39 protein-coding genes and 1 tRNA gene are annotated in these 49,463 nt (G+C 50.4%); 23 read left to right on the top strand and 17 right to left on the bottom strand.

The window, feature by feature from the left end; genetic code table 11:
* Together LX69_RS17830 and LX69_RS17825 are read left to right on the top strand one after the other, a co-directional pair.
* The coding region (locus tag LX69_RS17830) for a hypothetical protein (RefSeq protein WP_221621364.1) at positions 1-317 on the top strand (317 nt) is incomplete at its 5' end.
* 253 nt (positions 318-570) lie between these two features.
* Positions 571-831 (top strand): hypothetical protein, encoded by a 261-nt coding sequence (locus LX69_RS17825; RefSeq protein ID WP_170124398.1) that lies wholly within the window; start codon positions 571-573, stop codon positions 829-831.
* Between the two features lie 447 nt (positions 832-1,278).
* Here the strand turns inward: LX69_RS17825 and LX69_RS13845 are convergent.
* A tRNA-Met gene (locus LX69_RS13845) sits at positions 1,279-1,352 on the bottom strand.
* A gap of 340 nt (positions 1,353-1,692) precedes the next feature.
* On the opposite strand from LX69_RS13845, the gene LX69_RS13840 reads away from it, so the two are divergent.
* From LX69_RS13840 to fmt, 5 genes are all read left to right on the top strand, one after another.
* Entirely contained in the window at positions 1,693-2,091 is a 399-nt protein-coding gene (locus tag LX69_RS13840) for an START-like domain-containing protein (protein WP_185741718.1), read from the top strand.
* Positions 2,092-2,175: 84 nt separating this feature from the next.
* Positions 2,176-3,654 carry an LptF/LptG family permease gene (locus tag LX69_RS13835; RefSeq protein WP_111446646.1) on the top strand — a complete coding sequence of 493 codons (1,479 nt, stop codon included), beginning with the start codon at positions 2,176-2,178 and terminating at the stop codon, positions 3,652-3,654.
* Positions 3,655-3,708: 54 nt separating this feature from the next.
* Positions 3,709-4,950 carry a bifunctional 3,4-dihydroxy-2-butanone-4-phosphate synthase/GTP cyclohydrolase II gene (locus LX69_RS13830; RefSeq protein WP_111446645.1) on the top strand — a complete coding sequence of 414 codons (1,242 nt, stop codon included), beginning with the start codon at positions 3,709-3,711 and terminating at the stop codon, positions 4,948-4,950.
* Positions 4,951-5,183: 233 nt separating this feature from the next.
* Positions 5,184-5,375 (top strand): DUF5522 domain-containing protein, encoded by a 192-nt coding sequence (locus LX69_RS13825; RefSeq protein WP_111446644.1) that lies wholly within the window; start codon positions 5,184-5,186, stop codon positions 5,373-5,375.
* A 266-nt stretch (positions 5,376-5,641) separates the two neighbouring features.
* Positions 5,642-6,604: a methionyl-tRNA formyltransferase gene (gene fmt / locus LX69_RS13820; protein ID WP_111446643.1), complete on the top strand. Its 963-nt coding sequence runs from the start codon at positions 5,642-5,644 to the stop codon at positions 6,602-6,604.
* 840 nt (positions 6,605-7,444) lie between these two features.
* Here the strand turns inward: fmt and menB are convergent.
* From menB to LX69_RS13795, 5 genes are all read right to left on the bottom strand, one after another.
* Complete coding sequence (gene menB / locus LX69_RS13815) at positions 7,445-8,266, bottom strand: 1,4-dihydroxy-2-naphthoyl-CoA synthase (RefSeq protein WP_111446642.1); 822 nt, start codon at positions 8,264-8,266, stop codon at positions 7,445-7,447.
* A 220-nt stretch (positions 8,267-8,486) separates the two neighbouring features.
* Complete coding sequence (menD, locus tag LX69_RS13810) at positions 8,487-10,178, bottom strand: 2-succinyl-5-enolpyruvyl-6-hydroxy-3-cyclohexene-1-carboxylic-acid synthase (RefSeq protein ID WP_111446641.1); 1,692 nt, start codon at positions 10,176-10,178, stop codon at positions 8,487-8,489.
* A 13-nt stretch (positions 10,179-10,191) separates the two neighbouring features.
* Entirely contained in the window at positions 10,192-11,277 is a 1,086-nt protein-coding gene (locus LX69_RS13805) for a chorismate-binding protein (RefSeq protein WP_170124403.1), read from the bottom strand.
* A 26-nt stretch (positions 11,278-11,303) separates the two neighbouring features.
* On the bottom strand, positions 11,304-12,692 hold the full coding sequence (locus tag LX69_RS13800) for a voltage-gated chloride channel family protein (RefSeq protein WP_111446639.1): 1,389 nt from the start codon (positions 12,690-12,692) through the stop codon (positions 11,304-11,306).
* A gap of 235 nt (positions 12,693-12,927) precedes the next feature.
* Positions 12,928-13,890, bottom strand: a complete 963-nt coding sequence (locus LX69_RS13795) for an NAD(P)-dependent oxidoreductase (RefSeq protein ID WP_170124402.1) — start codon at positions 13,888-13,890, stop codon at positions 12,928-12,930.
* A 139-nt stretch (positions 13,891-14,029) separates the two neighbouring features.
* Between LX69_RS13795 and LX69_RS13790 the strand changes: the two genes are divergently transcribed.
* From LX69_RS13790 to LX69_RS13775, 4 genes are all read left to right on the top strand, one after another.
* Positions 14,030-16,471 (top strand): TonB-dependent receptor, encoded by a 2,442-nt coding sequence (locus tag LX69_RS13790; protein WP_111446637.1) that lies wholly within the window; start codon positions 14,030-14,032, stop codon positions 16,469-16,471.
* A 287-nt stretch (positions 16,472-16,758) separates the two neighbouring features.
* The gene (locus LX69_RS13785; RefSeq protein ID WP_170124401.1) at positions 16,759-17,244 is read left to right on the top strand and encodes a chemotaxis protein CheW; all 486 of its coding nucleotides are present in this window, start codon (positions 16,759-16,761) and stop codon (positions 17,242-17,244) included.
* A 518-nt stretch (positions 17,245-17,762) separates the two neighbouring features.
* Positions 17,763-19,460 carry a carboxylase gene (locus LX69_RS13780; RefSeq protein WP_111446635.1) on the top strand — a complete coding sequence of 566 codons (1,698 nt, stop codon included), beginning with the start codon at positions 17,763-17,765 and terminating at the stop codon, positions 19,458-19,460.
* Between the two features lie 228 nt (positions 19,461-19,688).
* Positions 19,689-20,132, top strand: a complete 444-nt coding sequence (locus tag LX69_RS13775; protein ID WP_111446634.1) for a DUF4395 domain-containing protein — start codon at positions 19,689-19,691, stop codon at positions 20,130-20,132.
* Between the two features lie 98 nt (positions 20,133-20,230).
* On the opposite strand, the gene LX69_RS13770 is transcribed toward LX69_RS13775, so the two are convergent.
* Positions 20,231-21,247, bottom strand: coding sequence for a sugar ABC transporter substrate-binding protein (locus LX69_RS13770; RefSeq protein ID WP_170124400.1), 1,017 nt, complete (start codon positions 21,245-21,247; stop codon positions 20,231-20,233).
* A gap of 202 nt (positions 21,248-21,449) precedes the next feature.
* On the opposite strand from LX69_RS13770, the gene LX69_RS17820 reads away from it, so the two are divergent.
* Complete coding sequence (locus LX69_RS17820) at positions 21,450-23,336, top strand: methyl-accepting chemotaxis protein (protein WP_111446632.1); 1,887 nt, start codon at positions 21,450-21,452, stop codon at positions 23,334-23,336.
* 281 nt (positions 23,337-23,617) lie between these two features.
* On the opposite strand, the gene LX69_RS13760 is transcribed toward LX69_RS17820, so the two are convergent.
* Positions 23,618-24,577, bottom strand: coding sequence for a glucosaminidase domain-containing protein (locus tag LX69_RS13760; protein WP_111446651.1), 960 nt, complete (start codon positions 24,575-24,577; stop codon positions 23,618-23,620).
* 159 nt (positions 24,578-24,736) lie between these two features.
* On the opposite strand from LX69_RS13760, the gene LX69_RS13755 reads away from it, so the two are divergent.
* Complete coding sequence (locus LX69_RS13755; protein ID WP_111446631.1) at positions 24,737-25,225, top strand: cytidine deaminase; 489 nt, start codon at positions 24,737-24,739, stop codon at positions 25,223-25,225.
* A 6-nt stretch (positions 25,226-25,231) separates the two neighbouring features.
* Here the strand turns inward: LX69_RS13755 and LX69_RS13750 are convergent, their stop codons facing one another.
* Positions 25,232-25,918, bottom strand: coding sequence for an RluA family pseudouridine synthase (locus LX69_RS13750; protein ID WP_111446630.1), 687 nt, complete (start codon positions 25,916-25,918; stop codon positions 25,232-25,234).
* Positions 25,919-26,184: 266 nt separating this feature from the next.
* Here LX69_RS13750 and hemN point away from each other — a divergent pair, with 266 nt between their 5' ends.
* Together hemN and hemG are read left to right on the top strand one after the other, a co-directional pair.
* The gene (hemN, locus tag LX69_RS13745; RefSeq protein ID WP_111446650.1) at positions 26,185-27,606 is read left to right on the top strand and encodes an oxygen-independent coproporphyrinogen III oxidase; all 1,422 of its coding nucleotides are present in this window, start codon (positions 26,185-26,187) and stop codon (positions 27,604-27,606) included.
* A 21-nt stretch (positions 27,607-27,627) separates the two neighbouring features.
* Positions 27,628-29,004, top strand: a complete 1,377-nt coding sequence (hemG, locus tag LX69_RS13740; protein ID WP_111446629.1) for a protoporphyrinogen oxidase — start codon at positions 27,628-27,630, stop codon at positions 29,002-29,004.
* Positions 29,005-29,007: 3 nt separating this feature from the next.
* On the opposite strand, the gene hemH is transcribed toward hemG, so the two are convergent.
* Positions 29,008-30,018 (bottom strand): ferrochelatase, encoded by a 1,011-nt coding sequence (gene hemH, locus LX69_RS13735; protein WP_111446628.1) that lies wholly within the window; start codon positions 30,016-30,018, stop codon positions 29,008-29,010.
* A gap of 298 nt (positions 30,019-30,316) precedes the next feature.
* Between hemH and dnaK the strand changes: the two genes are divergently transcribed.
* From dnaK to xseB, 5 genes are all read left to right on the top strand, one after another.
* Complete coding sequence (dnaK, locus tag LX69_RS13730) at positions 30,317-32,218, top strand: molecular chaperone DnaK (protein ID WP_111446627.1); 1,902 nt, start codon at positions 30,317-30,319, stop codon at positions 32,216-32,218.
* Positions 32,219-32,386: 168 nt separating this feature from the next.
* Positions 32,387-33,253 (top strand): toxin-antitoxin system YwqK family antitoxin, encoded by an 867-nt coding sequence (locus LX69_RS13725; RefSeq protein ID WP_111446626.1) that lies wholly within the window; start codon positions 32,387-32,389, stop codon positions 33,251-33,253.
* Positions 33,250-34,917 carry a S8 family peptidase gene (locus LX69_RS13720; RefSeq protein ID WP_111446625.1) on the top strand — a complete coding sequence of 556 codons (1,668 nt, stop codon included), beginning with the start codon at positions 33,250-33,252 and terminating at the stop codon, positions 34,915-34,917. The genes LX69_RS13725 and LX69_RS13720 overlap by 4 nt, the downstream gene beginning before the upstream one ends.
* A gap of 1 nt (position 34,918) precedes the next feature.
* Positions 34,919-36,286, top strand: coding sequence for an exodeoxyribonuclease VII large subunit (gene xseA / locus LX69_RS13715; RefSeq protein WP_111446624.1), 1,368 nt, complete (start codon positions 34,919-34,921; stop codon positions 36,284-36,286).
* 51 nt (positions 36,287-36,337) lie between these two features.
* Complete coding sequence (xseB, locus tag LX69_RS13710; protein WP_111446623.1) at positions 36,338-36,535, top strand: exodeoxyribonuclease VII small subunit; 198 nt, start codon at positions 36,338-36,340, stop codon at positions 36,533-36,535.
* A 169-nt stretch (positions 36,536-36,704) separates the two neighbouring features.
* Here xseB and LX69_RS13705 read toward each other — a convergent pair whose 3' ends face one another.
* The 4 genes from LX69_RS13705 to trxA (LX69_RS13685) all read right to left on the bottom strand — a co-directional run bounded on the left by LX69_RS13705 (position 36,705) and on the right by trxA (LX69_RS13685) (position 41,294).
* Positions 36,705-37,178 (bottom strand): hypothetical protein, encoded by a 474-nt coding sequence (locus LX69_RS13705; RefSeq protein WP_111446622.1) that lies wholly within the window; start codon positions 37,176-37,178, stop codon positions 36,705-36,707.
* A gap of 435 nt (positions 37,179-37,613) precedes the next feature.
* Positions 37,614-40,079: a TonB-dependent receptor gene (locus tag LX69_RS13695; RefSeq protein ID WP_111446620.1), complete on the bottom strand. Its 2,466-nt coding sequence runs from the start codon at positions 40,077-40,079 to the stop codon at positions 37,614-37,616.
* A gap of 264 nt (positions 40,080-40,343) precedes the next feature.
* Positions 40,344-40,820: a thioredoxin gene (gene trxA / locus LX69_RS13690; protein ID WP_245935022.1), complete on the bottom strand. Its 477-nt coding sequence runs from the start codon at positions 40,818-40,820 to the stop codon at positions 40,344-40,346.
* A 114-nt stretch (positions 40,821-40,934) separates the two neighbouring features.
* Entirely contained in the window at positions 40,935-41,294 is a 360-nt protein-coding gene (gene trxA / locus LX69_RS13685) for a thioredoxin (RefSeq protein WP_111446619.1), read from the bottom strand.
* 311 nt (positions 41,295-41,605) lie between these two features.
* Here trxA (LX69_RS13685) and LX69_RS13680 point away from each other — a divergent pair, with 311 nt between their 5' ends.
* Both LX69_RS13680 and LX69_RS13675 read left to right on the top strand, forming a co-directional pair.
* A complete protein-coding gene (locus tag LX69_RS13680; protein ID WP_221621363.1) occupies positions 41,606-43,009 on the top strand; it encodes a CCA tRNA nucleotidyltransferase in 1,404 nt (467 codons plus the stop codon).
* An 18-nt stretch (positions 43,010-43,027) separates the two neighbouring features.
* Positions 43,028-43,552: a TrmH family RNA methyltransferase gene (locus LX69_RS13675; protein WP_111446617.1), complete on the top strand. Its 525-nt coding sequence runs from the start codon at positions 43,028-43,030 to the stop codon at positions 43,550-43,552.
* Here LX69_RS13675 and LX69_RS13670 read toward each other — a convergent pair.
* Positions 43,532-44,536 (bottom strand): endonuclease/exonuclease/phosphatase family protein, encoded by a 1,005-nt coding sequence (locus LX69_RS13670; protein WP_111446616.1) that lies wholly within the window; start codon positions 44,534-44,536, stop codon positions 43,532-43,534. The two genes, LX69_RS13675 and LX69_RS13670, sit on opposite strands and share 21 nt — an antisense overlap.
* Before the next feature lie 447 nt (positions 44,537-44,983).
* Entirely contained in the window at positions 44,984-46,453 is a 1,470-nt protein-coding gene (locus tag LX69_RS13665) for a hypothetical protein (protein WP_111446615.1), read from the bottom strand.
* A 378-nt stretch (positions 46,454-46,831) separates the two neighbouring features.
* On the opposite strand from LX69_RS13665, the gene LX69_RS13660 reads away from it, so the two are divergent.
* Positions 46,832-47,983, top strand: coding sequence for an AI-2E family transporter (locus tag LX69_RS13660; protein ID WP_111446614.1), 1,152 nt, complete (start codon positions 46,832-46,834; stop codon positions 47,981-47,983).
* Positions 47,984-48,223: 240 nt separating this feature from the next.
* Here LX69_RS13660 and mdh read toward each other — a convergent pair whose 3' ends face one another.
* On the bottom strand, positions 48,224-49,150 hold the full coding sequence (gene mdh / locus LX69_RS13655; protein ID WP_111446613.1) for a malate dehydrogenase: 927 nt from the start codon (positions 49,148-49,150) through the stop codon (positions 48,224-48,226).
* Positions 49,151-49,463: the final 313 nt, after the last annotated feature.

The raw sequence follows: 49,463 nt of genomic DNA, 5'->3' as shown, positions 1-49,463 counted from the left end.
GGAGTGCTGAAATACTTTACGATTCGCAAAATGTTATCACCTGCGAAGTCGTCAAGAAAGGCTATTTCCTGACATTCGACTTCATCGACTTTCACGAGGAGAGTTATCACCTGCGACGCAACGAAAGCAATGAGGGTGATCGGGAAAGCCTGATTCAGAGAGCGGTTGAACTGAAACAAAAAGGGTGGGCGTATCGTGCCATTGCTAAAGAGGTGTTGGGAGATGAAAATAAACAAGGCACCATTAGTAAATGGCTCAAAAAACGAAGTGTTTCCATCCCAAACGGAAACAGTGGAAACAGTGGAAACGCTTTGTGATGTGCTTGAAGTCTGCTCACACCGGCAAACGTTATTGGGTCTTATGATCTGAATAACTACACATTAGAATTGTCTTAACCAAGTTTTACGACAGGTTACCAACCTTTCGTACAGCTATTGCCATGCCCGTTTCCATCGTTTCCACCGTTTCCATCGCTGGAAATGGAAACGGTGGAAACAGTGGAAACGGCATCAATGATTGAATTATGTGAAAATCACATATGTTTTTTATTAATCTTTAATTTTTTACATCATGAAAAGTAAAATTTTCGAAGTGCCAACCGAGTTGTTGGCTGAATTTTCTGAACTGTTGTCCGAGAATGAATTGGTCAACGAGATCCAAGGCAGCACCGAGGATGATGAAATCATCATCGAAGTGAGCTATTCGGCTAAGCAGAAAGCTGCCATCCATGAATTAGAGGATTGGTTGGAAGATGCGCTTGACGAATTGGATGAAGAAGATGAGGATGAAGACGAAGATTCGGACGATGATGACGAGTCAGAAGACGAATAAGTGACTTTGACTTCAAGAAAGCAACCCCTTTTGCGTGATGCGGAAGGGGTTTTGCATTTTATCAAGCAAAAAAGTTGACAAATATTGCGTTCTCGATATGTATTTTGGTCAATGAGTTTGCAAAAAACAGAGAAATGATGCAATTCTTCTGGAAAATTGGAAGAAAAGGATTGAGCAACCATGCATTGGGTTCATTTTGGGAAGGAAAAACAAAAAGTCAGCAAAAGAAAGCTTGAGATATGAAACAATCTCAAGAGTATTCAATGGAAGTACAAAAGAGATTAGAAAAATCAAAAACACTTGACAGAAAAGTGGCAACTATACTCTTCCAACGGCACGTGTTGCCACTATTGTGACTATGTTTTCGACTTGATTTATGTATGTTAAAATGTATGTCCCAAACAAAAAATGGTTACAACTTTTAGTTGTAACCATTTGATTTTTAAGTACCGAGAGGCGGGCTTGAACCGCCGACCTCATGATTATGAATCATGCGCTCTAACCAGCTGAGCTACCTCGGCATTTATATTCAGAGACCTTCATCGTCAGGTTTTATGTCAGAAAGGCAAATCATCCGGGGCGTATGCCTTAATATTTCTAACACCTTTTTTGATGAGGATTTATCCTCTGAAAGGCAAACCATCATTGGGTTTTGCGGTTGCAAATGTAGGAGAATATTTTGAATGGAAAAATGGCAGATGCGTTTTTTTTGATTCTTTTTGCTATTTTTGTTGTAACATCGTGATTGTCAGAAAGGAATTTTTATCGTTTTTCTCAGCATTCATGAGTGTTTCGGCCGTTTTGTACTGCTCAATTCGATACTAAAGGGCCGATGACTGACCCCAATACTGATAAAGAGAAATGAAGATGACCATTGAGAAAGTTCAAATCGACCTGGAGTTTATCATCAACTCAACTCCCGGCGTCCTGTTTAACAGGTTGAGTACCCCCAGCGGGTTGTCGGAATGGTTTGCCGACGATGTGGATCTGCACGACGAAAGTGTGTACACCTTTAAGTGGAAAGGGGAACAACAAGAGGCCATCGTTTTGGAGCGGAAGGAGAATAAGCTCATTCGGTTTCGTTGGCTCGACGACGATGATGAAGAGGCGTATTTCGGGTTTCGCATTGTCACCGATGAGCTGACTGGTTCGACCGCCTTGGTGGTGACCGATTTTTGCGACGCCGACGAACGCCGCTATGCCATCGAGTTATGGAACAAACAAATTGAATTGCTCAAACATGGTTTAGGCACCCTTTGACCTTGAAACAAGTAAACTTTCACTACTTTTGCATCCGGTTGGTTTTTTTGACTAACCGGATTTTTTCTTTCTATCGGAAGCCTTATGAAGCGACTGCATCTTTTTATCCTAAAAAGTTTTTTGGGCCCTTTGGCCATGACTTTCTTTATCTCTCTGTTTATCCTGGTGATGCAGTTTTTATGGAAATATGTGGATGAACTCGTGGGCAAGGGGCTTGAGTGGTACGTGATGGCCGAGTTGCTGTTTTACGCCTCGTTGCAGGTGGTGCCCATGGCCTTGCCACTGGCCATTTTGTTGGCTTCGCTGATGACATTCGGGAATATGGGCGAGCATTACGAGCTCACAGCTTTAAAAGCAGCCGGCATTTCCCTGCCACGCATCATGAAACCCTTGATGGTGTTTATTTTGATGGTGGCCGGCGCGGCATTTTGGTTCTCGAACAATTTGTTACCGGTAGCCAACCTCAAACTTTATTCGCTGTTATACGATGTGCGGCAAACGCGGCCTGAACTGGATATTAAGGAAAAGGTGTTTTACGATGGCATTGAGGATTTCAGCATCAAGATTGAAGACAAAGATCGAGAGACGAACATGATGCACGATATCATGATATACGACCATCGCGATAAACTTTCGCGCAACAGCAACGTGACCATTGCCGATTCAGGCAAATTGCAGGTGTCGGAGGACAAGAAGTTTATGATTCTCACCCTTTATAATGGTGTGCGCTTTGATGAGAAGGTGGCTCAGGAAAAACGCCGATTGCGCGACCGCGAATTACAGTCGTTTAGGACTGACATCTTTGAGTCGCAAACAGCATTGATTGAGTTGCAAGGGTTCGATTTTACCCGTTCCGATGAGGGCTTTTTCAAGTCGAGTGACCGCATGAAAAACCTGGTGCAGCTGCGCGTGGATGAAGATTCCATTCAGAAAATTAAAACCATGCAAGTGACCGACCTGTCGGAGCGCATGAAGCGGACCCACTTTAAGCGGGTGCGGTATGCCTTTAGTCCCGGTCAAAAAAATGCCATCGACAGTGCCATGGCTGAGGTGACTGTGGTGCCCCTCGATAGTGCCATGAGCGCCCTGACGGCCGAAAAACAGCGCAACGCGTACGAAGGTGCCTTGCGTGCCGCCCGCGAGAACCGACAGATGATTGAGGATCAAAACCGTTTTATCGAAAAGGAAGAGACCAAGATTGTTCGACACCAGATGGAGCGACACCGCAAGTTTACGTTGCCTTTTGCGTGCATCATCTTCTTTTTTATCGGGGCGCCGCTGGGGGCCATCATCCGCAAGGGCGGGTTGGGGATGCCGGTGGTTATTTCGGTGTTGTTTTTCATTCTTTATTATGTGATCAACACCACGGGCGAAAAGATGGCTCGCGAAAGCATTTGGGAGACCTGGCAGGGCATGTGGCTCTCGTCGGGCATACTGTTGGTGGTGGGCGCTTTCATCACCTATAAGTCGTCCACCGACTCGGCGCTGCTCAACTCTGACGCTTATACCATCTTTTTCCAAAAGCTGTTTCGTAAGCGTCGCAAGCTTGTTAAAGCTGAGTGACCGCATTCTTTTTGCAAACAAACACAAACCATATTATCAAAAAAACATTCATAGATGTCCGAAGAGCAATTCCAATTAGACTCCATTGAATCGGCCATTGAGGCCATTGGCAAGGGAGAACTGATAATCGTAGTGGATGACGAAGACCGTGAGAACGAAGGCGATTTTATTTGCGCGGCTCAACTGATAACCCCCGAGAAGGTGAACTTTATGGCCACGCATGGTCGTGGACTCATTTGTGCGCCGCTCACCGAAGAGCGATGCGACGAGCTGGAGCTACCGCTCATGGTGGGCAATAACACCTCGTTGCATGCCACGCCTTTCACCGTATCGGTCGATCTGCTGGGGCAGGGGTGTACCACCGGCATCTCGGCATCCGATCGTGCCAAAACCATCTTCGCATTAAGCAATCCCGATACCAAGCCCGAAGACCTGGGGCGTCCCGGCCACATCTTCCCGCTGAGGGCGCGCAACAAAGGGGTGCTGCGCCGAAGTGGGCACACCGAGGCTGCCGTCGATTTGGCACGCCTGGCCGGGCTTAATCCTGCTGCCGTACTGGTCGAAATCATGAACGAAGACGGCACCATGGCCCGCCTGCCTCAGTTGGTCGATATTGCCCGTCGCTTCAACCTGAAGCTGATTTCGATTAAAGATCTGATTGCTTACCGTCTCAAGGATGAATCGCTCATCATCAAAGGCGTGGAAGTGAGCCTGCCTACCCAATACGGTCATTTCCGACTCATCCCCTTCAAGCAAAAGAGCAACGGGCTCGACCACATGGCGCTGATCAAAGGCACCTGGGAACCCAATGAGCCCATTCTGGTGCGGGTGCATTCGTCGTGCGCCACGGGCGACATTTTCGGGTCGTTGCGGTGCGAGTGTGGCGAACAGCTGCACAAGGCCATGGATACCATCGAAAAAGAAGGTAAAGGCGTGGTGGTGTACATGAATCAGGAGGGCCGCGGCATTGGTCTGATGAGCAAAATCATGGCCTACAAACTGCAGGAAGAAGGCCGCGACACCGTGGATGCCAACCTTGAGCTGGGCTTCGAGGCCGATGAGCGCGACTATGGCGTGGGAGCGCAAATCCTGCGCGAGCTGGGCGTGCACAACATGCGCCTGATGACCAACAACCCCATCAAACGCATCGGACTGGAGGGCTACGGCCTCAAGATTGTGGAAAACATTCCCATCGAAATTCAGCCAAACCCCTACAACGAGGTGTACATGAAAACCAAAAAGGAGCGCATGGGGCACAACCTCCAAGTGTTTAAGTATACCGATAAGAAAGAGTAGTTCTTTTGATACTTCATCATCAAACGCGTCGAAGCCTCTGGGTTGCGGCGCGTTTCTTTTTGTTGATGGATGAACTTTTGGGCGGATGTGGGTGTTTGGGAAAGGGGCAAAGTAGGAGAGTGCGAGAGTGCTTAAGCAGGAAAGTGCACGAGTACATCAAACAAAGTAATTGACGACACAACGCTCTGTAAGTCCCCCTTTGGGGGATTTAGGGGGCTTAATTTTTTTAACACATGAATAACCATGACGAGGAGACGCCCTCCTATCAATCGGCAGCGGCCGAAGGCGATTTTTATATGGATGAACGCGGTTGGCGCGTGATGACGGCCACTTTTCATCGCAAACGCGGCTATTGCTGCGGAAGTGGTTGCCGGCATTGTCCCTATTTCCCACGGCATGCCAAGGGAAGTACCAGTTTGGAATAGATGAGGAGTGAAGATGCTCGATGGCACTCACACCTTTCATCAGAGAGATAAAAAGAACGGTAGATGTCAGACAGACAGATGAGACTTAAGAGATGGGGTAATGCGTCTCTTAAGTCTCATCTGTCTGTCTAAATGTCTAATGTCTTCTTCTCTAAAAATGATGATAGGGGGGCTCGTATTCTGTTCAGTGGGGTGTTTCCCCTCAATTCCCTTGCATTTTTATGAGAATGATGATAGGTTTACATCCTCAAACATCATTGTAAGGCATGACACAGCAACGTTTACGCATTGTTTTTATGGGCACCCCCGAGTTTGCGGTGGAGAGCCTCAAAGTATTGGTCGAAAACAATTACGATATCGCGGGGGTGATTACCGCCCCCGACAAACCGGCGGGTCGGGGCCAAAAGCTCCGCCAGACGCCTGTGAAGGAGTACGCCCTGAGCCGTGGCCTGACGGTGTTGCAGCCCACCAACCTCAAGGATCCTGCTTTTGTTGAGGAGCTGCGCGCCCTGGGTGCCAACCTGCAGGTGATTGTGGCCTTTCGCATGTTGCCCGAGGTGGTGTGGGCCATGCCGCAACTGGGGTCGTTTAACCTGCACGCATCGCTGTTGCCCCAATATCGGGGCGCTGCGCCCATCAACTGGGCGGTGATCAATGGCGATGCCCAAACGGGAGCCACCACCTTTTTTCTGCGTCACGAAATCGACACCGGCAACGTCATCCTGCAAGAGAAAATCGACATCCTGCCCTCCGATAACGCCGGCAGTGTGCACGACAAGCTCATGGTGATGGGGGCACAATTGGTGCTCAATACCGTGCAGGCCATCGAGGCCGGGCAGGTGACCACCCATCCGCAGGAGCATCTGGCACAGGGCGAAGTGTTGCGTCCGGCGCCGAAAATCTTTAAGGAGACATGCAAAATCGACTGGCATCAACCAGCCGTGGCGGTACACAACCTCATTCGCGGCCTCAGTCCATATCCCGCCGCGTGGTGCGACTGGGCGATGCCCGACGGAACCCTCACTCAGGCCAAAATTTTTGAGTCGGCACTCGTATATGGCAGCCCGCTGATGCCCGGCCACGTCGAGAGCGACGGCAAAGAGCGTCTGGTGGTGGGATGTGCCGATGGCGCCATCGAGATTCGTTCCATCCAGCTCGCCGGCAAAAAACAGGTCACGGTACAGGAGTTTCTTCGCGGTCACAAAATTGCTCCGGGAACGAAGATTTGACATTGAGAGTGCCTAAGCAGGAGAGAGGCAAAGTGCCTAAGTGGTGAAGTGGCAAAGTAGCAAAGTGCCTAAGCAGGAAAGTGCAGGAATCCCACAAACAAAGTAATTCATGACACCATGCGCTGCAAGTCCCCCTTTGGGGGATGAGGGGGGCTTTTGAGGTTGAGTCGCCACTCCGGTGCGTAGCCCATTTCCGTTGGGAAATAGCTCACGCACTCAAAGCGCGGTTCATTTCCATCTGGAAATAGCTCACGCACTCAAAGCGCGGCCCATTTCCATCTGGAAATAGCTCACGCACTGAAAGCGCGGCCCATTTCCATCTGGAAATAGCTCACGCACTGAAAGCGCAGCCCATTTCCATCGGGAAATAGCTCACGCACTCAAAGCGCAGCCCATTTCCGTTGGGAAATGGCTCACGCACTCAAAGCGCAGCCCATTTCCATCGGGAAATGGCTCACGCACCCGGTGCGCGGCTCAATCGCAGTGACACATCGGGTGAACCCATTCCGTTTTACCCCAAAAGAGAGGCACCAAACCCCGACAACGCATGTGTGATGCGCTTTTGCCGTGGCTTGGTGCCTCTTTATTAGGAATAAACCGTTGCCTGCTCTGTCACGCTTTTGCTTGGTGGCACTGAGGTTTCCTCTCCTCAGCGGTTCTCATCTTCTCTCACTGCAACTCAGCGTCAGTTCTTATTGTGTTATGCTGAGGAAGACGAGATTTATTCAAGCACACGATACAGACTTCATCAAACACACATCAATGTTTAGCTCCGATCTCTTCGTCTCTTCAGTCTCATCTGTCTAAACATCTTCTTGTCTCTTCTGTCGCCTCCTCCCGTTACGGAAACTTGGGGAACTGCTTGAAGTCGGGATCGCGTTTCTCTAAAAATGCCTTGCGACCCTCCTGGGCTTCCTCCATGAGGTAAAACATCAGCGTGGCATCGCCGGCCAGCTCCATGATGCCGGTTTGGCCATCGAGCTCGGCGTTGAGGCCCCGCTTGATCATGCGCAGTGCCATGGGGCTGCGTTGCAGCATTATTTTGCACCATTCCACCGTTTCGTCCTCCAGTTGTGCCAGAGGCACCACCTTGTTCACCAGTCCCATGTCCTCGGCCTCTTGTGCCGAATATTGCTTGCAGAGGAACCAAATCTCGCGCGCCTTTTTCTGACCCACGTGACGCGCCAGATACGACGATCCAAAACCCGCGTCGAAGCTTCCCACCTTGGGGCCGCTCTGACCAAAGATGGCGTTGTCGCTGGCCACCGTCAGGTCGCACACCACGTGCAGCACGTGACCCCCGCCAATGGCGTAGCCGTTCACCATGGCCACCACCGGTTTGGGCATGGTGCGGATGCGTTTGTGCAAGTCCAGCACGTTCAGGCGGGGCACGCCACTCTCGTCGATGTAGCCGCCGTGACCCTTCACGTTTTGGTCGCCCCCCGAACAAAACGCCTTATCGCCCTCGCCCGTGAGGATGATCACCCCCACATCGGCCCGCTCGCGGCAAATGTCGAAGGCATCAATCATCTCGGTCACCGTTTTGGGGCGAAACGCGTTGTACACCCGTGGCCGGTTGATGGTCACCTTAGCGATGTTTTCAAAAAATTCCAGTTTAATGTCCTCGTACTCCTTCATGGAGACCCATGCTCGTGTAGCCATATTGTTGTTGTTTAAAGCCCACTCATCCCCCAAAGGGGGACTTGTAGAGCGTTGTGTTAAGCCCCCTAATCCCCCAAAGGGGGACTTGTAGAGCATTGTGTCGTCAATTACTTTGGTTGATGTACTCGTGCACTTTCCTGCTTAGGCACTTTTGTACTTTGCCACTCTCTTACTCTCCTGCTTTTGTACTTTGCCACTTTCCTCCTTTGCCACTTTCCTCTTACCCCCTCATCGCCGCAAAATAGCCCTTCAGCACCCGGGCACTCTCCTTGGCGGGTGTCATCACCTCCACGATGGCCGTATGAGGGTGCTGCATGAGGGTGGCCAATTGCTCGCGCAAATCGGTTTCGTTCTCGCATCGCCAATAGGCCACGCCAAACTGACGGGCAATCATCTCGGCATGCATGTGGTGCGAGGTGGCGAAGAATTGCTCCAGCTCGTCGGTGTCCGACGGTCCGGGGATGTATCGAAAGATGCCGCCCCCGCCGTTGTTCACGATCACGATTTTCAGGTTCGAGGGCAGATGTTGGTTCCATAGCGCGTTGGAGTCGTAAAAAAACGACACGTCGCCCACCACCAGCAGGTGCGTCACCTCGCGACGTGCCAGGGCAGCGCCCACAGCCGTGCTCACGCATCCATCAATGCCGCTGGTGCCCCGGTTGGCGTAGCAGTCAATGCCGTTCCACACGTCAAACAGCTGGCCGTAGCGCACCGGCGTGCTGTTGCCCAGTTGCACCGACATGCCGGTGGGCAGGGCGTTGAGCACCATGTCGAACACCTTCAGGTCGCTCCAGGGCAATGCCTGCATGGCCTGTTGATGCTGTTGATTGGTTTGTTCCACCCGTTTGTGCCACAGGTCGCGGTAACGGCTCTTGGTCGGTTCCACCAATGGCATCAGTTGGGTGAAAAATGTGGCCGGGTCGGCTTCCACCACGCGGGTGAGGCAGCGATAGGTGTCGGTGGCGTGCCCGTGCGGGCTGATGTGCCAATGTTCACGCGGCGGATATTTGCGCAACAGGGTCTTGACCATTTTCGAGAGCACCTGACCGTCGAAGGTGATGAGCAAATCGGGACGAAACAGGGGCGCCTCGTCATCGCCGATGGAGGCCACCACCCGGTCGATGCACCGCACAAATCCTTCGCCATACAGGTTTGTGAGCGATTCGGTGAGCACGGCCACGCGTTCGCGTTCGCTCATCTGTTGCAGAACTTGTTGCAGAGCCACATCGGGGCGATGCATGCCTGCGAGCACCATCACCCGTTCGGTGCCCGACCACAGCTGTGCCAGTTCGGCCAGCGTGTCGGCATCGGGCATGGACGTGCCTTGGGAATAGGCCACGTGGTGCGTTTTTTTGTGTTGATGCACGGTGCGCCCGTAAAGGGGTTCGCGCAGTGGGATGTTGATGTGCACAGGACCCGAAGTTCCCTGGTCAAAGGCCAGCAGGGCATCGGCAATGAGGCGTCGGCACAGCCACTCGTCGTCGGGCGTGTGCAGGTCGGGGGGCAGCGTGCAATGGTGGCGTACAAAGTTGGTAAAGATGCCGTCCTGACGGATGGTTTGCCCGTCGGCCTGATCGATCCACTCGGTGGGACGGTCGGCCGTGAGCACCAGCAGGGGCACTTGTTGGTAATAGGCTTCGGCCAGCGCCGGGGCATAATTGAGCACGGCCGTGCCGCTGGTGCACACCAAGGCCACGGGGTCGCCCGTTTGTTGTGCCATGCCCAGTGCCACAAAGGCGGCGCTGCGCTCGTCCACCACCACGTGGCAGGTAAACGATTCAATGGCGGCAAAGGTGAGGATGAGCGGGGCGTTGCGCGATCCCGGTGAGATGATGATGTGGCGGATGCCTTGTGCCAGGCACATATCGGCCAATAGGTTGACCGTTTTTTTATCGGAGGTCATTTTTGTCATAACCCTGCAAATGTCACATATTTTTCAGAACTGCCAAAAGGGTTCGGGCTTTGAGTTCGGTCTCGGTCCATTCGTCTTCGGCCACCGAATCGCGGGTGATGCCGCCTCCCACGTAAATGAGGGCCTGATCCGAAAAGTGTTGCATGCAGCGAATGGTGACGTAAAATTCCCGGCGGTCGTGTCCCGTCTCGCCCTGAAATCCCCCGTAAAAATGGCGTTGGTGAGGTTCGATGGCGTGTATGGCGGCCAGCGCCTCGTGCTTGGGCAATCCGCACACGGCTGGCGTGGGGTGAAGGTCGGCCAGCAGGCGCGCCAATCCTTGTGCCGATGGGCGGTGGGTGAAGGTGAATTCGGTTTTCAGATGCGAGATGCTGCCCGCACCGGCCGTAAAGGGCCCTTTGACTTGCAGGTCATCTACTGCATGATGCCCCAAAATCCCGTGAATGAAGCGGCTCACCAGTGCCTGTTCCTCCAATTCCTTGGCATTCCAGGGATGCGAGGGGGGCACGTCGCTGCTGCGAGTGCCGGCCAGTGCCACCGTTTGGTAGTCGTGCCGATGGCCGCGCAGCAGCAGTTCGGGCGTGGCTCCCATCCACATGCCCGACCGGGGCGTGTAAAACCAATAAACGCAGGCCTGGGGGTAGGCGGCACACAGGCGGTGGTAGATGTCTGCTGCCTGGTCAATGGTGGCCGGGTGTGGCAGAATGCGCGACAAGATCACCTTCGTGAGGTGGTTCTTGTCGATTTGTGCCATCATTTGTTCCAAACAGTGACGATGTGTCGATGCATCCATGATGGCGTTGCCCGAAAACGAGGGCAGGGGAGGGGGCATGATGCCCGTTTGGATGAGTTCGTCCACCGTGCATTCAAAACATTGGTCGGCAGGGATCCACACCGAGGCTTCCTGTTGGGCATCGAAGGGTACGGTGAGGTAACCCGCCCGGTCGAGCACCGTGTGCCACTCTGGCGGAGTCAGTGCCTGTGCCGCGGGCGATGCCACCACGCGAACCCGTTCTGCGCCCGGACGGCGCTGACAGGCAAACGACCATCCTGAGGGGATGGCCGTGGGTTGAGACTTATTTTCGTTATTGTGCGACACGAACGTCATGTTTGATGCAAAAATAATCACACCCGAGTGCCCGGATGCCCCTTTTGTGATTTTTTAAACCACCGCAACTGTTTTTTTTGTGTCCGAAGGGTGTCAATGGTCGATGTGGTGTCACTCACAGGCTCTCCCTGTTTGCTGAGGCTGATGCGTTGTGATGCGTAGATGCCCGAGTGCCCGCTAAAGAGGTAGGCCACAAAACAGGCCAGGGCAAAGTACAGGATGTGCTCGCCTCCAAACAGCTCCACGCCCATGATGGTGCAGGCCAGTGGCGTGTTGGTGGCCGCGGCAAACACGGCAATGAAGCCCAGGGCGGCAAACAAATCGACCGGTGCTCCGGTGACCATGGCAATAGCATTGCCCAGTGTGGCGCCAATGAAAAACAGGGGCGTTACTTCGCCTCCTTTGAAGCCCATGCCCAGGGTGATGGCCGTGAACAGCAGTTTCCAAAACCAACTCATGGGTTGCGCCCCGCCCTCGCGAAAAGCGTTGACAATGCTCACCCCGTCGGGATGTTGCGAGGTGACGCCCAGCCCCAGGTAGTCGTTGGTGCCCAGTGCCCAGGTGAGCGCAATGATGAGGCATCCGCCAACGGCCGGAATCAGCAGCTTGTGTCGGATGAGTTTCCCCGACAGGGTTTTGATGCCGGCCGTGAGTTCGGCAAACAGGGTGCCGGCCAGGCCAAACAGCAGGGCGGCCATCAACACCTTGCCCAGGAGCATGGGATCGAGTTTGAAATGCATCCATCCTCCCGTGGGAAGGGTGTGAAAGTCGATGTGGTAATGGGTGTGCCCGATGCCGTAAAGACTGCACACCACGTCGGCCATGATAGCGGCCATCAGACAGGGAATGAGGGCGTCGTATTTGATGCGACCGATGGTGAGCACCTCCAGGGCAAACACGGTGCCGGCCACGGGGGTGCCAAACACGGCTCCAAAGCCGGCGGCCACCCCGGTCATGAGCAGGATGCGCACGTCGTCGCGCTTCAGTCGAAGCCATTTGCCCACTTGCTGGGCAACGCTGCCGCCTATCTGCACCGCCGTGCCTTCGCGCCCGGCCGATCCTCCAAACAGGTGCGTGACCACGGTGGTGATCAGCACAAACGGGGCCATGCGTGCCGGAATGCCACCGCCCTGTTGGTGTATTTCGTCCATCACCAGGTTGTTACCCGCCTCGGCATTCTTGCCCCTGAAGCGGTAAAGCGCCACGATGGCCACCCCCGCTACCGGCAACAGGTACAGCAGCCACGGATGTTCCCACCTCAGCCGCGTGGCCTCGTCGAGCAGCCACAGGAACAGCGCCACCATCGACCCCGCCACGATGGCCAGTGGCAGCGTCAGCAGAATCCATTTTCCCAGGTATTTAAAAAAAGCAAGTTGTTCGATGGCGGGTTTTGATATGGGGGTCATTATAATACTGGATTATGAATCAATATCGTTTAGTTAGTGCTGCTCGAACAAAAGACAAGAAGATTTTTAGACGGCAGACAGATAGATTAGACCGGGGAGACGAAGGAGATGGATTTAAATATTTGTTCTCATCTTATCATCTGTCTCATTGTCTCACATCTTCTTCTCATAAACAAACGACATTGTATGATGAAAAAACGAATGCGATTAAACTCCAAGTTATTGTGCTTTGGATTCACGATACCATGTTGGGCGGCGTCATCCCGTCGATGAATGCCCGGATGTTTTGCGCCACCACTTGCGACATCTCGATGCGGGTTTCGATGGTGGCCGAGCCGGTGTGGGGGGTGAGTACCACGTTATCGAGTTTCAGCATTGCGGGGGGGATTTGGGGCTCGTCCTCGTACACATCCAATCCTGCTCCGGCGATGGTGCCGTTGCTGAGGGCTTCGATGAGAGCTGTTTCGTCCACCACGGCGCCCCGGGCGGTATTGATAAGGATGGCCGTGGGGTTCATCTGTTCGAAGGTGATGCGGTTCATCAGGTGACGGGTGTCTGACGTCAGTGGCACGTGCAACGACACGATGTCGGCGCTGCTCAGCAGTTCGTGCAACGGCAGCCACGTGGCATGGTATTGTTTTTCGTCGGCCGGCGACATGGGCTTTCGGTTGTGGTAGACCACCGTCATGCCAAAGGCCAAGGCTCTTCGTGCCACGGCTTTGCCAATAGCGCCCATGCCCACAATTCCCAATCGTTTGCCCCATAGGGTGTTCGAGAGATTTTGCATGGTTCCCCACCGCAGGGGTTTACCATGTTTGAGGGCGGCATCGAGGTGGCTTACCCGTCGAGCCACGTTGAGCATCAGTGCCAGTGCCAGTTCGGCTGTGGGTTCGGTCACCGGGTGGGGGCAGTTGGTAACAATGATGCCTTTGTCGCGGGCATGTTGCACGTCCACGTTGTCGTAACCTGCGCCATAGTTGGCGATGATTTTCAGTTGTGGCGCGGCATCTATCATCCCGGCTGTTATCTTTCGTCCGAATATCGACACCATGGCGGTACATTGCGGCAGGTGCTGCAGCACTTCCTGGTCGGTAAAGGCCTCGTTGGTCGGGTATATCAATTGGCAGTCGGGCAGAATCTCCCGAAACGGTTCGACGGGGATGGCCGTGGGGATGAGTATGTAGGGGGGAGTGTGCATGGTCATCGGTTTTTTGAGGTTCAAAGGTAAGTCTTCTTGTGTGAAATTGTTCTTCTGTGATGGCATTGTCCGAGGGGCTTCGGTCTGCGATGCAATTAAATGTTATTTTTAGCGTTCCATTTTTGCAATCTAATTTGATATGTATTTCAATCGACTCCTATATATAATGTTGTTGATGCTGTCGTGGTCGAGCGTTCAGGCACAGGTGCGGCATCAGGTTCACGGTGTGGTGAAGAACCGCCTGGGGGAACCACTCGAATATGTCACGGTGATGGTGAAAGAAAGCCAGCAAGGGAGTACCACTACCGGCACGGGGGCGTTCTCGTTTTATACCACCCGGTCGTTTCCATTGGTCATTGTGGTGTCGGCCATCGGGTACGAAGGAAAGGAGGTGCTCATTCAAAGTGCCGACGGGCTGGCGTTGCTGCTTGACATTCGTTTGGATGAAAAGACCGAGCAGATTGGCGATGTGAATGTCACCGCCACGCAGCGCGGCAACGGCACTTTTACCCGCATCGATCCCAACTTAACCACTTTGTTGCCCGATGCGGCCGGTAAGTCGGTCGAGGGATTGGTGAAGAGCCAGATTGGTGTGGCCAGCAACAACGAGTTGAGTTCCCAGTATCGGGTGAGAGGGGGCAACTACGACGAGAACCTGGTGTACGTGAATGGCATTGAGGTGTATCGGCCGTTTTTGGTGCGCTCGGGACAGCAGGAGGGATTGAGTTTTGCCAATCCCGACATGGTGTCGTCCATTCAGTTCTCGCCCGGGGGGTTTGATGTGTCGTATGGCGACAAGCTCTCCTCGGCTCTCGATATTCGCTACAAGCAGCCCACGTCGTTTGCTGCCGGAGCCCAGGCCAGTCTTTTGGGGGCATCGGCGTATTTGGAGGGGATGTCGAAAAACGGACGTTGGAGTCATCTCTCGGGCGTGCGTTACAAAACCAACCGTTATCTGTTGGGTAGTCTTGATACCAAGGGCGATTATTCTCCCACCTTTGTCGATGTGCAGTCGTTGTTGCATTTTAAAATCAGTGACCAATGGTCGGTCGATGGGTTGGTGAATTATTCGCAAAACAGCTATGAATTCATTCCCACCGATCGGGAAACCTCTTTTGGCACCATGAGCGAGGTGAAACGGTTGACCATCTATTTTGAAGGTCAGGAGAAAGATCTCTTTCAGACGGGGTTTGGTGCCCTGGCTGTAAACCATCATCGCGACAACAGTCAATATAAATTGACCCTTTCGGCCTTTCGTACCTTCGAGGAGGAGGCATTTGACATATTGGGGCAATACCGGTTGCACGATCTCGATCCGGTGAACGGCGAAGCATCGTCTGATGAGCCCATGACCGGAATCGGAATTGGAAGTTATCTGCTGCATGCCCGAAACGATTTATCCGGACAAGTGGCCAATGCTGCTTTGCGAGGCACCCATCAATATGGACGTCACGTGCTGAGCTGGGAAGCGAAGGTGCAATCTGAGCGTTTTCGCGATAACGTGAACGAGTGGGAATTGCGCGATTCTGCCGGTTACTCGTTGCCTTACTCTGGCAAGGTGGTATCGGTGTTTGATGGCACGCACGGCCAATATCAAACCCAATCGGCACGCATGACCGCCTTTGCGATGGACAATTGGTCGTTCCCCTTGGGACGTGGGCAAATGTCGGTCAAATATGGCGTGCGCGGACAGTACTGGGATTTGAACAGGGAGTGGTTGTGCAGTCCCCGGTTCAATGTTCAGTATGTGCCGGGGGGAGCAACCCGGATGCTGTTTCGGCTGGCCACCGGCATTTATTATCAGCCTCCTTTTTATAAGGAGATGCGGAATAGCGACGGAAAATTTAATGACGAGTTAAGAGCACAGAAATCTGTTCATTATGTGGCCGGGGGCGATTGGTTTTTTAATGCTTGGGGGCGCCCGTTCAAATTGACCACCGAGTTGTATTATAAGCATCTCAGTAATTTAGTGTCCTATCAGGTCGATAATGTTCGCATTCGCTACTCAGCCCAAAACGATGCTGATGGTTATGCCACCGGCATTGACTTTAAGCTCAATGGCGAGTTTGTGAAGGGCATCGAATCATGGGCTTCGTTAAGCATCATGCAGACTGAGGAGAATATTCGTGACGATGTTCGTCTTGTTCGTCAGGACGATGGGGCGCAAACAGCAGTATATCCGGGGTATATCCCGCGCCCATCGGATCAACGGGTGAACTTTGCGTTGTTCTTTCAGGATTATCTGCCCAATAATCCTTCATTCAAAGTGCATCTCAATTTGCTGTTCGGCACGGGGTTGCCTTTTGGACCACCTCGTTCCCAACGTTATTTGGCCACCTTCCGCACCCCCCCCTATCGTCGTGCTGACATCGGTTTTTCAAAGGAGTTGATCCGTCAACGGGAAGGGGTTAATGCTCATTGGTTAAAAAAGATGTGGATTGGTGTGGAGGTATTCAATCTGTTTGATATCAATAACACCATTTCCTATTATTGGGTCACTGATGTTAGTAATCGTCAGTATGCAGTGCCTAATTATTTGACATCGCGTCGGTTAAATGTTCAGTTGACGGTTGCTTTTTGATGTTGAAGCCATCTTAAACATCTGCATTGTGATGGCTTCATTTTTTTGAAACGTCAACAGCTTTTGTGTTTTTTTTAAGTTGTGTCGTTTTTTTTCTATGGTTTTGAAGGTCAGTTCTCTTGTGAAATAGCACGCCTAATTTGTTGGTCTCCTCCCCCCCGAAAGGGTTAATAAAACCCCCTGTTGGTGCGGGGTAGAATCAAACAATATGGCTAACGTCATCCCGTAGGCATACCCTATCTTAGCAATGTAGAAAACAAGATGATTAACCTTAAAAAATGAAACCCATGGAAAAAATCTCATGCCTTACCTTCTCCGTTGGAAAAGAGTATTTCGCCATCAACATTAAAAATGTTCGGGAAGTGTTGTTTCATCAATACTACAGCAGTAATTGCGACCCTTCACAGCCCTATGCCGGAAATATTAGTCTTCGTGGCAAAGTGGTGCCATTGATTGATGCGCATTGTAAGCTCTTTCTCAACAAGAGTGGCAAGAGACACAACCATACGGTTATTGTTTTTGAAACACCGGGTAAATCAGGACACAATATGTTAGCAGCAAGTGTGTTCTCTGTTGATGAAGTTCTTGAGTTGGATACCAAGGATATCATGCCTATCCCATTTAGTTACGATACGCATATCAATCCCATGTGTGTAGATGGGGTCGTTAAATATCACAATTCTCATCTGTTTGTGGTGAACCCCGAAAAATTTTTGGCCATGCCCAATGTGCTCAAGCAAGTTTCGCAACCTACTAAATCTTACATAGCTTAACCAAGCCCTGTTTTTTATCTCCCTTTCCTAACTTACTTTGACCTTTTTTTGATTACATCAACCCTTTCTGATCCTAATCTAATTTGGCCTTTGTTTTTTTTACCCTAACCAAACAACTAAGCCTCTGTGAATGATTTTCGTTCACGTAAAAAACCTGCAGAGTAGGAGACGTTGGTCTCTGAAATGCAGGTTTTTTTATGTGTGTAGGCCTTTGATTTTTTTCTTTAAAGAGAACTATTCTTAATTGTTTGTTGTTCTATTTTTTGAATGGATTTTATATTGGTTAGTTTTAACACTAAATGGCCAGCCTGTCGGCATGGTGATTTTTGTATTTAATGTCAATCATCAATCATAGAATATTGAAAAATAGGGGTGATTGATGTTTTTGAATGTATAAGAGTGTAAATTGATATTAATTTTGAAGAAAAGTATTTTATAACATATCGGGTTTTTTCCAAAACGGGAATAAATAACCCATTTTTGCAGAAATTTTCATGAAAACACAAAACACAGTAGAAATGAGCCGAAAACTATTAATCCGCGATGTCACCCTACGGGACGGTCAGCAATCATTGTTTGCCACCCGCATGAAGCAAGTCCAAATTGATCGGGTATTGCCTTTGTATAAGGAGGCCGGTTTTTATGCGCTTGAGGTGTGGGGAGGTGCTGTGCCCGATTCCATCATGCGTTATTTGAATGAAGATCCTTGGCTTCGCCTGGAAAAAATCAAGAAGGAAATTGGCAATGTGTCGCACTTAACGGCCTTGTCGCGCGGACGTAACCTTTTTGGCTATAACCCTTATCCCGAGGAGGTAATCGAGGGGTTTAACCGCAATGCGGTGCAAACCGGGATTTCGATCATGCGTATTTTTGATGCGCTCAATGATACCAGCAATATCAAGTCGACCATCAAGTATGTGAAAGAGAACGGCGGTTTGGCTGATTGTGTGGTGTGTTATACCGTGGATCCCAAGTTTACTAAAAAAGAAAGGATTCTCGCCTTTTTGAAAGGTAAGCCTCTGCCCAAGGCTATTTTTACCATTGATTATTTCGTGAAGATGGCCAAGGAATTGGAAGCCTTGGGTGCTGATATGATCACGCTAAAAGATATGGCCGGTTTGGTGCCTCCTCGTAAGGCTGGGCAAATCATAAAGGCATTTAAGCAACATGTGAAAATTCCCATTGATTTCCACACTCACTGTACCCCCGGTTACGGCTTGGGAGCTGCTTTGATGGCCATCATTAACGGAGTAGATATTGTAGATACGGCGTTGTTGAATTTCGCGGGTGGTCCCGCAGCTCCTGCATTTGAATTGATACAGATTTTTTGTAATAAGTTAGGCATCGAAACCAATGTGAATCTCGATGTGACGGTACGTATCAATAAGCTGTTGAAAGAAATCCGTCAGGAGATGGCTGATATTGATAGTTATAAAGTTTTCCCCATCGAGTTTGATATCACCAAGGACAAGTTGCCTGCTCATATCGACAAGTTGTTTGATGATGCCATTGAATATGCCAAAGCCGACAACGAGGCCGCTTTATTGGAGGTGTGCGGTAAGATTGATAAGTATTTCAACTTCCCCGATCCTGATGAAATGGTGAAGTTTGCAGAGGTTCCCGGGGGGATGTACACCAATATGTTGGCTCAGCTTAAGCAGTTGAAGCAGGAACATTTGTTGCCCCGCGTGTTGCAGGTGATTCCTACCGTTCGTTTGGCAGCCGGTTGTCCTCCGTTGGTGACACCTACCAGCCAGATTGTTGGGGCTCAGGCTGTAAACTGTGTGATTGACGAAAAAAATGGAAAACCATTTTATACCAATAATTCCATTCAGTTTGTCAACCTGGTGAAAGGGTCTTATGGAAAAACACCTATCCCGGTTGATCCCGAGTTTCGTTTGAAAATTGCCGGTACGCGTGAGGAAATCCCTTATAACACTGCGAATTATCAAAAACAGGCCAACCCTTCGTTTCCTGAGTATGGTGACGATGTGAAATTGGCTAATAATGAGAAAGAGGAGTTGTTGTTGGAATTGTTTCCCACAGTGGCCAATAAGTTCCTGCTCGATAAAGTGCACGCCGACCATGGACGTCGGATTGCTGAAGAAGAAGAGGAGCGTCAGCGAGCTTTTGAGGCTGAACGCAACAAATATTTGGCATTGTCACCCGAAGAGAAAGAGGCTCGTTTGATCGAGGGACTGTATCAATGGTGGTAATTTGTATTAAAGGTTTTTACACAAGGGTGTCCGTTTGGATGCCCTTTTTTTATTATTTTTCCCGTCTTTTAGTGTGTTTTGTATTTATTTGAATTTTAAGTTTTTGTTGTGTTTATTTGTTTTTCTCATTTCCTTTTAGTGTGAATAAAATGATTGATTTGTGAGGAGGGAATGGTGTTTGTTGTATATCTTTGGATAAAGAGATGAATAAATCTTAAAACTGATATTATGAAACGCATTATTTGTCCTGTATCGTTTGATAGAGTGCCATCACATTTGCCTCGAGTGAATGCGGTTTTTGTGGTGCTGCTGTTGTTGGGTTGGGCTTGGTTGCAGTGGCATTGGATCTTGATGTTGCTGTTGGCCGATTTCTTTTTGCGGGGCTTTGATTTTGGTCGATGGAGTCCATTGATGGGCTTGTCTGGTTGGTTGTCTCAACGGGTGGGTTTGATATCGACAATGACTGATAAAGCCCCCAAAATGTTTGCAGCGCGATTGGGATTGGCTTTTGTGATGCTCATTTTGGTGTTATCGTTCGTTGGTGAGTTCTATTTGAGTATGACTGCAGTGTTTGCGATGGTTGTTCTGGCATTGTTGGAAGCCATTGTAAATTTTTGTGTGGGATGTTATCTTTACCATTGGATGGTGCACCCCTTTAAAAAACTGGCATGATTTGCTTAAAAAATAAAAAGGAACCCAGCAGGGGTTCCTTTTATTTTTAGCTATAGTATGAAACTCGTGTTTGAGTCGAATAATGTTGTTGAGAAATGTCAATCATTGAGTTGATCCCATGAGTATTCACCCACTTCAATGAGTTCTTTTTCGACGTTTTCTTTGGTAATGACAACTGATTTGACCTGTACGGTTGGTATGTCAACCAGCCCGTTAAATGTCGTGGCGTTGATTTGCGACTTGATATTCTTTTTGTTGACAATGTCCACAGCTAATTCAGCCGCTTTGTAACCCAGTGTTTTATACGGGTGGTAAACCGTGGCGGTTTGCTTATCGTTAAGGATGTGTTTAACGGCGTATATATCGGCATCTTGACCCAGAAGAACCACCTTGCCTGTCATGCCATATTTATCGAGGGTTTCGATGACCCCATCGGCCATTGGGTCGCTTCCTGCAAGGATCACGTCGATGTCAGTGCCGAACGATGAGATGACCTGATCTATTTCTTTAGCTGCAATTTCCCGGTTCCAGTTTTCGATGTAAGATTCGTAAATAATGTTGATGTCCCCTTTGGCAACGTGTGGTGCCAAAATGGTGTCGATGGCGGCTTTAAGTTCAACGCCATTACGGTCAAAACGGTCGCCGGCTAAGATGACATAGTTACCGGTTGGTTTTCGGGTCAGTGCGATGTCGCAAAAAATTCGTCCAATCTCTTCATTGTTACCTGTGAAAAAAACGTCGTACTCAACGTTGCTTATCAGACGGTTGTAAGCCATTACCGGCACTCCGCGGCTGTGTGCTTCGCGTACCAATGGTGCGATGGTGGCACCGTTGAGTGCGGCAATGATGAGCATGTCAACCCCTTTGTCGAGCATTTTGATGCCGTTTTGTATTTGAATGGCATCGTTGTCTTCGCCACTCATTACGATAGGTTCAACACCCAGTTGCCTGAGTCGTTCGGTAATGAAATTCCCTTCTTTGATGAATCGGGGGAATTGTTCGGATGGATAGAGGTAGCCGATTTTTATTTTTTCTTTCTTGCCGCAGCCGGCCAAAACCAGGATTGTGATGACAAGAAGCAGTATTTTCTGAGAAAAAGCCAAAAATCTTTTCATAAGTTGTTGATTATGTGTGTATAAATTTTGGTTGAGCGAAGTGTATGGATGATGTGTTAAATTTAAGAAAAAGAGTTCAGATGGTGCTATATTTATTGTGTTCGATTGCACAATTATTAAACTTTTTTGATGGTTTATAACCATAATGTGTTAATTTCGTATGAGTGGATATCATTAACAAATCTTCAAATTCATAAACCTCATGACACGTTGGAAAGACCTGAAAATCAGGAAAAAAATAGGGAGCGGTTTTTTACTAACCATTGGGATATCTGTCATTACCGGGGCTGTGTTGTTGTTTAATTTATATCGTATTACGCAAAGTACTAAGGAGATGTCCGATATACATATCCCTTCGGTTAACGAAGCCAGTAAGGTGATGCGTTTTTGGCAAGAATCAAGCGAATACGCCAGGTCGTTTGATTTCACATCCAATAATTTTTATGCAACGCGTCAACATATCTCATTTGATAAGATGAATGAGGCATTGTTGAAGCTGAGTATTTATATGAAAGGGCGTGAAGCAGAGTTGGCCACCAAAGGGGTCAATCTTGAATTGTTGCGTAATTACGCTTTAGCTTACAAGAACAGCCGCGAGGCTTATGAGGCTACGGCAAAGGATTATGTCAGAATAAAGGGTGATTTTACCAAATCGATGATGGCTATCAACGCTTCATCGCAAGTAGGGAGTGCCGCAAAGCTTAATGCTGTGGCATTTGCTATTAAAACTTATGAAGAGCAGCGTGATGGCGTTTCAATGAGAAATCAAATTCCATTGTTGCAGGCCATCGCTCAGGGGGGGACCTCTGATATCAGCGAAGCGGCTGAATATGGCGTTAATATGTTGAATCAGTATCAATCGATGCGATTGGCAGAGTTGAAAAATTTTGAAGATGCTAAAAACGTGCTGTGGGAGGTGCGTGCGTCATCGGATATCGGGCTTGATCAAATTATGGTTTTGGGGGATCATATCACCGGGATTATGCGTTTTCAGCGCGATTTACAATTGATTGTTATAGTGGTTATTATCGCCTTGGGTTTGTTCTTGATCTATTTTCTGGCCAATGCCATCAGTAAACCGATAAATACCAGCATCGAACTGGCAGAGATGGTTGCAGCAGGTGACTTGTCGGTGACCATGAATATTGACCGAAAGGATGAAATAGGTCGTTTGGGTGCCGCTCTGAATAAAATGACTGAGAACTTGAGAACCATGGTGAGCGACATCACTCAGAGTGCTGCGCTAATTGTGAATGCCAGTGATAAGTTGAATCGCGAGGCCACTGAATTGGCCGAAGGAGCCACGGAACAGGCTGCATCGGCAGAGGAGGTTTCTTCATCAATGCAGGAGATGCATGCCAACATTCAGCAAAACAACGAGAATGCCAAGGAAACCCAGTCCATTGCAGCTAAAACGGCCGAGGGGATGAAAATCAGTAACGAGAGTTCAAAAATTGCCGCTCAGCATCTGAAAGAGATTACCGATAAGATTTTGGTAATTAAGGATATTGCCTTTCAGACCAATATACTGGCGTTGAATGCGGCAGTTGAGGCGGCTCGCGCCGGGCAAGAAGGACGTGGTTTTGCAGTCGTTGCCAGTGAGGTTCGGAATTTAGCTGAGCGTAGCCAGGAGGCAGCGCAGGAAATTACCAAAGTATCTGCTGTGGCCATCGATTCGAGCGATGTTGCGACCAATTTGATTGATACCATCACTCCTGAAATTGAAAAAACGGCCAGTTTGGTGCAGGAGATTACGGTGGCATCGATGGAGCAGGTTACAGGGGTAGAACAAATTAATAGCGCACTGCAACAATTGAATAACGTGACGCAACGCAATGCGACTAATGCAGAAGAAATTAGTACTGCAGCCAAGGATTTGGATCAATTATCGCGCAAATTGTTCTCTGCTATTTCGGCATTTAGTGCTTCAGAAGCTGATTATGCCGGTCGAAATATGGTTAGTAACCATCACGACGAGGAGGGCGATGAGGACGAGTCGTGTGAGTTAAGTCGTCCGCACGTTCAGAGGGAGAACAAGATGATTATCGATTTGGGGTTGGATGACCGGGAGTCATACGAAACCTATTGATCGATTTAAATTGAATTTGATGAAGGCTGCCATTTGTTGGTGGCCTTTTTTGTGAATGGGTGGGGTTGATATCTGGTAAACGGATTCACTGGTTGTGATAGTTATCCGATAATTCAAGTCTATTCGTATGAGTAATTGGGATGGAATGTTTGTTGTGTTTTAGCATTTTTTGTAATGCGTTGTAACTTCTCTGTTTGCTTGTTGTGCATCCGAAGTTGATGATAAATAAAAACGCCTGCTGCATAGAGCAACAGGCGTTTTGTATGGGAGGAGGATTTTGATTAATCCTGCATTTTTCTTAGTTGCAAAATGTCACCGGCTTTGGGTTCTGTTCCAATGGTAAGATGATTGTATTTAAACAGTCGTTTGAGTTTGATGCCATATTTTTGCGAAATGTAATGCATGGTTTCCCCTTGCTTGACAGAGTGCGTGTCGTGGTTGGGATGGGCTTTGTTGTGTTTTGGTTTGATGTAAAGAATTCGGTATTTCTTAATGTTGTCGCTCGAGGCGATATCGTTGTAGTGATAGATTTCCCAAGCGCGCATGGCGAATTCCTTACTAATGGACTCGAAGGTGTCGTTTTCACCAACTTCGATATAAGCAACACCATTGTTGTATTTGATGGGATGCGATTGCCCCATGTTAATCACAAAGTCATCGGTTTTTCGTTTCGATGAGGTGGAAACGTTTTGTTCAAAATCGTCGTTGGCTGCCACAGCGTCATTGTCAATGTGGAAATCATATCGATAGAGTTGATAATCTTCGATGTATTTGATGAGTTTAGCCGGGTAGTTGGGATCGGTCGCATATCCGGCCTTGCGAAGTCCATGCGCCCACCCTTTATAGTCGGTGGTTTCGAGCTCAAACAGGGCAGCATATCTTTGTCGACCGCGCAAAAAATTAGAGTGGTCGACGTATGAATCGTAGGCTGAGTCGTAGTGGCGGAAGCATTCATTTTTTGTGTCATCGTCTTTGTAGACTTTTTTTCCGGTCCAGTCGTGACATTTAATTCCAAAGTGGTTATTGGCATCCACTGCCAGGGAGCTGTTGCCGCTGCTCGATTCTAAGATGCCCTGAGCCAAGGTGATGCTGGCCGGTACACCGGTGCGTTTCATTTCGACAACAGCCCATTTGCTGTATTGCTCCACGTAATTTTGCGTCGACATTCGCTGGGCGACGAGCTTATGTGAGCCCAACGACAGGCAACAAGCCAAGGCGATGGTCAAGTATTTGCTGTTCATTTTATTGTTTTGCATTTCTGATTCGTTGCAAAGATAAAAAAAACGGAAATGATGCCACCCGGCGTTTCTTTTATTCGGATGCATTATCTTTGGTTGAGCCGGCAGTTAGGGATGGAACCTACTGGCGCGAATAATGTTTTCATATAAAAATAGAGAGCCATGCCGCAGATGCAATTGACCATTTCTTATTGGGAGTATGATTTGAATGACGGAGCAATTCCGCAAGATATTCAGCGATTGATTGATAAATCAATCGCAGTGCGTGAAGGTGCTTATGCTCCTTATTCTCGTTTTCAGGTGGGGGCGGCTTTGTTGCTCTCCGATGGCAGTGTTGTTACCGGCAATAATCAGGAGAATGGGGCTTATCCTTCGGGATTGTGTGCCGAACGGGTGGCCATGTTTTATGCCAACGCGCAGTATCCTCATTTGTCAATCCGAGCCATTGCTCTTGCTGCGGGCGAAGGTGCCGATCTGACCCAGTCGCCCATCACCCCATGTGGTGCCTGTCGTCAGGTAATGCTCGAAAGCCAAGGGCGTCAAAATCATCCCATTGAGGTGTGGATGGTAGGAAAAAATAAAGTCATCAAACTATCGTCGGTGGACAGCTTGATGACTTTTGCTTTTGATGGCAGTTCGTTGAAAAAATGAGTGTTTTTATCCCATCATGTTTCTAAATTCGCGCCACAGTGGTTCGTCTTTAGGTGGTTGTGCCTCAATGATGATGGGCTCGTTTTTTACAGGGTGAATGAATTCAATGCGTCGCGCATGTAGCGAGATGCCACCGTTGGGGTTCGACCTGGCAAAACCATATTTGAGGTCACCGCGAATGGGGCAGCCGATTTTGGCGAGCTGGGCGCGGATTTGGTGGTGGCGACCGGTTTTCAAATCGACCTCCAACAAATGGTAATTTGACGAACTGGATATTAACTTGTAGTGAAGAATGGCTTCTTTTGAGCCTTTGCGGTGTTTGTTGAACACGTGCGATTTGTTCTTCTCTTCGTCTTTTAAAATGAAATGTACCAAGTCGGCTTCAAACTCTTCGGGTAATTGTTTTACAACGGCCCAATAGGTTTTTTTGACTTCTTTTTCGAGGAACATTTTGTTGAGGCGTACCAATGCTTTGGTGGTGCGTGCAAAAACCACAATACCGCTTACGGGTCGATCCAGTCGATGGGCAATGCCAAGGTACACGTCGCCCGGTTTGTTGTATTTTTCTTTGATGTATGCTTTTACCGCATCGGCCAGTGTGCTATCGCCGGTTTCATCGCCCTGCACCAGGTCGGAGTTGGTTTTGTTGACGGCAATGATGTGGTTGTCTTCGTATAAAATATCTAACTTCATTACTTGTGCTTACATGATGTGTTTTGTCGCAAACTCAACGGAGAAGGTGTGGATGGTTTTGCGATGATGATTGATGAAAGGCATTATCCCTTCATTTTGTTTGTGTGCAAATGTACAATAAATAACCTTGCAATTGAAGCGTGAATCTGCGTACGAGACGGTCGTTTTTTGTCCCGGGGATGTGTTGTGCTCAACTTTTTGGTCGTTTCATTGGTTATTCAGATATCTTTGCATTTCGTTCGAATGACTACCGAATATTGAATTTCATGACTCATCAAGCCAACTTTCCTCAGGTCAACGGGCATGTTCCGTTTGAAGTATCCCGCACTCTGCTCGAAAAATACAATCAGGCTGTTCCGCGCTACACCAGTTACCCGCCTGCCAATCTGTTTGGGCCGTTTCATAGTTCCAGCTACCGGCAAGCTTTGGAGGCATCGAATGGGCAAAAGCCTGATAATATTTCCATCTACATTCACATTCCATTTTGTCATAAAATCTGTTTCTATTGCGGATGCAACTCCACCCGCATGGGGCAAACCGAGCAGGTAAATGCTTATGTAGATGCCATTTGTCGTGAGTTGGAGATGGTGAGGCAGCATTTGGCACCGCATCGCAAGGTGTCGCAAATTCATTATGGTGGAGGAACGCCCAATGCCATTGCTCATACGCATTTGAATCGCATCAATCGGTTGATTTTTGATTTGTTTCCCATGGCTGAGCAGCCCGAAATTGCCATTGAGTGCCATCCCGGCTATCTCAATGAGGAGTATATTAAAGCTTTGGTTGATGCCAGGTTCAATCGGGTGAGCTTGGGGATTCAGGATTTTAACCTCCAGGTGCTCAAGACGGTCAACCGCGATCCGTCTCGTTTACCCGTCGACGAAGTGATGCGTCTGTTTAGGAAATACAATGCTGATGTAAAAATTAATCTCGATTTTATTTACGGTTTGCCCGGTCAATCACCCGAGAGTTTTGCGCAAACCGTTAGCCAGGCCATTGCTCATGCCCCCGATCGCATTGTGACTTTTTCGTATGCGCATGTTCCCTGGATTAAGAAGTATCAGGAGGCCTTGGATCGAGCCGGGTTGCCGGCTCCCGATATCAAGCTGAAGATGTTTGAAACCGGATTCCGATTAATGGCAGAAGGGGGATATCGCGAGGTGGGGATGGATCATTTTGCCCGTCCCGATGATGAAATGGTCAAGGCTTTGGATTCCGGGACTTTGCATCGTAACTTTCAGGGGTACTGTACCCGTCAAACGACCGGACAGGTTTACGCCTTTGGTGTGTCGGGCATTAGTCAGTTGCATCGGCATTATGTGCAAAATACCAAAGATATTACTTTATACATCGACACAATTAGCCGTGGCGAGTTTGCCGTAGAAAAGGGGGTTGCGTTGAGTGACTCTGAGGTTGTGGTGAGAGAAGTGATTAATTCATTGATGTGTAATCGCTTCGTGTTGTGGGACGAGTTGGAGACCGTGTTGGGTGTAGATGCGGCAGAGATTCGCCGCATTGTCCATTTCAGAGACGAAGATTTCGTTGGCTTGGTCGATGATGGCTTGGTGGAAGTAAGTGACCAAGGGGTGCGGGTCACTTCAGTGGGACGTTTCTTTATTCGTAACGTGGCCGTGATGTTCGATCCTGCCTTTAAGGGTGGCAATTTGACCTATTCTAAATCGGTTTAATCACATAATTATATTAACGAGATGGCATCAGTGGTGGTGATTGGAGCCGGATTGACCGGCTTAACGACGGCATATTATTTAAAGAAACAAGGGCATCAGGTAACCGTGATTGAGAAATCGCATCGAGCGGGAGGAGTGATTGAAACTCATCACGAACAGGGATTTACCTTTGAGTCGGGGCCAACCACGGGGGTGCTGAGTCACCCGGAAGCAGGCGAGTTGTTTGCTGAGTTGTCGGGGCTTTGTCGGGTTGACATTGCCAACCCCGATGCCAAGGTCCGTTGGATTTGGAAGGACAATGGCTGGCAGGCATTACCATCAGGGCTGTTGAGTGCCATTAAAACACCACTCTTTACCTGGGGCGATAAGTTTCGCATCTTGGGCGAGCCTTGGCGTAAGCCCGGAACCAATCCCGACGAATCGTTGGCCGACCTGGTGCGCCGCCGTATGGGGCGGAGTTTTCTCGATTATGCCGTAAATCCGTTTGTGGCTGGTGTGTATGCCGGTGATCCCGAACGGTTGGTAACCCGTTTTGCTCTCCCCAAACTTTATCAGTTGGAGCAGACTTATGGCAGTTTTGTGAAGGGAACGATAAAAAAACGGAAGGAACCCAAAGCACCCAATGCGCATTTGGCCACGCGCGAAGTGTTCTCATTTGAGGGTGGACTCGATCGATTGGTGACGGCTTTGATCGAAGCCATTGGACGTGAGCGCGTGCTAACTCATTGTGGTGAGGTGGCAGTGAGTGCTGTGAATGAAGGCTCCTGTCGATTTCGGGTGACGGGAGTTCGGCATCAGCAACCGTTGGAATTATCGGCCTCACACGTGGTGACCACTTGTGGCGCCGGAGCGTTACCCGATTTGTTGCCGTTTGTTGATGGCTCTCGCTTGCAGTCCTTTGTCGATTTGCATTATGTACCCATGGTGCAGGTGGTGTTGGGCTTTCGGCAGTGGCGGGGCATATCACTCAAAGCTTTTGGAGGTCTGGTTCCCGAGCGTGAGGGGCGCGATGTGTTGGGGGTTTTGCTCCCGTCGTCATTTTTAAAACAACGTGCACCCCAGGGTGGGGCTTTGATGATGGTGTTCATGGGGGGCAGGCGTCACCCCGTAGTGCTTTCGCTGACTGATGAGCAGGTGATGGAGCGTACTGCGCGTGAGGTGTGTGCCATGATGGGGTTGAAGGCGTTTGACCCCGATTTGGTGCGGATATTCCGTTATCAGCATGCCATTCCGCAATACGAGGCTGATACCGGGCGTCGGCTCGCGGCTGTTGAAAGCATTCAATCGCAATATCCTGGTCTGGTGATTGGGGGCAATCTCCGTGGGGGTATTGGAATGGCCGACCGCATTCGGCAGGGGCGCCAGATGGCCGACGCCATTACCGCGATGGGTGAGTGATGATTATCCGGCTTCAATGATGTTTTTTAGGCCTTTTACCCATTGCGGGGTTGCATTGAGACTCTCGACCAGAGTGAGGTTTTCGCCCCCATGTTCGCGAAATAGTTCCCTGTATTCAAGACCAATTTCGATGGTTGTCTCAAGGCAGTCGGCCACAAATGCGGGGCTTACAACCAAAAGTTTTTTAACGCCTTTTTTAGCGAGCGACTGAATGGTCTCGTCGGCAAATGGTTGTAGCCATCCTTTGCCCAGGCGGGACTGGAATGCTGTGGTGTAATGTTCTGGGTGTAAGTTTAGTTTGTTTGCCAGCAGGCGGGTGGTGGCGTGGCAGGCCGCGTGGTAACAGTAGGCGTTGTCTGTCGTGTAGGTTTGATGACAGTTGAGCTCTTGGCAGGTTTTTCCGGGATGTGTTCGTAGCACATGGCGGATGGGCAACCCATGGTACGAAAAGAGGATGTGGTCGTAGTCGTGCAGGGTGTGTTGGCTGATTTGATGTGCGAATGCCTCGATATACGCGGGGTGTTGGAAGAACTGTCCTATGATATTTACCCGGGGGATTACATTTTGGTTTTTTAAATGGAGCAGTACTGCTTCAATGGCAGTGCCGGTTGTGGATGATGCATAATGTGGAAACAGAGGTACGATGGTCAGACGGTTGTAGCATTTTTTATTAATCTGATTAAGGATGCTCGGAATGGACGGATTGCCATACCGCATGGCCAGGTAAACGTCTGCTTTGTCTTGCATCTCATGTTGCAGGGCATCGCGTAGCAGTATGCCGTTGTGAAGGAGGGGCGACCCGTTGGGAGTCCACAATTGTTGGTACAGTTTGGCCGATTTGGGGGCTCTGAATGGCACGATGATGCCGTTTACCAATAGCTTTCGCCCCAGCCAGGGCAGGTCAATGACGCGTCCGTCGCCCAAAAACTGGCTCAGGTATCGTCGCACGTCACCTGTGCGAGGAGTGTCGGGCGTGCCGACATTTATCAGGAGAATGGCCTGGGGCGGTGTCATATCTTTAACGATTGTGTTTTGAACATTAACAATTGAGGCGCCGGGTTGTTTGGCGTTGGCTCGGGTAAAGATAGCTGTTTTGTGGTGTTGATTTTATTGTCCTTGTGACTGTCGTGTTGCAGTAACAGGGAAGGGAAATCTGACAAAACGACACAGAAAGGTGACAGATGTGTCGCTTGTGTGGTTCTTTTTGCCAAAAAACCTGTCAGAATCACCTTTTTTGATTGTGGCACACCCTTTGATTAATGGAGGCTGTGACTGAGAATTAACATTTACAATACAATAAATTTCAATTAAAATGGGAAAGATAATTGGTATCGACTTAGGGACCACCAACTCATGTGTTTCGGTTATGGAAGGCAACGAGCCGGTGGTTATCCCCAACAGCGAAGGGAAACGCACCACGCCTTCAATCGTGGCTTTTATTGAAAACGGGGAGCGTAAAGTGGGCGATCCTGCCAAGCGTCAGGCTATCACCAATCCACATAAAACAATCTATTCAATTAAACGTTTAATGGGAACTTCTTATGGCGAAGTGCCTCATGAAATTTCTCGTGTGTCGTACGAAGTGGTGCGTGGTGACAATAACACCCCCCGCGTGAAAATTGATGACCGCATGTTCTCTCCTCAGGAAATCTCGGCCATGGTGCTTCAAAAAATGAAGAAAACTGCCGAAGACTATTTGGGGCAAGAAGTGACAGAAGCAGTGATTACCGTGCCTGCTTATTTTAACGATGCACAGCGTCAGGCCACCAAAGAGGCCGGCGAAATAGCCGGATTGAAAGTACGTCGTATCATCAACGAGCCCACAGCTGCTGCCTTGGCCTATGGTTTGGATAAGATGCACAAGGATATGAAAATCGCAGTGTTTGACTTGGGTGGCGGTACTTTCGATATCTCTATCCTCGAATTGGGGGATGGCGTTTTTGAAGTCAAATCGACCAATGGTGATACTCACCTGGGGGGTGATGATTTTGATGATTCCATTATCAATTGGTTGGCCGAAGAGTTCAAGAAAGACGAAGGCATTGACCTGCGTCAGGATCCCATGGCTTTGCAGCGCTTAAAAGATGCCGCCGAGAAAGCTAAAATTGAACTTTCCAGCACCACGTCAACCGAAATCAACTTGCCCTACATCATGCCCGTAAACGGTATTCCCAAACACTTGGTGCGCACCCTTACTCGTGCCCAGTTTGAGCAGTTGGCCGACCGTTTGATTCAGCGTTCGCTCGAGCCTTGTAAAATCGCTTTGAAAGATGCCGGCATGACGCCTTCGGACATCGATGAAGTGATTTTGGTGGGTGGTTCAACCCGTATCCCCGCCATTCAGAAAATTGTGGAAGATTTCTTCGGTAAAAAACCTTCGAAAGGAGTGAACCCCGATGAGGTGGTGGCCGTTGGTGCTGCCATTCAGGGGGGCGTGTTGACCGGTGAAGTGAAGGATGTATTGCTGCTCGACGTGACTCCGCTTTCGTTGGGTATTGAAACCATGGGCGGTGTGATGACTCGTTTGATTGAGTCCAACACGACTATCCCCACCAAAAAATCAGAAACATTTACCACGGCGGCCGATAACCAGCCTTCGGTTGAAATTCATGTTCTGCAGGGTGAGCGTCCCATGGCTCGTGATAACAAAACCATTGGTCGTTTCCACCTCGACAGCATTCCGCCTGCCCCCCGTGGCGTTCCTCAAATTGAAGTGACTTTCGATATCGATGCCAACGGTATTTTGCACGTAACGGCCAAAGATAAAGGCACCGGTAAAGAGCAAAGCATTCGTATTGAGGCTTCATCGGGCTTGACCGACGACGAAATTAAGCGCATGCGTAACGAGGCTGCTGCCAATGCCGACGCCGACAAAAAAGCCAAGGAAGAAATTGACAAGCTCAACCACGCTGACAGTTTGATTTTCCAAACTGAAAAGCAGTTGAAAGAGTTTGGCGATAAGTTACCTGCCGATAAAAAAGCGCCCATTGAAGCTGCTTTGGAAAAACTTAAATCAGCACATGCCGCCAAGGATTTTGCCGGCATCGAAGCAGCTACTAATGAACTCAACAGCGTGTTCCAGGCTGCTTCTCAAGAGATGTACAACGCAAGTCAGGCTCAAGGAGGCAGCGCACAGCAGCCTCAGGGCGATGCAGCGGGCAGCCAAAAGAAAGACGACGAAGTCACCGATGTGGACTTTGAAGAGGTGAAATAACAATCCTGAATCAAGGATGATTGATAAATGGCCGGAAGATGATTCTTCCGGCCATTCATTTTTTTGCAACCTTGTTAATGGCATCACGTTTCAATATTCGGGCACCCAACAGTCTGCGTTGGCCAACTTTTTTCATTATTTTTACGTTCGTCAAACCCCTAAGCGTGCATGGTTATGAAGTGTGTTGCGGTTGTGTTTTTTTTGATGATGGTCGTTTCGTTTTCGTCTAAGGCTCAGATGGGCGATTTGTTTGGACCGCCGCCGGCTCTGCGAAATAAATCCGTTGAACCCCGTCGTGAAGGCATCAATCAAACTGACGATAAAGGACGTAAGCAGGGAGCCTGGCAAAAGAATTACACGTCGGGGAAGCCTTCGTACACTGCTACTTTTAAGGATGATAAACCTGTTGGGGAGCTGATTCGTTATTATCCCACCGGCAAAGTGAGCGCCCGTATTGTTTATGATGTCACGGGTGATAAAGGGAAGGCTGAGCTATTTGACGAAACCGGACTGCTCATTGCAAAAGGCAATTACATTGGTACATTGCGTGATAGTATTTGGCTTTATTACGTGGGACGCAATCAAATCGGTTCGAGTGAAAACTACGTGATGGGGAAGCGTGAGGGTAACAGCCTTACTTATTTTCGAAATGGGAAGGCATCAGAGCTAATTTTTTGGAAAAATGATCAAAAAAATGGTGTGTGGGAGCAGTACCATGAAGTTGGTGGGCTGAAACTTCGTTCGCAACACGTCAACGGGAATATACACGGGAAATACGAAACGTTTTACTCCGACGGCAAACCCGAAATTGTTGGCCAATATGTCAACGGACTGGAACATGGCAAGTGGCGGTTTTATTTTCAGTCGGGTAAGCTCGACTATGAACTGGATTACGATATGGGCCGGCTCAAAAATAAAGAGGTGCTCGAAAAGCGGGAGAAAGAGCTCTTTGATGAATTTGAACGCAACAAGGGTAAACTGAACGACCCGGAGCAAATGCGTAATAACCCTGAGCAGATGCTGTTTGGTCAATGAAAAAACGATTGATCATATCATCTCGAATGAAGGCCGATGGATGGAAATTCCATCGGCTTTTTGTCATTTTGTTATGTTGGGTTTGTTTTTTACCCACTGTGGCGCAGGACTATTATTATTGGGTTGGGTTAAAAGATAAGCAGGGCACTCCCCATGTTTTCTCTAAACCTGAAACATTTTTATCGCCTCGGGCGATTTCCCGGCGTGCCCGACAGGGGATTGCCATCGACAGTACCGATCTGCCCGTGTCGCCGGTTTATGTCAATAAATTGAAGGCGTTGGGACTGATGGTACGTGATACCTCGCGATGGCTTAATGGGGTGATCGTGACTGCTGGTGATGCCCATTGGGTCGAGTTGTTGATGCAGCAGGGCTACGTGCGCGAGGCGGCTCTGATTAAAACGCCTTTGCTTAAAAGTGTATCTCTCTCCAAAGGGGCGCCGCGCAGCGAGCTCAAGTCCACTAATTCAGAGGTGGACTTGTATGGTGCGGCTTATGACCAGCTGAGCATGCTGAACGGTCAGGCTTTGCACGATGTCGGCTACAAGGGTGATGGGATGCACATTGCTGTAATTGACAACGGATTTTTGATGGTGAATCGCTCGACCTGGTCGGAAGGGCTTCAAATATTGGGGACGCGTGATTTCTTTTCGCCCGGAAGCAATGTGTTCGAGGGGAGTAGCCATGGCTCTACCGTATTGTCGGTGATGGCCGGTGTAAAGAGTGGTGCTGTGAAATATTTGGGGGCGGCGCCCGAGGCCGCCTATTGGTTGCTTCGTACTGAGGATGCGGTCTCTGAATCACCTTTGGAGGCCGATTTATGGGTGTGTGCGGCCGAATTTGCCGATAGTGCCGGGGTGGATGTCATCCAGTCGTCGTTGGGCTATTTTACGTTCGATGATCCCTTGTTAAATTATTCTTATGCCGACCTCAACGGGAGTACACGCATTTCCCGGGCTGCCAACATGGCAGTCGATAAGGGGATGGTGGTGGTGGTTTCGGCTGGTAACGAGGGCGATAAAAGCTGGAAATATATCACGGTGCCCGGCGATGCAGCCAATGTGTTGTCGGTAGGATCGGTGCGAAGCGATTTGTCAATATCGTCATTTTCGGGATGGGGACCTACACCTGATGGGCGCATCAAACCCGATGTGGTGGCTCGTGGTGAAGGGGTGGCCATGATTTTGCCTTCGGGCCATGTGGCCGGTTATGGAACCGGAACGTCTTATGCGGCGCCCATCATTGGCGGGTTGGCCGCCTGTTTGTGGCAAAGCCGCCCTCAGCTCAAGTCTCACGAGGTGGTGGACGCCATTCGAGCTTCGGCAGTGCGGCAGCCCCACTGGGACGTGAACCGTTATGGTTTTGGGGTGCCCGATTTTACTAAAGCGTGGTTCTCAACTCAGGCTGAGGTTGCACCGGCCGATGTGCACTGGAAGGTATGGCCAAATCCTTTTTCTGAATGCATCAATGTGTCGGCCAATGGTGTCCCTGATCATCTATCGGTACTGCTCACCATTTATAATAGTATGGGTAGCCGGGTTTGGCAGGAGCGTCGTGCACTTCCGACCGTTGTGGATGGATTGGGGCATTTGGGGCGCGGCGTTTACGTTCTTACCATCGACCTGAATCATCAAATCAAAACCATTAAACTGATCAAACCATAGCATGTCACAACCATCCATCACACTTTTGGAGCTGGGCACGCGCATTAAAAATGCGGTGGCAGCGGCCTTTGACCTACCGGTATGGGTGACGGGCGAAATCAGCGATGTGCGCATGCACCGCAACGGTCACTGTTATCTCGAACTCATTCAAAAGGACGAGGCTTCAAACCAGGTGGTCGCACGCATGCGAGCCACCATCTGGGCCAGTACGTTTCGCATCATTAAGCCTTATTTCGAAAGCACCACCCGGCAATCTTTATCGGCGGGGATGAAGATATTGGTGAGGGGAACGCCCGAATATCAGGAGGTGTACGGGTTGAACTTCAATGTCATTAATATGGACGCCACCTACACGTTGGGCGACATGGCACGTCGCCGCATGGAGGTGATTGCCCGTCTGCAAGCCGAGGGAGTGTTCGACATGAACCGCGAACTGGAGCTGCCGGTGGTGCTGCAACGCATTGCCGTTATTTCATCGCCCACGGCGGCCGGGTACGAGGATTTTCTCGACCAGTTGCGCAACAACCGTCAGGGCATCCGTTTTTATGTGAAGTTGTTTCCGGCCATCATGCAGGGCGAACGCGCCGAAGCATCTATTATTGAGGCATTGGGACAGGTGTATGAGCATGAGGATTTTTTTGACTGTGTGGCCATCATGCGAGGAGGGGGAGCTTCGGCAGATTTGGTCTGTTTTGATGGCTACGACCTGGCGTTGCATGTGGCGCAGTTCCCGCTGCCGGTGCTCACGGGCATTGGTCATGACCGCGATGAATCGGTGGCCGACATGGTGGCACATACCCAACTGAAAACGCCCACGGCGGTGGCCGAATTTATCATTCATCACGCCATGGATTTTGAGCAGTGGCTCGATCAGGCACTTGCCGATGTCACATCCGCCTGGGACGAGTATCTGGATGATGCACATGACCGTTTGGAGCGTGCTGCCGGCCGTTTTGTGCCCCTGGTGCAGCAACATCTCGAGCGGCAACGCGGTCGTTTGATGCGATTTACCGACCAATTGGGGCATCGCACCACCACGGCACTAACCCGTCGGCAGGTGCGCCTCCATCAGGCGGGGCAACGCCTGCAGGGAGCCACCGGGCAGCGGTTTGGCCGTGAGCAGGTGCGTCTGCTGATGCTGCGGGAACGTTTGCAGCGGGCATCGTTGGCTCTCATCAAGAACCGGCATCAACACCTCAATTTCCTCGATGAAAAAATGCGCCTGCATGACCCCGTGAACATTCTCAATCGGGGCTTCTCGGTGACCTATTGCAATGGGCGAGTGGTGAAGCATCCTTCGGACGTGAAGTCCGGCGACGTGCTGACCACGCTGCTGAAGTCTGGTGCCATCTCATCTATTGTCGATTAAATTCACTTAAATATTCATTCACCGCGCAGTAAGCGCCAAACAATACATCACATGAGCAAAAAAGCAATCACCTATAGCGAGGCAATGGCCGAAATAGAACTCATTCTTCGGAAAATAGAACAGGAGGAACTGGATGTGGATGACCTCTCTGAAAAAGTGAAACGCGTGGCTACCCTCATCAAAATGTGTAAAGAAAAACTGCACAACACGCAGGAGGAGGTGGATCTGGTGTTGAAGGAGATGGAATAAATTTCTATTTGTTGTTGAGATGGGCAGCTCCGCGAGACGGTGCTTTTTATCTTGTTGTTTAAGGCAATTGACAGAGAATTGAATTTCTATCAATTGCCTTTTGTTTTTTTGTATGTTGGCGTTTGAAGGAAATGCTAAAACCAGCAGCTAATTGAATTTCTCTTGATGGTTACCAGCACCGATACACCCCAATGGCATACGTGAGCCAATAGCCGGGGGCTCTTTGTGCTGATGTCCATCCCGCCCCGTGGTCGAGAACCTTACCGAAGCCGATTTGGCACGAGAACCATTTTTTTCCGCGGTACACCAGGCTCGGGCCGATGAGCCTGACTGCAAAATCATTTCTGAAACCCTGTTGGCAATATTGTAACGACACAAAGGGACTGTTGAGTTGTGGACACAGGTGATAGTTGACCCCCACGGCCATGGAGGTGTTGCCCAGCATGCCCAGCCCGGCCTGTGCGCCCCATCGGCGTGTCAATGCATATTCGATGTCGGCACCCACCAGTGCCCCGCCGCCTTGTAACAGCCCTAATGTGAGGGCATATCGTGGCATGTCATCGGTGGTTTGTGCCTTGGCGTTGGATGTGCTCACGATGGTGAGCAACCATAAAAGTGCAATGAGGGAGTGGGGTGGTTGCATGGTTGGGGGGCGTTGGTGCAAAGATATACGGTATATCTTCCCAAACAAGGGAGCAAATTGCCGTTTTGAACTTGGATGTTGTCGTTGTCTGGTCCAATAATGGAGTTGTGAACGAGAATGATCCCGTTGCTTGCCTCCACGTTTTTGTTCTGATAGACGACGTTTTCCGTTCGGAGGAGCAATTTGATATTTCGAACGGGAATCGAGGGGTCTTTAACTCCGACAATGCCGTTCGGAACGGAATGTTTTCCCTTCGGAACGGGAATTTTTTGCTCTTCAAAACAGAAATTTCCTGTTCGAAACGGCAATTTCCTGTGTCGGACAGGATTTTGCTGGTTTTTGGATGAAAACAATGCCGTTCTGAACGGGAATATTTCCCTTCGGAACGGCATTGTTTCTTCTTTGAACGGGATTGTCGAGCTTCGAAACAGCAATTTAGAAGCTCATTCTCACCCTCCCCATCACATGGCGTCCTGCTTGCGGGAAATAACCATCCAGCACGTCCTCGATGTTTTCGGAGACGTAGCGATACACCCAGGCGTTGGAGATGTATTGCTCGTTAAGGATGTTGTTCACTTGCAAGCCAAAGTCGAAGGCGCACCAGCCTTTCACCGGCAAATGGTAATTCAGCACCACATCATTCACCAGGTAGGCATCGAGCATGCGTTGGCGGTTCGAGGTATTGTCGATGAATTGATCGCCCACATACTTGCTCATCCACGAGGCCGTGAGGTTTTTAATGGGTGTCCATTCGGCTTGTCCCGATGCCGTTACCGATGGCGAAAAGGCAATGTCGGTCGTACCCAGTTCTGCTACAAGCTGAAAGGGTTGATTGTCAGGATCGTCCCAATAACTCCAGTTGTCCACATGGGAAGTAAAGTTTTTGATTTTGTTTTCCGACAGGGCCACACTGCCCGACACCCTGAGGCTGTTGAACGGTTGGATGCCGGCCGTGACTTCGATGCCCCGTCGGAAACTTTCGGGTACGTTGGTCATGATGGCTGAGCCCACGTTGTTCACTTCGCCCGTGAGTACCAGTTGATCGTCATACATCATGTAATAGGCGTTGAGTTGCACAGCCCATCGATCCGACTTCCATTCAATGCCCGCCTCGTAGTCGGTGAGTTTTTCGGCAGTGGGTTTTTTGTCGATGTCGGCATCGCGAAAGTCGTTGCGCGAGGGCTCGCGGTTGGCCACCGCCACTGAGGCAAATACGCGTCCGCCTGTTGCAAAAGCATAGTTGATGCCTGCCTTGGGGTTTACAAAGGCGAAGCTTTTGCGGAGCGCCAGGTCGGTAAAGTCATCGTGCAGCCCTTCCATGTGGTAAGCCACGCTGCGGTATTGCAGGTCGCCGTATATGCTCACCCCGTCGGCCACCTCAAGGGTGGCTTTGGTGTACCAGTTGAAGTCGTCCTTGGTGCCCTTGTTGCGATACCATTCGTATGGCAGCGCCGTGCCGTTGTTCACAGACATCCACACCACATCGCCAAAGTGACGTCCCAGATAGCGGTTGGCAGCGGCTCCCGACACCAGGTGCAGATGGTCGGTTTGGTAAATCCACGAAAACACCGCCCCGTAAAAGTCGTTGTCGAGCCATTTTTGGTTCACCAGGTCGGTGCGTTTCACTTCTTTACCATCCACCACCACCGACGAAAAGGGCAGCCCGTATTTGCTGAACTTGGTGTCGTACTTGTACGATTCGTAGTAACCCTCGCCATGGGTGTAGTGCAGCGATGCGTTTATGTGCATGTTGCTTTGTATGCGGTGCGACAGGTGCAACTGATAGTGGTTCTGTTCGTAGTTGTCGGTTTGGTTGGCGTACAGGTAGCGGTTAAAGGTGCGCGCATCGGCTGAGTAAAGGTTTTCGGCCTCGGCCTGTGACCAGCCGTCCATCATCACCAATTTTTCCATGCCGGCGCGGTCGCCATTGAGCTTCACCTTGGGCACGCCGTTCCACGCCTGATAAGTGTGCTCCTTGCCCGAAAAGGTGACAAAGCGCAGCGAAGTGGCTTCGGAAAAGTACCCTCCCGAGAGGTAGAACGACTTGAGATCCGAAAAAGCGCGATCCACAAAACCATCGGAATGCATGTTCGACAGGCGCACATCAAAGGCGAATTTGTCGTTCAGTAGTCCGGTTTTGACCATCACCGAGTTTCGCAACGTGTTGAACGACCCGTAGCTGTTGTCGGTCACCACTTGCGGGGATGCCGACACGCCCAGGGTACTCAGGTTGATGGAACCGCCAAATGAGGCCGCGCCGTTGGTGGATGTGCCCACGCCGCGCTGCACCTGCATTTCGTCGACCGACGAGGCAAAGTCGGGCATGTTCACCCAATACACTGCCTGTGACTCGGCATCGTTGAGGGGGATGCCATTCACGGTGATGTTGATGCGCGAGGCATCGGTGCCTCTCAGTCGCAACCCCGTGTAACCCACGCCGGTGCCGGCATCGGAGGTGGTCACCAAGCCGGGCGTGAGGCTCAGCAGGTAGGGAATGTCCTGTCCGTAATTCTGTTTGTCGATAGCTTCGCGGGTGATGCCGGTATAGGCCACCGGGTCGTTTTTCTGTGCCTTGATGGCCGAAATCATCACCTCTCCGGTGACGATGCTGCGTGAGGTGAGCACCACGTTGTGATCCACATCGCCTGCCACGTTAACCGGTGCCGTGTATGGTTCGTAGCCGATGAACGATGCATTGAGATTGTGGGTGCCACTTTTCACGTTGTCAATGACAAACTGGCCGGCCGCGTTGGTGGCCGCTCCCCGGCCGTCGATGAGCACGGCCGCGCCTGGCAGGGGTTCGCCATCGGCATTTCTCACATGGCCGCTTACGGTGTGCTGGCCATTGACCCACAGGGTCATCATCAGGCCGGTGCAGGCCGTCAGCAAAAATCTTTTCATGGGATTGAAGCAGTTTTTTAATGAAACAAAACGAAAAACTGCAATGAGGAAGTCCTAAAACCATTTTCCCTTGTCGGCATGACCCGACCAGGTTCGAAGGGTATAATCTCAGCCCGCGTATTCAGGCACCCCATTGTAGAGCATTTCAACAAAACAACGCAAAGGTGGGGTTTTTGTTCGAACGGGGCAAACAAAAGCCCCACTTGTCTAAGCAAATGGGGCGATGTGTTGATAAGAGAAACCTTATTAAAAGGTTATATCTGATTATTTTTGAACTTTTAGCACGTTGCTGATAATTTGTTCAAGGCTTTCCTTGGGTTGAAAACCCATCACGGCCTGGGGCTGTCCCTCCAGAGGAATAAACACCACCGTAGGGAGGCTGCGGATGCCAAAGGTGGCAGCCAGCTCTTTCTCTTTGTCAGTGTTGATTTTATACACCTGCAACTTGTTGCCGTATTGTTTTTGCAAATCTTCGAGCACGGGGCTCAGCATGCGGCAGGGTCCACACCAGTCGGCATAAAAATCGACAATGGCCGGCACGTTGCCCGCATATTTCCACTCTTTGTTGGCTTCGTAATCGAACACCTTGGCCTTAAAGGTCTCTTTGGTGAGATAAACCACCTTGGCCGAATCGGCGCTTACGGCCACGGAGCCGTTTTCAGGTTTTTCGTTGTTGGCGCACGAGGTGGAGGTGCTGAAAAACACGCCCAGCAATGCCGCGATAACCAAGTACTTCATCATTTTTTTATTTTTTACAAACATAGTCAAAATTGTTATGCATCCCCGAAGGGGAAATGTTAAAGAGGGATCGAACCATGGCATTGCCGGGCGATGAGGACGGAGTGTCGGGAATGATTATTTCTCAACTCCCAGTACCTCTTTGATGGCTTTCACAAACGACTCCTTGGGCAGCGCGCCCATGGCCATTTGTGGCTGACCTTCTTTGGGAACGAACAGCAGCGATGGAATGCTTTGAATGCCAAACACGCCCGCCAGTTCGCGCTCGTCCTCGGTGTTGACTTTGTAGATGTCAATTTTGCCGTCGTACTCTTTGCTGAGTTCTTCGAGCAGTGGAGCCACCATTTTGCAGGGCCCACACCAGTCGGCATAAAAGTCAATCATGCAGGGGCGCTCGCCTTCAAATACCCACTGTTGGTTCTTGTCGTAGTTGAATACCTTGGCCTTGAAGGTTTCAGCTGTTAAATGTTGTACCATTTTATTGTGTTTTAAATTGTTTCGGGTTTGAATGATTGCTGATACGGGAATGTTTGAATTTGGTTATACAAATATATGTAGATTTTTAGATGTGACAATATCAAATCGTGTGCCAATGCAAGCTTTCTTTTCCAAATCGGTGGCAGACCATTTAAAATTGTATTTTTGCAGGCTTAAATAATTAACAATCTCGGGCTCCGTTCTGTTTTATGTCCAGGTGGTTTGACCCCTTGTTCGTCTATTGTCTTGTTGTCTGAATGAGACATTGTGTCAGTTTCCGGTGCCCTGTCATCATACAATTCCTGCAAAACGTGAAGGAACATCTTAAACATCCTGTATTTAAAACCGCCTCGCAGCTGGCCGACGAGATGAATGTGGAAGCCTATGTGATTGGCGGTTTCGTGCGCGACTTGTTTCTCAATCGCCCCTCCAAGGACATCGACATTGTGGTGATTGGCAGCGGTATTGAACTGGCCGAAAGGGTGGCGCAGCGCATGGGTGGCTTGCGTGTGAACGTATTTAAAACCTTTGGAACGGCCATGATTCGTCATCGCGATACCGAAATCGAGTTTGTGGGGGCACGCAAAGAATCCTATTCGCCCGATTCGCGCAAGCCCGATGTGGCGCCCGGCTCACTGGAAGACGACCAGAATCGTCGTGATTTCACCATCAATGCGCTGGCGCTGGGGCTCAACAAGCACAACTTTGGTCAGTTGCTCGATCCCTTTGGCGGCAAAGAGGATCTCGACAACCAAATCATCCGCACCCCGCTCGATCCCGACATCACCTTTTCGGACGATCCGCTACGCATGATGCGGGGCATCCGGTTTGCCACGCAGCTGGGATTTCATATCGAGGAGGCCACCTTCGAGGCCATCGCCCGCAACAAGGAGCGCATTCACATCATCTCGCGCGAGCGCATTATCGACGAAATGAACAAGATCGTGATGGCTCCCCGGCCTTCCATTGGCTTCAAATTGCTCGAAAAGACCGGCCTGCTGGCCATCATCTTCCCTGAATTGCAGGCTCTCAAAGGCGTTGATTCGGTGAATGGGCGTGCTCATAAAGACAACTTTTATCATACGCTTGCGGTGCTCGATCAACTGGCGCCTCACAGCGACGACCTGTGGCTGCGGTGGGCCGCCTTGTTGCACGACATCGCCAAGCCGCGCACCAAACGCTACGATCCCAAGCTGGGATGGACGTTTCACTCGCATAATTTCGTGGGAGAGAAAATGGTGCCCGACATTTTTAAGCGCCTCAAACTGCCCCTCAACGAGAAGATGAAGTTTGTGCAAAAGCTGGTGGGACTGCACATGCGCCCCATTGTGCTGAGCGAGGAGGTGGTGACTGACTCGGCCGTGCGCCGTTTGTTGTTTGAGGCCGGCGATGACATTGACGCGCTCATGACCCTGTGCGAGGCCGACATCACCTCGAAAAACGAGGATAAGGTGAAAAAGTTCCTCCGAAACTTCAAGGTGGTGCGGCGCAAGTTGCGCGAGATTGAGGAGAAAGACAAGGTGCGCAATTTTCAGCCACCTGTGTCGGGCGAGGAAATCATGGCGCATTTTGCACTGCCACCTTGTCGTGAAATCGGGCTGCTCAAAACGGCCATCAAAGATGCCATTCTCGACGGCATCATCGAAAACGACCGCGAACAAGCCTGGGCATTTATGCTCAAAACAGCCGCTGAGCTGGGCGTCGAGAAGAAATAACCGATTCAATCCTCCTGCATGACAACCCAAGCCAATGGTTTTTTCGCGCTGACCACCTACGCCCCTGTTCCCGGGAGCGAACTCGTGGTGGTGGCCTGGCAGCTCAAGACGCCCGAAAACGTGGGGAGCATCATCCGCACGGCGGCCAATGTGGGTGCTTCGCGTGTGCTGGTGGTACAACCCGACGGGGTCAATTACAAGCGTTACAAATACGAACGGGTGGCCGGAGCTGCCCTCCAGCAATTAAGTGTGTTGCTGGTCACACCCGATGAGGTGTGGACCCATTTGGCCGATGGCATGGTAACGGTGGCGTTGGAGACTTCGCCGGGATCGGGCAATTTATACTTCTCGGCATTGCCTGACAAAATGGCGCTCATGGTGGGCAACGAGCAGGACGGTTTGCCGGCCGATGTGTTGAGCCGTTGTGCCATGGCCGTGCACATTCCCATGCCGGGGACGGTGAAGTCGATGAACGTGTCGCATGCCGCTGCTGTGGCCGTGTTTGAGTGGTATCGCCAGATGTCACTCCCCGGTGCGGGGTGAAAAGGTGCCGATGACCGGCAGGTGATCGCTGAATCCGCCCTGGTATCGGGGGCCGATGTAGGTGCGATGCAGTTTTTTGCCCATGTAGGTTTCGTCGTCAATGAGTAAAAAGGGGAGGTCGGCCACCCGGTAGTGAATGTGTTGCATGCCCTCGCGCATGGCGGGGGTGATGAGCATCTGGTCGATGGTTTCCCAATGCTGACGGTATTTGTTGGTGCCCTGCTGTTTGTTTTCCTGAATGTCGTATAAGTTGAAAAATGCCGATTGCGAGAGCCGTTGCAGGCTCGAGTCGGCAGGCGAGTCGTTGAAATCGCCCATCATCAGGATGTAGGCGCGGGGATGAATGGCCGTGATGGAGTCGTGCAATGCCAGCGCCCTGTTGGCTGCCGCAATGCGTTTGTGAGCCGATGCTTCGGCACCTCCAAAGCGCGATGGCCAGTGGTTGACCATCACCCACAGCGTGTCGGTGCCATCGACAATTCCTTTGACCAATAAAATGTCGCGCGTGGGCTTGCCATCGGGCAGGTTGACCTTTACGGGGTGCGATTCAATGGGCGTGAAGCGGTCGTGGCGGTAGAGCAGCGCCACGTCAATGCCGCGCCCGTCGGGCGAGTCGAAGTGCACAAACCGGTAGTTGATTTCCGAGAGTCCCGTCCAGCCGATGAGGTGCTTGAGCACCGTCGCGTTTTCAACTTCGCACAAGCCCACCAGGGTTGGCGGTTCCCATTGTCCGGCGGCCACGATGGTTTTGGCAATGTGATGGAGCTTGGTTTTGTATCGTCCAAAATTCCAATGGCGAGGCGAATCGGGCAGGTACTCGTTGTCGCCCGTCGAGGTGGTGTCGTCCCAGGGGTCAAAGAGGTTTTCGGTGTTGTAAAACATTACAGAAAAGGGCGCCTGCGCCACGAGTGACCCCGTGAACAGGCACATGATCGCAGCTATGAGGATTGCGCGAAAGGGGATGATGCGGTGGGAGGTTTTCAAAGGAAGGTGTATTTTTAAATGAGAAAAAACGAAGCGTAAGAATAACCGCTGAGGCAAAGGCGCTGAGTTAATTTGTAACGCCTCGTGTTGAAATTCAAAGGCAGATGACTCTTTTACTGAGTGACGCTGAAGTTTCTTCTCCTCACTGGTTCTCATCTTCTCTCACTGCAACTCAGTGTCAGTTCTTTGTTGGATACGCCAGGGAAGATGAGTTTACGCTGAGTGATCTGCTTTTTTTTTATTTGAACACAAGGTATCGTTTTCTCAACCCAATGTCGTTAAGTTAAGAAAAGAAGACGTAAGACGATGAGACAGATGATGAGATGAGGAAAGACGTTTAGATCTGTTCTCTTCGTCTCTTCAGTCTAATCTGTCTGTCTGATGTCTAAAAGTCTTCTTGTCTTTTATTCTATTGTCACTCACTCAACGACATTGAAATGCGACATTTCATTCCGCTTCAACGCGCTCATAGGCGCCCAGGTCGGGGTTGTCGTCCACAAGGCGTTTGTTGCCGTCGGCATCGGTGGGATAGGGCTGGGCATAGATGGCGCTGCCGATGTCTTTGGCCACCGAGAGGGTGTCGAGGCGGTAATCGTATGCTTTAGTGTTTTTGAACATGGGGTTTTGGTTAAGGATGATGTTGCGAAAATGATTCACATCGTTGAGTTCCTCCATGCGGCTGTCGGCTTTAATGAGGCAGTGTTCAAAGCGGTAGTCGGCCGTTTCGGTCTCCTGGTCGCTTTTGAGGTCGAAGGCCAGTTCGGTGCCATGGCTGCCGGTGATGATGCAGTTGGCAAACACCGTTTTGGTGACAGGCACAATGACGTTGTTGCCGCTGCTGTTGCGGTAGTAGTTGTTGATGAACAAGGCGGCCGAGGTGCGTGGTTGGCCGTAGTTGGGAAAGAAGTTGGCAATGGTGCAGTGGTAAAACTCGTAGCTGCCGCCCACGGTAAGAGCCACCGAGTGGAGTCCGCAATCGGCAAACAGGCAGTTGTAGGCCAGGACGGAGGAATTTTCGGTGAGCAGACCCACCGACGATATGTGCTCAAAGCGGCAGTTGGCAAGCTCCAGGGGGGCATCGTGCCCCAATCCGATGGAGTCGGCCTGAATGCCGATGACGCCGTTTTTAATGATGGCATGGTCGATGCGGTTGTTTTTGCTGCCCGGGAAAAAGTGGATGAAACCCCACTGGCCGGGGATGTCATCATAATCCTTCTCCAATCGGTCGCCCTCAAAAGTCACGGGGGCTTCTACGGTGCCATTGACCACGAGTGAGCCTTTGACAATCATGCTGGCGTTGTTGTGGAAGTGGATTCGGGCACCGGCATCGACAGTCACCTGCCGGAGCGAATCAATCACCACATAATCGTAAATCAAATAAGGCTTGTCGGCCGTGAGGGTTTGCGAGCCAAGCCGTGCCTGGCGCAATACGGTCACATCCTGCCCGTAGGCAATGAGCTTGACGGCCTGTGTGAGGTGTTGGGTGATGAACAGCACCGAGTCGAGCATCACCACGGGGTTGTTCACGCCCAGCGGGTCGACGGTTACTTCGACGAAAATGTATAGGCTGTCGCGGCTGCGCAGGCGCACATCGGCGAGCTGGTGGGTGGCGATGCCGTTGATGTTGATGCGGAAGCTCGAGTTGTCGCCACCGGCCAGGGCAATGGCGTCGATGGTCATGTCTTCTTCGTAGGGATTGTAGAGTTTAAACTGGCGGGTGGCCGATCCCACGGCGGTGAAAACGGTGTCGAAGGTGAGCGTGTCGGTTGAGAATTGCAGTCCTTCCGAGCCGCCCCGGTAGGTGTAGTCGCGTTCGCAGGCGCTGAAGGTCAGGATGGATGTCAGTGCAGCCATCGCCAGCCACATGATGTGCCGGGTGTGAAGTGTGATGGTGCGTAACGAGGCGGTGCTGTGCATGTTGATGGGGGTAAGGATGATGAAAATCAGTTGTTAAAATTATCACATTTATTTGAAACGTCATTCCTTTTGTTTTGGTATGTGGATGAGGAGAGTGCCTGAGGAAGAGAGTGGCAAAGTGGCAAAGGAAGAGAGTGCAAAATTGCAAAAGTGCAAAAGTGTAAAAGTGTAAAAGTGCAAGAATGCGGGAGTGCAAAAGTGCAAGAGAGTACATCAAGCAAAGTAATTCACGACACAGTGCTCTGTAAGTCCCCCTTTGGGGGATATAGGGGGCTTTTTACTTGTCTAAATAAAAGTGCGGCCCGGCCGTGACTTTTGTGGCAAATCGCTTTAACTTGCAAGCGTAAACCATTGTTGACCCTTCATACAATATTGTATATGATCCCACCTCGTCAGCCTTATACCTTCGACCGGGCCGTGCGCATGGCCATTACGGCCCTGACCATTGCTGCCTTGTTGTTGTTGGTACGTTACCTCAGCAGCGTGTTGCTGCCCTTCATCATCGCCCTGTTTTTGGTGTATCTGATCAACCCGTTGGTCAAGTCCATCCAGCGGGTGTTGCATCTGCGCAAGCGCATGTTTGCCGTCATCATCACCCTGTTGCTCATCTTTGGTGTTATTGGGGGCATTGTCTATTGGATGGCGCCGGTGTTTGCGCGTGAGATGGTGCGCATGGCCAACCTGATTCGCATTTATGTAGAGGACATCGACTACAAAGCCATGTTGCCGCCCAGCATCGACACGCAGCTGCGCGACTTTTTGCGCGATTACAACGTGATGGATTATTTCAATCCCGAGAACTTTGGCCCCATCTTGCAAAAGATATCGTCTAAGATGTGGACTTTCATCTCCGGGTCGTTTCATGTGATGTCGATGCTGCTGGGGATGATGATTGTGTTGCTGTATGTGGTGTTTTTGTTGCTCGATTTCGACAGGTTCGAGAGTCAGTGGCCCGGCTTTGTGCCTGAGAAATATCGCAGCCTGGCCATGGAGGTGGTGGGCGACATGAAGGATGGCATGAACACCTATTTTCGCCTTCAGGGGCTCATTGCCCTCATTGTGGGGGTGCTGTTTTCCATTGGTTTTACCATCATCGGGCTGCCCATCCCGTTTGTGATCGGGATGTTTATCGGGCTGCTCAATCTGATTCCCTATTTGCAATTGTTGGGGATTATTCCGGCGTTGTTGCTGGCTTTGCTCAAGGCGCTGGAGGCCGGCACCGGCTTTTGGCACGAGGCGTTTTTGGTGCTGCTGGTCATTTCGGTGGTGCAGCTCATACAGGATTTGGTGCTGGTGCCCCGCATCATGGGCAAAGCTTACAATTTGAACCCCGCCATTCTGTTACTTGCCCTGTCGGTGTGGGGCAGTTTGCTGGGCATCATTGGTTTGTTTTTGGCCTTGCCGCTCACCACGGTGCTCATCTCGTTCTACAAAAAGTTTGTCCTTCACGTGGGCAAGGACGACCGCCCCCTGATTGTTGATTCGCACGAGCAGCCGGTGACGTCCATGCGCCTGCCGCCCGAGAGTTGAGGGGGTGTGAGGACTTTTCAAGTGAAGAAGATGCCAGACGTTGAGACAGAGGATAAGATGAGGAAAGTTTTTCAGATCCGTTCTCTTCGTCTCTTAAGTCTAATCTGTCAGTCTGAAGTCTAAAATTCTTCTTGTCTTTTTCCGAGTGACCATGTTTAAATGGCAATCATTCCCCTGCCATAAAACAAAAAAAGCTGCCCTCATCGGACAGCTTTTTTCATGTTACATCCCCCGTAGGGGTTATTTCTTTTCGAGCACTTCCATCACTTCGCGCACGTGCTTGCGGCTCTCTTGCATCAGGGCCATCTCCTCGCTGTTGAGTTTGAGTTCGATGACTTTTTCAACCCCGTTTTTGCCCAATACCACGGGCACGCCCAGGTAGCAGTCGTCGATGCCGTATTCGCCTTCAAGCTTGATGCACACGGGCACCACGCGGCGTTGATCTTTCACGATGGCCTCGACCATTTGCGCGGCAGCAGCGCCGGGCGCATACCAGGCCGATGTGCCCATGAGTTTCACCAGCTCGCCACCGCCCACTTTGGTGCGTTCGATGATGGCGTTGAGTTTATCGGCGTCAATGAGTTCGGTCACCGGGATGCCGCCCACGGTGGTGTAGCGGGGGAGTGGCACCATGGTGTCGCCATGACCGCCCAGCAGCATGGCCTGAATTTCTTTGGGCGACACTTCCAGGGCTTCGGCCAGGAAGGCGCGGTAGCGCGCCGTGTCGAGGATGCCGGCCATACCCAGCACGCGGTTGCGGGGGAAGCCCGAGGTGAGGTGCGCCTGGTAGGTCATCACATCCAAGGGGTTCGATACGATGATGATAATGGCGTTGGGTGAATATTTTACCACGTTTTCGGTCACCATTTTCACGATGCCGGCGTTGGTTTCAATTAAGTCATCGCGGCTCATGCCCGGTTTGCGAGGAATGCCCGAGGTGATGACCACCACGTCCGAATCTTTGGTACGGGCGTAATCGTTGGTGACGCCCACGGTGCGGGTGTCGTAACATGTGATGGGAGATTTTTGAAATATGTCCAGCGCTTTGCCTTCGGCCACACCTTCTTTGATGTCGACCAAAACCACTTCGTTGACAATTTCACGATAGGCCAGCACATCGGCACAGGTGGCTCCTACGTTTCCGGCTCCTACTACGGTGACTTTCATAAGTGTATTGTGTTTTGTGTTATCTATTTTTCTGAGATAAAGCCTTGCGTAACCGGCCATGAGCATGCTGCCGCAAAGCCTCACAAAAATAGTATTTCCTGCTTGCTGGCCGAGGGCAAAAGATGAAATTTTTCTTTATTTCCCCCCATTTTTAACCTCTGTTTGCAAATGTGTCTGGTCGTTTCATCTGTCTGTCTGATGTCTTCTTCTCTGACATCATCATTAAGGGAAGATAAGAAGACGCCAGACGGTGAGACAGAGGATGAGATGAGGAAAGACGTTTAGATCTGTTCTTGTCGTCTCTTCAGTCTCA

The organism is Breznakibacter xylanolyticus, assembly GCF_003254275.1.
In the GTDB taxonomy this organism is placed as follows: domain Bacteria; phylum Bacteroidota; class Bacteroidia; order Bacteroidales; family Marinilabiliaceae; genus Breznakibacter; species Breznakibacter xylanolyticus.
Note: the sequence above shows the minus strand (reverse complement) of the source record. Positions and strands in the feature narration are given on the sequence as shown.

Bases quoted from the DNA above. Each gene is read 5' to 3' on its own strand.
- LX69_RS17825 (WP_170124398.1), top strand. From the start codon at position 571: ATGAAAAGTAAAATTTTCGAAGTGCCAACCGAGTTGTTGGCTGAATTT.
- LX69_RS13840 (WP_185741718.1), top strand. From the start codon at position 1,693: ATGAAGATGACCATTGAGAAAGTTCAAATCGACCTGGAGTTTATCATC.
- LX69_RS13835 (WP_111446646.1), top strand. From the start codon at position 2,176: ATGAAGCGACTGCATCTTTTTATCCTAAAAAGTTTTTTGGGCCCTTTG.
- LX69_RS13830 (WP_111446645.1), top strand. From the start codon at position 3,709: ATGTCCGAAGAGCAATTCCAATTAGACTCCATTGAATCGGCCATTGAG.
- LX69_RS13825 (WP_111446644.1), top strand. From the start codon at position 5,184: ATGAATAACCATGACGAGGAGACGCCCTCCTATCAATCGGCAGCGGCC.
- fmt (WP_111446643.1), top strand. From the start codon at position 5,642: ATGACACAGCAACGTTTACGCATTGTTTTTATGGGCACCCCCGAGTTT.
- menB (WP_111446642.1), bottom strand. From the start codon at position 8,266: ATGGCTACACGAGCATGGGTCTCCATGAAGGAGTACGAGGACATTAAA.
- menD (WP_111446641.1), bottom strand. From the start codon at position 10,178: ATGACAAAAATGACCTCCGATAAAAAAACGGTCAACCTATTGGCCGAT.
- LX69_RS13800 (WP_111446639.1), bottom strand. From the start codon at position 12,692: ATGACCCCCATATCAAAACCCGCCATCGAACAACTTGCTTTTTTTAAA.
- LX69_RS13795 (WP_170124402.1), bottom strand. From the start codon at position 13,890: ATGCACACTCCCCCCTACATACTCATCCCCACGGCCATCCCCGTCGAA.
- LX69_RS13790 (WP_111446637.1), top strand. From the start codon at position 14,030: ATGTATTTCAATCGACTCCTATATATAATGTTGTTGATGCTGTCGTGG.
- LX69_RS13785 (WP_170124401.1), top strand. From the start codon at position 16,759: ATGGAAAAAATCTCATGCCTTACCTTCTCCGTTGGAAAAGAGTATTTC.
- LX69_RS13780 (WP_111446635.1), top strand. From the start codon at position 17,763: ATGAGCCGAAAACTATTAATCCGCGATGTCACCCTACGGGACGGTCAG.
- LX69_RS13775 (WP_111446634.1), top strand. From the start codon at position 19,689: ATGAAACGCATTATTTGTCCTGTATCGTTTGATAGAGTGCCATCACAT.
- LX69_RS13770 (WP_170124400.1), bottom strand. From the start codon at position 21,247: ATGAAAAGATTTTTGGCTTTTTCTCAGAAAATACTGCTTCTTGTCATC.
- LX69_RS17820 (WP_111446632.1), top strand. From the start codon at position 21,450: ATGACACGTTGGAAAGACCTGAAAATCAGGAAAAAAATAGGGAGCGGT.
- LX69_RS13760 (WP_111446651.1), bottom strand. From the start codon at position 24,577: ATGAACAGCAAATACTTGACCATCGCCTTGGCTTGTTGCCTGTCGTTG.
- LX69_RS13755 (WP_111446631.1), top strand. From the start codon at position 24,737: ATGCCGCAGATGCAATTGACCATTTCTTATTGGGAGTATGATTTGAAT.
- LX69_RS13750 (WP_111446630.1), bottom strand. From the start codon at position 25,918: ATGAAGTTAGATATTTTATACGAAGACAACCACATCATTGCCGTCAAC.
- hemN (WP_111446650.1), top strand. From the start codon at position 26,185: ATGACTCATCAAGCCAACTTTCCTCAGGTCAACGGGCATGTTCCGTTT.
- hemG (WP_111446629.1), top strand. From the start codon at position 27,628: ATGGCATCAGTGGTGGTGATTGGAGCCGGATTGACCGGCTTAACGACG.
- hemH (WP_111446628.1), bottom strand. From the start codon at position 30,018: ATGACACCGCCCCAGGCCATTCTCCTGATAAATGTCGGCACGCCCGAC.
- dnaK (WP_111446627.1), top strand. From the start codon at position 30,317: ATGGGAAAGATAATTGGTATCGACTTAGGGACCACCAACTCATGTGTT.
- LX69_RS13725 (WP_111446626.1), top strand. From the start codon at position 32,387: ATGGTTATGAAGTGTGTTGCGGTTGTGTTTTTTTTGATGATGGTCGTT.
- LX69_RS13720 (WP_111446625.1), top strand. From the start codon at position 33,250: ATGAAAAAACGATTGATCATATCATCTCGAATGAAGGCCGATGGATGG.
- xseA (WP_111446624.1), top strand. From the start codon at position 34,919: ATGTCACAACCATCCATCACACTTTTGGAGCTGGGCACGCGCATTAAA.
- xseB (WP_111446623.1), top strand. From the start codon at position 36,338: ATGAGCAAAAAAGCAATCACCTATAGCGAGGCAATGGCCGAAATAGAA.
- LX69_RS13705 (WP_111446622.1), bottom strand. From the start codon at position 37,178: ATGCAACCACCCCACTCCCTCATTGCACTTTTATGGTTGCTCACCATC.
- LX69_RS13695 (WP_111446620.1), bottom strand. From the start codon at position 40,079: ATGAAAAGATTTTTGCTGACGGCCTGCACCGGCCTGATGATGACCCTG.
- trxA (WP_245935022.1), bottom strand. From the start codon at position 40,820: ATGATGAAGTACTTGGTTATCGCGGCATTGCTGGGCGTGTTTTTCAGC.
- trxA (WP_111446619.1), bottom strand. From the start codon at position 41,294: ATGGTACAACATTTAACAGCTGAAACCTTCAAGGCCAAGGTATTCAAC.
- LX69_RS13675 (WP_111446617.1), top strand. From the start codon at position 43,028: ATGACAACCCAAGCCAATGGTTTTTTCGCGCTGACCACCTACGCCCCT.
- LX69_RS13665 (WP_111446615.1), bottom strand. From the start codon at position 46,453: ATGCACAGCACCGCCTCGTTACGCACCATCACACTTCACACCCGGCAC.
- LX69_RS13660 (WP_111446614.1), top strand. From the start codon at position 46,832: ATGATCCCACCTCGTCAGCCTTATACCTTCGACCGGGCCGTGCGCATG.
- mdh (WP_111446613.1), bottom strand. From the start codon at position 49,150: ATGAAAGTCACCGTAGTAGGAGCCGGAAACGTAGGAGCCACCTGTGCC.